This is a genomic window from Kribbella sp. NPDC051718 (assembly GCF_040681515.1).
Taxonomy (GTDB): Bacteria; Actinomycetota; Actinomycetes; order Propionibacteriales; family Kribbellaceae; genus Kribbella.
In genome coordinates, this window is record NZ_JBFAYZ010000007.1 from 457,790 (window position 1) to 512,874 (window position 55,085).

Here is a 55,085-nt window from a genome sequence, read left to right on the forward strand (position 1 = left end):
ACCGTCAAGGTGTACCGGCGCCGCAACGGCCACGTGTACCTGGAGCCGCGCAACCCGGCGTACGAGGTGATCGACGGCGACAACGCGACCATCCTCGGCATCGTCGTCTCGGTGCTTCGCAGCGTCTGAGAGGCTGGGCGGTATGACGACCTTGGCTGAAGCAGTTGCGCTGGCGAGCGAGGACCAGGGGCTCGCAGTGGTCTCGACCCTCCGGGCCGACCAGACCATCCAGTCCTCGCTGGTCAACGCCGGCGTGCTCGACCACCCGCAGACCGGCGAACCGGTGCTCGCCTTCGTCACCTACGGCAAGGTGAAGCTCGCCAACCTCCGGGTACGGCCGCAGTTGTCGGTCACCTTCCGCAAGGGCTGGAAGTGGGGCACCGTCGAGGGCAAGGCCCAACTCGCCGGCCCGGACGACCCGCAGCCGTGGCTCGACGCCGAGTCGTTGCGGGTGTTGCTGCGCGACATCTTCACCGCGGCGGGTGGCACGCATGACGACTGGGACGAGTACGACCGGGTGATGGCCGAGCAGCACCGCACCGCAGTACTGATCACGCCGGACCGCGTCTACGGCTGAGCCTGTTGGGCCGGGTCGCGTACCCGGCCCAACAGGGTCACTTAGGCCAGTACCGGCAACAGTGACGGCCGGTAGACCGTGTTGCCCGACTCGTCGTCGACGATCGCCACGCGGACCTCGTCCGGCTCGTAACGCAGCCGCGGTACCGCGAAGACGGCCGTCGCCTCGCGGTCGTCGTACGACGCCGTGTAACTGATGAAGCGCCAGTCCCCTTCGTCCCAGTGGTCGCGGATCCCGGATCGCAGCAGCCCATTCACTACCCGATAAGCGCTACTGCGCAGCAACTGGTGCTCCGAGGTTGCCAGCGGTACCCCGTACGAGGCCGTGTTCGCCAACGGATGCGTGAGCCTCACCTTGAGCCGACGCAACGGCAGCAACCAGTAGCGGTCGAGCTCGGCCGACATGGCGACGAACAGCATCGCCTCGACGACCACCACCACAACAGTGGTTGCTCCTGGCAACGATGCGGCCCAGCCGGTGTCTGCCATCGACGCCCCTACCGCGGCGACCAACAGCAACCCTGCCCGGCCGAAGGACCGCCACGTCACGGGCGCCATCGCGGACCCCGCGCAACCGCAGGACGAGTCCGGTGCGGCGATCCGGGTGTAGGTCAGATAGCCGAGAAAGCCTACTGACAAGGCGATTGCCGCCAGGCTCTCGACCTTCCACACCGGAGGCAGCAGCAGCGACGCGGCGAGCAGCAACTCGACCGCGCCGACCGCACGGAACGCCGACTCGGCCCGATCCTCGCCGACGAACCTCTTCAGAGCTGTCCGCCGCGCCCTGGCACCGACCAGGGGCCCGACGAGCTTCCCGTACGACGACCACACCAGCAGTGCGCTGATCACCAGCGCCTGGAGGGCCGCCACCTGTCCCGTCATCGACGACCTCCCTACGCCGTCGCCGCGTAGACGGTGGCGACGTCGATCTCGTTGGTGTCCGGTCGCCAGGCGCCGATCACCTGGATGTGCTTGCCGACCTTGACCTTCGACATGTCGGCCACCGCCGGTGCGCCGTTGTAGACAGCCGCGCTGGTGCCCGGCACGACGTGGCCGATGATCTTCGAGCCCTTGTGGTCCAGGTGCAGGGCGTTCAGGGCGATCCCGGTGACATGCACGTTGAGGTTCACGATGTTCACCCAGACCGACTCGGCGGCGATCGTACCGTCGGGCATCGCCACGCCCCGGGCGTACAGGCCGTCGCCGACCTTGACTTGGTCGAGCGTTGTCGGGCGGAGTTTCCAGACACTGGTACCACCGGTCAGCCGGAGCCGGTGGAACCGGCCGTCGGAGCCGGAGACCAGGATCATGCTGCCGTCGCGGGCGGTGACCCGGCCCTCGGCGAAGTTCGGGTCGGGCGCGCCCGGCTCGGCGTTCTGCGCGCGGGCGGCGAAGGCGGTCTCGGGAGCGAGGGATCCCATGGCGGTCGCGCCGACCAGGGTCGCGGTGCCCAGTACGGCGCCGCTGAGCAGGGTGCGTCGATCCATCGTGTTCGTCATCGGTCAGTCCCCCTCAGCCTGCGTCTACCTGGCACGGAATGAGTCCGGAGTTCAGATTCGCGATCGCGCTGAACGCCGCGGGGGTCAGGTCGATGACCCGGTTCGACGCGCAGGTACCACCGCAGCAGGCACGCTCGCCGCAGAACAGGTCGGTCTGCGGTCCGCAGTCGGCGATGCTGGTGGTGACCCGGGCGCCGGTACACAGATTGGTGGTCTGGTGCCGGAAGCCGCAGGTCCGGCGGGAGACGCCGGTGATCCCGCAGCGGTCGGGACGGGTGATCGAGTAGCAGGCGTCCGAGGTGTTGGTCCAGGCGTGCTGCGAGCTGCCCGAGTTACAGGTGCCGCAGGCGCCGTGCCCGGCCGTTCCGCACGGTCCCCATGCGTTGCCGCAGCAGAACCATGACACTTCTCCTTGCAATCCAGCCATTTCTCCTCCTAGGTCCAAGGGGCGGTTCGAACCTTTCGGCACCCTTATACCTCGCTCGGAGTGGGATATATACAACTCAGCGTGATATTCGGTAACTTTTCACCCTGACTTGAATGGTGATGCGTCACCGGGCAACCTGCCCGACAGGTTGCGTTTGGCAACAGCTTGGTGGGGCACTGTGGCCGGTAACGGAGCGTCTGGGACGCGGCCGACCGCCCTGCGGAGGGGGCGAGACCCGCGAGACGCTCGACTCCGACGAAAGGATTAGAGCGACATGGGTGTCTTCGACAACATGAAGGACAAGCTCACCGACGCGGTCGACGACCACGGCGACAAGATCAGCGACGGCCTGGACAAGGCCGGCGACGCGATCGACGAGAAGACCGGCGGCAAGTACGGCGACAAGATCGACCAGGGCACCGACCAGGCCAAGGACCGCCTGGACGCCCTGGACGGCCAGGACGACGACATCAGCTGACCTTCCCGACCTCGAACGGGCCGCGAGCGAACCGCTCGCGGCCCGTTGCGTCGTACCGGGTGGGTTACGGTGTGGCGGAACCAGGAGAGGTGGGGGCGCGTGCCTGAGCGGCGCTGGTTCCGCAGTGATCCGTCGAGGCGGCGTGCGGTGAAGATCGAGACGGTTCAGCGCTGGGTGTTCGCGGTCATCCTGATCCACATCGGCGGCTCACCGACGCTCGCGCTCGCGGCGTAAAGCCCGCATCTGGAGAACACCAAACACTCGTCCGGTGTCGGTCTCTGGGTGATGTCCGGCGTCGTCGGCCTGGCCACCACCGCAGGCGTCCTCCTCATCCACCAACGCTCATTGCTCTCCCCGTGGATCCTCGCCGGCCTCGCCCCGATGGCGGTCTCGGCCTTCTACGTCTTCTGACCTTCCACCCGGCCACCCAGCCACCAGCCTGCATCTCGTCGTCGGACATGCCGTCCGCCCCGACCACGATCGGCGCCGGATCGCCACTATCCGGTCCAGCCGGAAAAACACACACCACCTGCGGCGTCGGGAAGGCCATTTCCGCATCATCCCCGAGCCGCCCGCGGGACGCTTGGGACAGGTTGCGCGACGTCTTCGCAGGTCAGCGCGCCGGCCGTTGAGCAACAGGCACCAGCGGGGTGAAAACCGGCACCAGGACGCGCCGTCACGCGGTTTACCCCGAGCCCTCGCGCTGGGTAACTTCTCCCTATCGGCGCGTGCAAATGCACGTGCATTTGCCTCGTGCAATCCCCGGAGCCCTGATGTCAAGAACCCCTCAGCCTGTACGCCGTCCGCGCGGCCGCCGTGGCGCGGTCCCTGTCCTGATCGTGCTCGTCCTCTGGATCGTGATCTTCCTGTCGGCCCTCGGCATCGCCGCCCTGCTGCTCCTGCGTGGCATGGCAGTCCCGGCAGTGGTCAGCTCGGTCGTCGTCCTCGTCACCGCGGCGGCCACCGTCAGCGGGACACTCACCCGCAAGGCCCTCGCCGCCGCGCGGGGCTTCTGATGTCCGGCAAGTCGCTCCTGCCGAAGTTCGCCCGGCTGCTCAAAGAGGTCCGCACGGAGTCCGGGCTGACCGTCCGCCAGCTGGCCCGGGTCCAGGGCTTCGCGCATTCACACGTCGTGCGGACGACCTCGACCGAGCACCTGCCGAGGTGGCCGCGAGTCCGCGGCTATCTCGACGGCTGTGGTGTCGGCGGCGACGTGCTCTACGCCTGGTGGGAACTGTGGTGCACGGTCCGCAGCGTCGAGCAGGAACTACGCCGGCCCCACCCCGCCGGAGACGACCGGCGGTGGTACTGGGAGATGGTCGAACGGAACTGGCAAGCCGGCCTGCAGGCGATCAGCAAGCCCGACCCACTCCTCGCCGCCCTCGAGTCAGTGACGGCTCTCGACGAACTCGGCGCGGTCATCTCCGCGCTCGTCACCCGAGCCGGCCTCGACTCGATCCGCAAGGTCGAGGCGCTGACCGACATTCCGAGAACCACGCTCAACCACTGGTTCAACGGCACCCGCGAACCAGACCCTGAGCGACTGCAGCTGCTCGTGACAAGGCTGGACGCGACCGATGCCGAACGGCGCGGATTCGCCCAGGCACTCGGCCGGCTCGCGTACGTCGCCTGCCCGGAACGCACCCGGCAGTCGAGGCCCTGCGTTCTGCACGGATCCCACCGCGGCGTGCATCGCGCCGCGAACGGCGAGGAGTGGCTGGAGGACGGCGTGCTCGACGGCGTACGGGGGCCGAAGCAATGGGTCACCGAGCACCTGGGCCAGTCAGCCGGACCGCATTGGTAGCTCAGGCCGGTACTACGTACTGCATGGCCTCGCGGATCGTGTTGGTGACGGGGACGCCGGTGGACTCCAGCGCCTGGCGGGTCATGGCGCCGCCGGCTACGAGGATGCAGGGGGCGCCTACTGCTTGGGCTGCCTGGGCGTCGTCTACTACGTCGCCGATCAGGACTACGTCTGCGGGGCTTAGGTTTTGGGCTTCCAGGTGGCGGATCAGGTGGTCGGTTTTGGATTCGCCGCCCAGCGTGCCGGGGAGGCCGTCGACTCGCTGAAAGAGGTCGGTGAGTCCGTGGCCGGCGATGAACTGCTGCCACTCCTCCCACCGCAACGGCGCCCGCCCGAACTCAGCACACACGTCGTTGACCGCAGCAAGCACCACCTCGTTGTCGTGCAACAAGGTGCCGTTCCAGTCCCAGACAATGTGCGAAGCCTTCACGATGCTCACCCGCGCAACCCTAGGCGAGCCGTGTGTAGCCGGCCGGAGCCCGGGTACCGGGGCGCCATGACTGACAAGAAGATCGCATTCCTGGTCGCCGCCGAGGGGATCGAGCGGGTGGAGCTCACCGAGCCGTGGAAGGCCGTCGCCGACGCCGGTCACCAGCCCGTTCTGCTCAGCCCGGAGACCGGCGACGTCCAGACCTTCGACCACCTCACCGCCAGCGACAAGAAGCCCGTGGACCAAGCGGTCGGCGACGCCTCCGTCGACGATTTCGCCGCCCTTGTCCTGCCCGGCGGTGTGGCCAATCCGGACGCACTCCGGACCGACGAGGGCGCGGTCGGGTTCGTCAAGGCGTTCGTCGACTCGGGCAAGCCGGTCGCGGCCATCTGCCACGCACCCTGGACCTTGATCGAGGCGGATGCCGTTCGGGGGAAGACGGTCACCTCGTGGCCCAGCCTGCAGACCGATCTGCGCAACGCCGGCGCGACCTGGGTGGACGAGACCGTCGCCACCGACGGCAACCTGATCACCAGCCGCAACCCGGATGACTTGCCGGCCTTCAACAAGGCACTGCTCGACGCCATCGGCTGAGGCTCGTGGCCGCTGGCATACTGAGCGGCCATGAGCGAGTACACGCCTGAGGAGTTCAACAAGTTCGGGGTCGGGGCGCTGCCGGGGCTGATCGGGATCGACTTCACCTCGGTGACGCGGGAGCTTCTGCAGGCCCGTACGCCGGTACGCCCGGAGCTGCTCGCGCCGAACGGCTACCTCCACGCCGGTACCGTCGTCAGCATCGCCGACACGCTCTGCGGGTACGGCACGATCATCAACCTCCCCGAGGGGTCGACGGGGTTCACGACGATCGAGTTGAAGAGCAACTTCCTCGGCACTGCCCGCGAGGGCGCCGTACTGTGCGAAGCCCGTCCGGTCCACCTCGGCCGGACCACCCAGGTGTGGGACGCGGACGTCACCAACGAGGACACCGGCCGCAAGATCGCGACCTTCCGCTGCACCCAGATGGTCCTCTGGCCGAAGCCCTAGCTCAGAGCCGGATGGACTTCTTGTTCATGAACTCCTCGATCCCGGCGGCCCCGAGCTCGCGCCCCATCCCGGAGCGCTTGATCCCGCCGAACGGCAGATCGGCCTGCGAACCACCCGCGCTGTTCAGATAGACCATGCCGGCCTCGATCTGATCGGCGACGCGACGGTTGCGAGCCGCGTCGGTGCCCCACACGCTAGCGCCGAGGCCGAAGGGCGAGTCGTTCGCGATCGCGATCGCCTCCTCCTCCGACTCGGCCTTGAACACCAGTACGACCGGCCCGAAGATCTCCTCGTAGTACGCGTCCATCTCCGGCGTGACGTCGGTCAGCACGGTCGCCTCGAGGTAGGCGCCGGGCTCGATCCGCTGACCGCCGGTACGCAGCGTCGCACCCTGCCGGACGGCACGCTCGACCTGCTCGGCGACCTCGTCGGCCGCGGCGACCGAGGCCAGCGGGGGCAGCTTCGTCTCGGGGTCGGCCGGGTCGCCGGGGAGGTAGAAGTCGGCCACCCGCTTGGTGAGTTTGTCGACGAACTCGTCGTACAGGTCCGCGAGCACGATCATCCGCTTGGGGGCGTTGCAGGACTGGCCGCAGTTGCGCATCCGGGCGGTCGCGGTCGCCTTGACCGTCTCGTCGAGGTCGGCGGAGTCGAGCACGATCAGCGGGTCGGAGCCGCCCAGTTCGAGCACGGTCTTCTTGAGGTGCTTGCCTGCGTCGGCGGCGACGGAGATCCCGGCCTGCTCGCTGCCGGTCAGCGATACGCCCTGGATTCGTGGGTCGGCCAGGATCGCCGGGATCTGGCGGGAGGAGGCGAACGTGTTGACGTACACGTCGTCCGGTACGCCGGCGTCTCGTAGTACCGACTCGATCGCCGCGGCCGAACGCGGGCAGATCGACGCGTGTTTGAGCAGGATCGTGTTGCCCAGCACCAGGTTCGGTGCGACGAAACGGGCCACCTGGTAGCACGGGAAGTTCCACGGCATGATCCCGAGCAGCGGCCCGATCGGGTTCTTGGTGATGACCGCCTGGCCGCCCTTGATCGCCACCGGTTCGTCGGCCAGCAACTCTTCCCCGTGGTCGGCGTAGTAGTCGAAGATGTCGACCACGATGCCGACCTCGCCCCGGCCCTCGTTGATCCGCTTGCCCATCTCCATCGTCATGATCGCCGCCAGCTCATCAGCCCGCTCCGCGAACAACACCGCCGCCCGCTTCACGATCGCGGCCCGCTCCGCCACACTCCGCCGCCGCCACGCCTGATACCCCCCGTGCACCCGCGCAACCGCCGCCTCCACCTCCTCAGCAGTCGAGTTCGGCACCTCTTCGACCAGGTCACCCGTCGCCGGGTTCGTCACTGAGTACATGCCTGCCAGGCTACCGACTTCTTCACATACTGTATACAGTCATCTCATCTGTCGCCCGCCCGGTCGGTTTGAGGCAGGATGAAGCTCCGCATGTTTCCTTCGTCGATCGGACTCCGCCCGTGTCTGAGCAACGAAAGCTTCGGCTTGCCCTGCGCGCGACCGCTCTGCTGGCCGCCGTCTCGATTCCCGGTCTGGCGTTCGCGGCACCCGGTACGCCGGCCGCGCGGCCAGGCGCCGATGCCGGTCCGGCCGCCGCGTCCGTGGTACCGGCGGCTGAGAAGCCGGATCCCGTCAATCCCTGGCAGTTCGACCACTGGCCGCAGCAGCAGCCGTGGCAGGAGTCGGAGTTCGCGGCGAAGCGCGTCGCGCAGCCCGGCTTCGGGGAGGCGATCGATCCGCAGAACTGGGTCAACCCGGACCACATGACCTGGGCCGACTACCAGAAGCCGCCCGGTACGAACTGGGCCGACCCGACCAAGAAGGGTTCGGTCCGGACGTTCAAGGGCGCGCTCGTGCTCGTCGACTACCCGAACCAGCCGTTCGTGATCACCCAGCCGAAGGCGTCGACGCCGTTCGGCAACCCGAGCGCGGAGGCCAACGGCATTCCGCGCGACCAGGTCGCCGACTTCTACCGCGACTTCCTCAACAAGCCCGGCGCGCTCAACCGCGGGCACACCATCCACGAGTACTGGATGGAGGACTCAGGCGGCCGGTACGGCGTCGACCTGACCTCCTTCGGCGCTTATCAGCTGCCAGGCAAGTCGTACGAGTACGGCATGGAGTTCCAGGGCGGTACGGCCTGCCCCGCCGGTGACAGCTGCAACAAGAACCTGCGGACCGACGCCCGCGCGGCATGGGTCGCCGACCAAGGTGCCGGAGTACCGGCCGGGTTCGACTTCGTGTACTACCTCAGCGCCGGTCAGGACGAGTCGTCGACCTGGCAGGAGTTCGGGTCGATGAAGTTCCCGACCAAGGAAGACGTCACCGACGACTTCGGCCCGCCGGACCCGGCGCTGCCGAACTGGTCGCTCACCCGGTACGTCCCGTGGACCTCCTGGGCCTCCGGCTCGACACTCTGGCCCAACGCGGGCGGCGGTTCGACGACGCAGGCCGAGAGCTCCGGTATGTCCGTCTTCGCCCACGAGCTGAGCCACATCCTCGGGATCGGCGACAACTACAACAACCCGTTCGGCATCCCGGCCCGGCGCGACTACTCCGGCCCGTGGGAGATGCTCAGCCGCGGCACGTTCAACGGTCCCGGCGGTCCACACAGCCGCTGGATGATCCCGGCGACCGGTGGCGCGTCGATGGGCGCCCAACACATGCTGCGCAACAAGATCAAGCTGCAGATGGTCGACGAGCAGAACGTACTCCGGCTGTCGCGCGAGGCCCTCGCCCAATCAGGCCTGGTGGTCGCCGACGTCACCGCCCGCGCGATCCAGCCGGGTGCGCAGGACCTGTCCGGGATCAACATCGCGCTCGGCACCGGCGACCTCTCCCCCAAGTGCGATGTCAGCACCGACCCGATGTGCGACGGCGGCGGGTACAACAACTACACGGTCGAGGTCGTCGACCGGGTCGGCACCGACTCGTTCACGCCCGACTCCGGCGTCCTGCTGACGAAGACCAAGAATGCTGATGCGGCGCCGTTCGAGTGGGTCATCGACGCGAACCCGCAGGACATCAACATGACCGACTACGTGCTGCCCGACGGCACCAAGGTCCCGATCACGATCGGCGACTACCGCCAACTGTCCGACGCGCTCTTCCACGCCGGTACCAACTCCGGCAGCGAGTACGAGTACGTCGATCAGGCGAACCGGCTGCACTTCTACATCACCAACGTGCACCGCAACGCCAAGGGCGAACTGTCCTACACGGTCGCGATCCGCTCCCTCGACGGCGCCGGCCCGCAGCGGCGCGGCGTCCGGGTGCGCCCGACTGTCGGCCTCCCGGGGCCGGCCGGCGTCAGCACCTGTGTCTTCCCGCTGACCAACACCGGCAAGACGGCACCGCCGCAGGGTACGCACCCGGAGGACGTCGCGAAGTACCTCGACAACGACGTCTACCGGGTATCCGCCAAGATCACCGGCAAGGGCTGGACGCTCTCCGTACCGAACGCCCTGGCCACCGCCAAGACCGGCTCCACCATCAAGATCCCGGTCCAGGCCAAGGCCGCCCCCAAGGCGTCCCACCTGGCCGGCATCACCTTCACCGCCACCTCGGAATCCGACCCCACCAAGAAGTCCACCACCACCTGCCTGGCCATCGCCAAGTAGGTCTTCGAACCGCTGGTCAGGCCTCGGCGAGAGTGCTCGTCGCGGTCTGGCCGGCGGTGCTGGTGCGTTGGAGGAAGTCGGAGATCAGCTCCAGGTCGGCTGCTGAGTAGTCGGCCAGGAGGTTGTCCATCTTGGTGTTCATTCCGGCGTACAGCTTGAAGACCTCGGTACTGCGCTCGCGGAGCGCGCGGACCTCGACGGCGCGGCGGTCGGTGGCGTCGGGGTCGCGCTCACGGGCGATCCAGCCGCCCTTCTGCAGGCGGTCGAGGATGCCGGTCATCGTCGCCGGGTGCAGGCCGGCCCGGCGAGCCACGGCACTCGGGCTCATCGGGCCGTGCCTGGTGATGAGTTCGAGGCAGTCCAGGTCGACGTCCTTCAACTCCAGATGCGTGCCGACCTGATGGTTGAGCAGGCTGAGCTGGTTGCTCAGCTCGCGCAACGAGTCCTTGATCTCGGCCGCTAGCCGGCGCCGCCGGCGCGCGTCGTGGGCTGTTACCGGATTCATAAGATCTGCCCCTCGTGTTGTACGAATCTCGAACAACACTTTACGCAGCCGATCTCCTCGGTACGCCGATGAGCAGCGCCAACGCGACTGCGGCTGCGACCGTCCGGGCGAGATGCGCCAACTGCCACCGGTCCCGTACGTCCGCCCAGTCGGCCGCTGGAGATTGGACGGACCAGGCGGCCTGGTCGTGGTTGATCGGTAGGTTGACCACGAGCGTCAGCACGAAGACGCCGAGCAGGAGTACGAGTGCTGCGATCGTCGGTGCGCGGCGGGTTCGTAGTACCAGGACCAGTGTCGTGATGATTGCCGGGAGCAACGTCACGCTGGCCAGGGTGTCGAGCCGGTCGAGCTCGACCTGGCGCACCTGGGTGTAGACGTGGGCGTCGAAGCGTCGCAGGGACTGCTCCAGGACGAGCACCGTCAGCAGGAAGCCGGCGAAGAGCCCGGCGAACCAGAGGTTGGCGAGCTTGACGAACCTCATCAGTACGCGATGCCGACCGCGTGCCCGATCGTCTCCGGCTTGGCGAGGGCGCCGAGCATGTAGTGCGCGGTGTCCTCGCGGGAGACCGACAGACCGCGCGGAATGTTGGCATCCAGCGCCGTCCGATAGATCCCGGTGACCGGCTTGCTGACCAGCTTCGGCGGCCGGACGACCGTCCACTCGATGCCGCTCGCCGCGAGTTCCGCTTCCATCAAAGCGAGGTCGGCGTAGGTCTCCTTCAGCAGCCAGCCGAAGAACGGATGGATGAACGCCCGATTCAGCAAGCTGTCGCCGGGCGGAATCGGCCCGACGGGCGCCGCACTGACCCCGACATACCGGCGCACTCCGACCTCGCGCATCGCCTCGACGATCGCCCTCGTGGACGTCGAGGTCACCGGCCCGTCCTTCCGCCCCCGCGGCCCGATCCCCGACACCACCGCCTCAGCCCCGTCAACCGCCCCGACCAACTCGGCAGCCACCGTCACCCCCGACACCTTTACCACCTCCAGCGCCGGATGCCGCACCTCGTACCGCGCCGACTCCCGCACCACCGCCACCACCTTGTGCCCCGCCTCGAGCCCCTGCTCAACCACCGCAGCCCCGATCCGCCCAGTAGCCCCGAACACCGTGATCCGCATCGCCCTCACCTCTCCATCGATCTAATATCTAGACCGTATCATATGAGTTTCATACGATACGAGATGCGAGCGCTACTCCCCCACGACCGCGAGCAACTCGTCACGACCCCACTGGCCGCTCACCCCGACAGCACTGCCGAGGTAGTCGGCGACCTCGCCCGCATCCCACCCATGCGCCTCACGCAGCCCGGCGGCGATCCACCGCAGGTACGCCGCACTGGGCGCCGATGGCTCAAGAGCAGCCGCCTCGCCATGTGTCATGGTCAGCATCGGTAGGTCGTCCCGCACTCCGACCCGGGTGATCGTCTCGTAGCGGCCGGGGCCCATTGCATGCACGGTTTCGACCGTCGGGGCGATGGCGCTCAGGGCCAGGGCGAAAGGGCCGCCGGGTGGGCGGCGCATCTCCTGGGCGACGACGTCGGCGAACTGGTCGGTGGTGATCAGGTATGCGCGTGCGGCGACCCGCGCATCGGCGTACGGGTCGTAGAAGGCGCTGCCTCCGGTCCACACCTTCGATTCGCCGGAGAAGACCAGGCCGCCGGGGAGCTGGAGGCTGAGGATGCCGGCCGGCTCGCTGGGATCGCGGCAGCCGGGGTAGTCCCGCAGGCCGCCGGCCGGGCGTCCGCCGGCGACGTAACAGCGGAACCGATTCAGTGCGAGATTCGAGCCGTAGGCGACGTACCAGACGCTCTTCAAGCGTTAACCCCGTCCGTTACAGCTTGCAAGCGGTTGGAAATGAACAACAAACTTCATATTCCGTCCACCTGAAGTTCCAGTTAGGGTGCCTCCGATGCAGTGCTGGTGCTGAACGCTCCACCCGTCCCGCCCGATGAGGAGATCCGTCATGCCAGATCTGAACCGCCGCAGGTTTCTGCAGCTAGCCGGTGGCACCGCCGCCTTCGCGGCCATGTCCAGCAGTATCGAACAGGCCGCCGCGATCCCGGCCAACCGCCGGACCGGCAGCATCGAGGACGTCGAGCACATCGTCGTCCTGATGCAGGAGAACCGTTCTTTCGACCACTACTTCGGGTCGCTGAAGGGCGTCCGCGGCTTCGGCGATCCCCGCCCCGTCACGCTGCCGAGCGGGAAGTCGGTCTTCCACCAGTCGAACGGGACCAAGGACGTACTGCCGTTCCACCCGGTGGCCGACGACCTCGGACTCCAGTTCCTGCAGGGGCTCGCGCACAGCTGGCCGGACGGTCATGCCGCCTACAACAACGGCAAGTTCGACAAGTGGGTGCCGGCCAAGACGGCCCCGACGATGGCCTACCTCACCCGCGAGGACATCCCGTTCCACTACGCGCTCGCCGACAAGTTCACCATCTGCGACGCGTACCACTGCTCGTTCATCGGCGCGACCGACCCGAACCGCTACTACATGTGGACCGGCTACACGGGTAACGACGGAACCGGCGGCGGCCCGGTGCTCGGCAACGACGAGGCCGGCTACGGCTGGACGACGTACCCGGAGCGCCTGGAGCAGGCCGGCGTCTCCTGGAAGATCTACCAGGACATGGGCGACGGTCTCGACGCCAACGGCAGCTGGGGCTGGATCGAGGACGCGTACCGCGGCAACTACGGCGACAACTCGCTGCTGTACTTCAACAAGTACCGCAACGCCGCCCCCGGCGACCCGCTCTACGACAAGGCCCGGACCGGTACGAACGCCAAGGCCGGCGATGGTCTGTTCGACCACCTCCGCGCGGACGTGAAGAACGGCAACCTGCCGCAGATCTCCTGGATCGCGGCGCCCGAGGCGTTCACCGAGCACTCGAACTTCCCGTCGAACTACGGCGCCTGGTACATCTCCCAGGTCCTCGACGCGCTCACCTCCGATCCCGACGTGTGGAGCAAGACGGCGTTCTTCATCACCTACGACGAGAACGACGGCTTCTTCGACCACGTCGTACCGCCGCTGCCGCCGACGTCTGCCAGCCAAGGCCTGTCCACGGTCGACGTCAGCGCCGACCTGTACGCCGGCGGCGGGGGCTACGTGGCCGGCCCGTACGGTCTCGGCCCGCGTGTCCCGATGATCGTCGTCTCGCCCTGGAGCACCGGCGGGTACAATTGCTCCGAGACGTTCGACCACACCTCGATCATCCGGTTCATGGAGCGCCGGTTCGGCGTCCACGAGCCGAACATCTCGCCCTGGCGGCGGGCCATCTGCGGTGACCTGACGTCGGCGTTCGACTTCAGCGCCGACGCCCGCCAGCCCGGACAGTTGCCGGACACCTCGGCGTACCAGCCGCCGGACGGCGACCGGCACCCGACCTTCCGGGTCAACCCGCCCGCGGTCGGCGAGATGCCGGTCCAGGAGCCCGGCACGCGGCGTACCAGGCCGTTGCCCTACTCCCCTTATGTCGACGGCGCCACGCAGGCCGGCAAGTACCAGCTGACGTTCTCGTCCGGCACCGGCGCCGGATCTGCGTTCCTGATCACGTCGCCGAAGCGCACCGACGGCCCCTGGACCTACACGGCCGAAGCCGGCAAGTCGATCGCTGACACCTGGAACACGATCTACTCCGGCGGCGTCACCGACCTGACCGTCCACGGCCCGAACGGCTTCCTCCGGACCTTCCGGAGCAGCCCCACCACCGCCCTCGAGATCACCGCCCGCCACAACGACACCACCGGCGACCTCGACTTCACCCTCACCAACAGCAGCGCGCAAGATGTCATCTTCACCCTGACGAACTCCTACGACGGCCGCCCCAAGCGCCTGAAGGTGCTCAAGGGCCGCACGTCGCAGTACAAACTGAACGTCCACCACAGCAAGCAGTGGTACGACGTGTCGATCACCGCCGACACCGACACCACCTTCCTGCGGCGCTTCGCCGGCCACGTAGAAACCGGCGAGGCAGGCACCAGCGACCCCGCCATCATCACCGCCTGAGAAACCTGTACTGCCCCGGCTGCTACCGGGGCAGTACAGGCCCGCCAGGCCCGCTCGAGGTACGGGTCAGCGGGTGACCAGGGGCGCCAGGTCGTGACGGGAACGGACCTCCAACTTGCGCATCGCGTGGGACAGGTGGTCTTCGACGGTACTGACGGACAGAGTCAGGGTGGATGCGATCCTGCTGTTGCTGAGTCCTTCCGCGGCCAGCCGGGCGACTTCGAGTTCCCGCGGCGAGAGAGCGTTGCCGTAGCCGCGGCGGCCGCGCTTGGGTGAGACGGCGACGCCGGCCTCGCGGAGTGCGTCGCGGCAGCGGCGGGCGTCGCCGCGGGCGCCCATGGCCTCGTAGGTGTTGGCTACCGAGATGAGGTCGTTGGGGTCGCCGTTGGCCAAGAGGAGTTGGCCCCGGGCTTCCAGGGCGACGGTTTCGTCGTAGTGGCGGCCTATTGCCCGGTATTGGTCGGCGGCGGTGGTGAACAGGGACGCCGATTGCTCCGAGACAGCCTGGACGAAGGTGGCGGCGGCGTTTGCGGCCGGGGCATCGCGGTCGGCTACAGTGGCGGCGAACTTCAAGGCCAGTTCGTGCGTGGGGGCGCAGGTCAGCAGGTCGCTGGCCCAGGGCCAGCCGTCCTTGCGGATGACTAGGGCGATACATTCGTCCAGGGGGACATCGGTATGGCGGTGGAGGGCAGCGGTTGCGGCTGCGCGGAGGGGCCAAGGGCCGTGGGCGGTTGCAGCTGAGACCGATTCGAGGAGTTGTTTGCCTCCGGCAACATCGCCTTGGGCCAGGTGGAGGCGGCCGTCGACCAGGTCTAGTTCGGCACGGATGAAGGGCAGAGCGGTTTCGGCGCGAGCTCGGGCCAGGCGGTCGGCGAGGCCTGTCCAGTTGCCGGCGGTGAAGTCCAGGCGGGCCCGGATGGCGGCGATCGCTGTTCTGGTGAAGGGGTTTTCGGTCTCGGCGGCGCGGTCGAGCAGTGCCGTACTCCGTCGGTCGTGTCCCAGCCACGCCAAGGCGCCGGCGACCTCGACGCCGTCGGCCTCGTCGAGTTCGCCGACCGACAAGCGGAAGCGTGCCTGGTTCCGCCGTACTGCGAGTTGCGCCTCCCCCTCCGAATACTCGCCGACCAAAAGCAACGCGCGCTCCAACCACGCCCGCTGCTCCCCGACCGCCTCTGAACCCACCGTCGGCACCGCCAATGCCGACAGCGCCCAAGCAGCCGACCCCAGATCCGAGCCCAGTTCGCTGACGGCCGCCGCCAACTCCCGCCGCCCGACGCAAACCGAGCCGGTCTGCTCCTGCAGCAACAACCCCAGCGCCAACCGCAACCGTCCACGACTAGCGCTGGCGACAGTGGACGAGCCCAACACACCCCTCATCACAGCGACTGCATCGTCGAGCTGTCCAGTAGGCGACGCGGACTGCCCGAGCTTGACCGCCAGCCGCGCGCGATCCGCCCAAGTCAGCGCTTCACTCCGAAGCATCTCCGTCAACTGGGCAACAGCCACAGCATGATCGCCCCGGTTCGCAGCATGCTCCGCGGCCAGTTCGGAGTGAATCATCCAGTCACCAAGAGATCCACCAAGGCGCGAATGCGACGCGATCCCAGCGTGATCCGGTGGCTCGACCGAGGCCAGCGCACTCGCGGCCCGGCGATGCAGACGGCGTACCTCGTCCGGCGGGATCGTCTCGTAGATCGCCCGCCGAGCGAGCGCGTGGCGCAGGTCGTACAGGCCGGGCTTCGGTTCACCGAGCAGGCCACGAGCGAGACCCGTATCCATCGCAGTCGTCAACTGATGGCCGGCAACCTCAGCAACAGAACCCAGGATCGCCTCCGACACAGGTGCATCGAGCACAGCAGCAGCCCGGATCACCGAGCGGCAGAAGCCCGGAATCTGCTGAAGCCGGATGGTGAGCGAAGCCCGCAAGGCAACCGGCGCCGGCTTGTCGGCCAAGGCCTGGATGAGAGCATCACCCTTGCCCAGCGTCTCGTCACGAAGCAGCTCCTCGACGACGAACGGCAGACTACCAGTGCGCTTGACCAACTCGTCGATCAATGCCGACGGCAACGACTTCACCCCGAGCAACTCGGCAGCCAACCCCTGTACCGCGTCCGCCGACAACGGACCAACCCGTACTTCGCTAGCCCGCGCCCCAACCGGAACGCAACCAGCCAAAGCCGTGATCTCGCCCGCCTGCTGAGCATCCTCCGGACGATAGGTTCCGATGAGCACGAACTCCCGTGGCAACCGACCCGCGAGAAACCGCAACAACTGCAGCGTTCCCGGGTCGGCCCACTGCAGATCCTCGACCACCAGCACCGTCGGCCCAGCCCCCGACAACCGTTCCACCACCGAGCTGAAGACCGCGTGGCGCGTACCGGAGCGCAGTACCGGCTCCCCCATCGCCTCGATCACCGGAGCCAGCGGGATCTGTTCCTCCACCGGCCGGCACTGTCCCATCAGCCAGCGAGCCGGATGGGAACCCTGTACCTCCGCCACCAGCCGGCTCTTCCCGACTCCCGCCTCCCCGACGACCAGCACCAACCCGGGAGCGGCGCGCACCGCAGTCCGCAGTGCACGGAGCTCGTGCTCCCTCCCCACCAACTTCACGAGCTCACCGGTGCATTCGGCGTTGGGCGGCCGCGGCGGCGCCGCCAGTCAGAACTACCAACAGCGTGGCCAGGGACCAGCGGCGGAGCACTTGGACCGTACGGTCGGCTGGAGGCGGTAGTGCCGCCTGCTGCGGAGCGATGGTGATCTCCGAAGGAGTCGGCTGGATCGGACGAGGCCTCGGGGTCGGCGTCGGAGTAGTGGGTGGTGGCGGCAACGGCAGGTCTGCCGCTGGAGCGGGCGTGGGAGTCGGCGTAGGTGACGGCGTCGGAGTAGGCGTCGGCCGCACGGACGGGCGCGGGGCGGGTGGCGGCGCGGGAGTAGGCGTTGGGGTGGGAGGAGGCGAAGGAGTCGGGGTGGGTGTTGGCGTCGGGGTGGGCTTGGGAGTGGGCGTAGGCGTAGGCCGCGGCGTCGGAGTTGGTGGAGGCGGGGGCGGAGGCGCCGTGTACAGACACCCCGCGGCATCAGACCCGACGGCTGCCGACAACGAGGCCAAGGAGCTCGACGAGCCGTCCAGACCCACGCGATAAAGCTGACTCCGAGACCCATACCCCGTCCGCACGGTGTACAGAACGCCACCAGACATGACCACCGAGCTGTACGAATCCCGCCCAGGTATCCCCCGCACCGTCGCGACGACTTTCACCTTGCCCCGCTCAGGATCCAGGCTGACCACCCGAGCCTTCGGCCCCGACGTCGAGATCCCGTACAACAACCCGTCCGATGGATTCACCGCGAAGTCGTCGACCGACAACGCCAGCAGCACCGACGACAGATGCACCACTCGAAGAACCGACCTGAACGTCGAACTCCCCGGGTCGATGTCCATCGTGTACAGCCGATGCCCGTCGCGCAGATACAACCGCGACCCCGCCACCGCCCCGGCGGTCGGGTCGGCGACCCCACCGACACCGACCCTCACCTGACCGAGATCGGTGACGGCGCCGCGGCGATCGACGGTCACCAGGTGCGGCCGTCGACGCAACCACCCCGACTTGTCCCGCGTGGCGATCCCATAGACCAGGTCCTGGCCTTTGGCATAACCCGCAGCGTTGATCTGGTAGTCCAGCCGTCCAAGGTCAGTACTACGACCAGACGGCAACTCCACCAACGCCAGGCGAGACAAAGAGCTGTACCCCGGCGTCCGGAACTGCAGCATCGAGCAGTCGGCCGCGGCATCCGACGACCCAGCGACCAGGACGGTCGTGAGGCAGGCGAGGACGAAGGCACCCACGCCCGCCGACGCACGCAGTACGGGGCGTACGCCGGCGAGCGGGGCAATCAAGGGTCGGGCCATCGTCAGCCGCCGTGACTCAGCCTGGCCAGCGCGGAGACGAACGCGTCCGGTCCCACACTCGCGCCACCGCTGAACGGGTTCTGCAGCTGGTAGATCGCGAACAGCAGCAGCCCGATCGCGCCGGACAGCATCGACACGATGATCGCGTACGAGTACAGCCCCGGACCGCCGAACATGAACATCAGCGCCACCGACATCACGCTGCCGACCATGATCGCGAACCAGACGACCGAACTGACCCCGCTGCCCGCCGAGTTCAGCCGTACCTGCCTTGCCTGGTAGACGTTCCAGACCTGGCCGGCGGCATCGACGCGACTGTTCTCCTGCCGCTCGGTCGTCGTCTTCGCGTGCTCGATCGTCGTCTGCAGATTGGTCAGCACCGTCCACCCCTCCGCGCTGACCGGCCGGCCCGCCTTCATGTCCGGCCACTCCTGCTCGGACACCACGGTCGCGTACGAATGCGTCAGCTGCTGGACCTTCGCCCGGTCCGCCGGGGCGAGCGAGTCACTCGCCCACTGCACCGCGACGAGCGAGTCCGCTTCCTGATACGTCGTGTCCTGCGCCTTGTCCATCGCGTCGAACAACGAGATCAGCACGAACGCCGCGATCACCACGTTCACCCCACCGACGACCGTGAAGACCTGGCCGGCCACCTCGTTGTTCGCCTCGCGTCCCTCCCGTTGCCGGGCCCGCCGCAGGACGATCGCCAGCACGGCGGTCACCACCATCGTCCCGACCACCCAGAACAGCCCACTCACCAACAGACTCATCCGTCGTCCTCACTGCTCGCAGGCCACTCGTGGCTCATCGCCTCCTCGAGCAGCGCCTCGACGATCTGGCTCTCCGGGACGGTCCGGACGATCTCCCCTTTCACGAAGATCTGGCCCTTGCCGTTGCCCGACGACACCCCGAGATCGGCCTCCCGCGCCTCGCCGGGTCCGTTGACGACGCACCCCATCACGGCCACCCGGAGCGGTACCGGGAAGCCTTCGAACGCGGCCGTCACCTGCTCGGCCAGCTTGTAGACGTCCACCTGCGCGCGTCCGCACGACGGGCAGGAGACGATCTCCAGCCGGCGCGGCCGCAACCCGAGCGACTCGAGGATCCCGATCCCGACCTTCACCTCTTCGACCGGCGGCGCCGACAGCGAGACCCGGATCGTGTCCCCGATCCCCTCCGCCAGCAGTACGCCGAACGCCACGGCGGACTTGATCGTCCCCTGGAACAACGGCCCGGCTTCGGTCACACCCAGATGCAGCGGGTAGTCGCACTTGCCCGCCAGCTCGCGATAGGCGGCGACCATCACCCGCGGATCATGGTGTTTCACCGAGATCTTCAGATCGGTGAAACCGTGCTCCTCGAACAGCGAGCACTCCCACAAGGCCGACTCCACCAGCGCCGCCGGAGTGGCTTTCCCGTACTTCGCCAGCAGCCGCTGGTCCAACGACCCCGCATTGACCCCGATCCGGATCGGCACCCCGGCCGCCGATGCAGCCTGCGCGATCTCGCGCACCTGGTCGTCGAACTTGCGGATGTTGCCCGGATTCACCCGTACCGCCGCACACCCCGCGTCGATCGCCGCGAACACGTACCGCGGCTGGAAATGAATATCCGCCACGACCGGAATCCCCGACTTCGCCGCAATCTCCGGCAACGCATCCGCATCATCCTGCGACGGCACCGCCACCCGCACGATCTGACACCCCGCCGCCGTCAACTCAGCAATCTGCCGCAACGTCGCTTCCACATCAGCCGTCGGCGTAGTAGTCATCGACTGCACGGACACCGGAGCACCCCCACCAACCGCCACACCCCCAACAGCCAGCTCGCGCGACTTGCGTCGTAGTACCAGCAGTTCCGGCAGACCTAGCTGTACGGCGGTCATGCTTGTCTCACCGCGGAAGGCAGCGTGAAGTGGATTGTTTCTTGGGTGATTTCTCGTTCGACGACCTCGACCGGGCCGAGCTCGCGGAGCCAGTCGATCACTCCGTCGACGAGGCGGGGCGGTGCCGAGGCGCCGGCCGTCAGTCCGATGATGCGCACCCCGGCGAGCCAGTCGACTTCGACTCCCGACGCGTCGTCGATCAGGTACGCCGGGGTGCCGTGCTTGTGCGCCAGCTCGACCAGCCGGCGCGAATTGGACGAGTTGGTGGAGCCGACCACGAGGACCAGATCCGACTCCTCCGCGATGGCAGCAAGCGCCTCCTGCCGATTCGTCGTCGCGTAACAGATGTCCGCCTCGGACGGCCCTTTCAACCCACGGAACTTGTTGCGCAGGGCATCCAGGATCGCCGTCGTCTCGTCCACCGCCAGCGTGGTCTGGGTCAGGTAGGAGACCCGCGACGGATCCTCCACCTCCAGCCGCGCGACGTCCTCGACCGTCTCGACCAGCAGCGTCCGGTCGAGCGCCTCCCCCATCGTCCCCTCGACCTCTTCGTGCCCCGCGTGACCGATCAGGATCACGGTGTCCCCGCGGGCGGCGTACCGGCGTGCTTCGGCATGCACCTTGGTGACGAGCGGGCAGGTCGCGTCGATCACATCAAGCCCCCGACGGTCCGCCTCACTGCGGACCGCCGGGGACACTCCATGGGCCGAGAACACGACGGTCGCGCCATCGGGCACGGCGTCCAGCTCGGCGACGAACACCGCGCCCCGGCTCTCCAGCTCCGCGACGACGTGGGTGTTGTGCACGATCTGCTTGCGTACGTAGATCGGATGACTGCGTCGTTCGAGCAACTGCTCGACCACCTCGATGGCCCGCTCGACACCGGCGCAGAATGAGCGCGGCGAAGCCAGCAGGATAGTGCGTGTCGTCATTGTTCCCCCCTTCGATCAGCGATCGCGGCGCGTGGCCAACCTGGCCAGTTGTTCCAGTTCACCGGCAGCCGGCTCGAGTGCCCGGGCCGAGGCCAACTCGCCCAGTGAGTCGGTCAGCAGCGCGTCGGCCTGCAACTGGCTCTGCTCCCGTGCTCCGGTCGCCTCGATCAGGTCCGCCGCGCGCGCCAGCTCGTCGTCGGACAGTTCGTTCTTTCGGTGGTACAGGACTGCCAACTCACGACCGGCCTCCGTACCCGAGGTCAGCGCCGCGATCGCGGGCAGCGACTTCTTCCGCCGGCGCAGGTCCGAGTGCACCGGCTTGCCCGTCACCTTGGGGTCACCCCAGATCCCCAAGAGGTCATCGACGTACTGATAGGCCAGCCCGAGATCCTCGCCGTACAACCTCAGGTGGTCGACCTGCTCGGTGCGACCGCCGCCGAAGAGCGCGCCGAGTGCCGTCGAGCACCCGAGCAGCGCGCCGGTCTTGAGCTGAGCCATCCGCACGCACTCCGACAGCACCACGTCGTCGCGGGTCTCGAAGTGCGAGTCCGACAGCTGCCCATCGACCAGCTCCTGAACCGCAGCGCCGAGCATCCGGGCCGCTTCGTCCGCACGCACGTTGCCGCTGTCGACCAGTACGTCGAACGCCAGGCTGAGCAACGCGTCACCAGCGAGGATCGCCGGCCCGAGACCGAAGACGGACCAGGCCGTGGCCCGGTGCCGCCGGGTCAGGTCGCAGTCCATCACGTCGTCGTGCAGGAGGGAGAAGTTGTGGACCAGCTCGACCGCTACCGCGGCTGGAACCGCAGCTTCCGCAGTACCGCCAACGGCTTGAGAAGCCAGGAGTACCAGCGCGGCGCGGAGTGCCTTGCCGCCGTCAGCGTTGGCTGGAGCTCCTTCCTCGTCCTCCCAGCCGAAGTGGTAGTTGGTGATCCGCTGAGTTGCCAGCGGCATGCTTCCGACCGCGGCGCGGAGCGCGGGCTCGACCTGGTCGCGGCTCCAGGCCAGGAGTTGCTGGGCAGACCGGCCGGCCCCCGCGGCTTGGCTCGCGTGCTGGAGAGTGGACATGACATGCTCCTCATCCACCGAGTTCGACGTTTTCCAGAACGCCGAGCGCGTCCGGGACGAGCACAGCCACCGAGTAGTAGGTGCTGACCAGGTACGAACTGATGGCCTTCTCGCTGATCCCCATGAAGCGGGCGTTCAGGCCGGGCTCGATCTCGTCGGGCAGACCGGTCTGCCGCAGGCCGATGACGCCTTCGTCGTCGAGCCCGGTGCGCAGCACCAGCACTGAGGTGGTGTTCGTGTTGGAAATGGGGATCTTGTTGCAGGGCAGCAGCGGTACGCCGCGCCACGCCTGCGCCCGCTTGCCGTCGACCTCGACGGTCTCGGGCAGGACGTGCCGTTTGGTGCACTCACGATTGAACGCCGCGATCGCCCGCGGATGAGCGAGCAGCAGCCGGGGCTTGCGGCGCCGGGTGAGCAACTCGTCGAAGTCGTCGGGCGTCGGCGGGCCGGTCCGGGTGTAGATGCACTGCTGGAAGTCGGCGTTGTGCAGCAGGCCGAGGTCGCGGTTGTTGATCAGCTCGGACTCTTGCCGCTCCCGCAACGCCTCGATGGTCAGCCGGAGCTGCTGCTCGGTCTGGTTCATCGGGTTGTTGTAGAGGTCCGCGACCCTGGTCTGCACCCGCAGGATCGTCTGCGCGACGGAGAGTTCGTACTCGCGGGGAGCAGGGTCGTAGTCCACGAACGTTCCCGGTAGATCGTCTTCGCCGGCGTGTCCCGAGGCGAGCTCGATCTCCGCCTCACCGTTCTTGTTCTGCGCCCGCTTCGGCCGCTGCCGGACCTCGTCCAAGTGCTGCCGGAGCGACTCCGACTGCTCGGCCAGGTTGTTGAAGTCGTTGCGGTGAAGCTTCAGCACCGTGCACTGGGTCAGCGCCTTGGCTGTGAACTCCCAGAGGTTCTCCGGCGGCTCGGTCAACAACCCCTCACCGAGATAGTCGCCGTCGGCAACGGTCCCGAGGTCGGTACCGTCGCCGTACTCACCGATGCCGACCTTGCTGACCTTGCCGTGGGCAATCAGTACTACGTCGTCCACCCGGCTGCCGAACTCCGCGATCACCTCGCCCGGCTGGTACTCCACCTGGTAGAACCGGCCCGCCAGCGCGGTCAGTACATCTTCGTCGGCGAAGTCCCGCAGCGGCGGCAACTCGGTGAGCTCAGCCGGGATCACCCGGATGTCCGCACCGGTGGCCGAGAAGCTCAGCCGGCCGTCGCCGACCGCGAAGCTCGTCCGGCGGTTGACCCGGTAGGCACCGCCCTGGGTCTCCACCCAGGGCAGCATCTTGAGCAGCCACCGGGGCGAGATGCCCTGCATCTGCGGTACCGACTTGGTGGTGGTCGCCAGTTGCCTGGCGGCCTCGGTCCCAAGACTCAGCTGCGGCTTGTCCTGATCGATCGCCGTCACGAGACACCGTCCATTCTGCTCGCACCAACGAGGTGCCGTGGTCTGGGGAGTCGAGCCGCGGACGTGCCGAAACCGGTGGCACCGCCCAGAATTCGGAGTTTCTTGACCGGCTCGCCGGCTCTGGCCAGCAGGGTCGGTTCCTTGTACCGATCGACGCCGGCGTGCCAGACGAGGATTCCGGACATCCAGTTCTGCAGTTCCTCGGCGTACCCGAGCAGCGTGCGCCGGACCTCCTCGTCCAGACCGAAGTCGGTGAACAGTGTCGGCAGATCGACCGCCACGAGCTGCTCGAACTGCTGCATCCGCGCCGTCATCAGGTCGTTGACCAGGCCGAGCGCCTTGTCCCGGTCGCAGCCGAGGAAGTTCTGCACGACCATCACGGCGTTGTGGAACTCGCCCTCGAACTGGACCTCCTTCTGGTACGAGAAGACGTCGTTCAGCAAGCAGGCGTAGTCGGCGGCGGCGTTTTCCATCGCCTGGATCGGCCGGGACCGGTAGATCTCCGGCGGTACCGTCCGCCCATGCCCGATCCGGCACAGGCTCATGGTGAGATCCGAGCCGAAGGTCCGGCGGCGCATCTCGATGTAGTCGACCGGGTCGGGGATCCGGTTCTGGAACATGTTGGCCAGCTCCCACAGCCAGCTCTCCGTCATCGTGTCGATGGCGGCCTTGAAGTCCCGGCGATGCTCGACGGTCATCGGCGCGGCCGTCCTGACCCAGAGATCGGCCAGGCTCCGTTCCAACGGCGTCACCGGAACCGTCCCGGCCGGGCCCTCGATCGGCATCAGGTCCGACAGGCGCTTCGTCGTCGCCTTGGCGCCGGTCAGGTCGCGGGTCCGCCCGAAGACGATCGGGTAGTAGTCGTCGGCGTACGTCCCCCAGGCCAGCCAGTCCGAGGACAGGTTCAGCGCCTCGGGAGACGCGTCCGGGTGGATGCCCGCCGCACACAACGGCAGGTCGTTCGCCTCCAGGTAGTCGGCGTCCCAGACGGTGCCGTCGAGCAGGCCCATCTCCGCAGCCCACTCGCGGAGATGGGCCCTCGACTCGTCCAGGTGCGGGCTGCGCTTGGCGGAGTACGGCATATAAAAGCCCGGCAGCGGCGTCGCCCCCACCGGCTGAAAAGGGGTGAAGGTGTGGCTTCTGATCCGGTACGGCGCGGTCGCAACGAGGCTCGAGAGGATGCGCGCGGCAGACGTGCCGATGCCCGTCGGGCCGCCGAGTGCTGCTTTGCCTCCGTTGTTCATGTACCGACTGGATCGCAGATGCCACTCATGACCGCCGGACTGCCAGTCCTGCAGGCCTTTCACGTAGTTCAGTACGTCGAGCTGGCCCTGTGGACCAACCAGGTTCTCCGCCAGCAGCGGCGGGATCTCCGCCACCGCGGTGTTCTCGAACTGGTGCAGCCGCGAGGTGAGGATGTCGTTGACGACCTCGGCCGCCTCCTGCGGGCTGCAGCCGAGAAAGCGCTCCACGACGAGGCCGCCATTGTTGACCTCGCCCTCCGTCTCCACCTCGCGCTGGTAGGAGAACAGGTCGTTGCGCAGGTGGACCGCGTCGGAGAACGTGTCGCTGAGCACCTGCATCGCGCGGGTTCCGGCGATCTCGACCGGTACCTCGGCATTGCTCGCGTACTCGACCAGGTTGGCCGACCATGGTGCCCCACCGACCTTGCGACGCATCTCGACGTACTCGATCGGGTTGGCGACACGGCCGGCGCTGATGTTGGTGAGTTCCCAGAGGGATTCGGCCAGCAGGGCTTCCGTAGTACCGATGAATCGTTGCCGCCAGCCTGGCGACATCGACGGGACCGTACGGTTCCACAGATCGACGAGACCGCGCTCCACCGGGTTCTCCGGGATCTCCGTGATCGGGCCCTCGACCGGCATGAACAACGGCAGCCGGTCGAGATAGGCCTTGGCGCCGGCCATGTCCTGGGTCTTCTTGTACAGCTCGAGGAAGTGGTCGTCGAAGTAGAAGACCCAGACGTACCAGTCCGTCACCAGGTCCAGCGCCGGACCGGTCGCGTCGGGATGCGTGTACGCGCACAGCAACGCGTAGTCGTGGGAGTCGAAGTCGTGCTCGTCCCAGATCGCCTTGCCCTGTTGGGGAACGTCGATCATGTCGAACTCGTAGGCCCAGGCCTTGCTGTGTGCCCGGGCTCCTTCCAGGTGCGGATTGATCCTGGCCGGGTAGGGCACATAGAAGTTGGGCAGCTCGTACGGCTGCTTGGCCATGGGGCTAGCCTTCTCGCCCGATTTCGACGCCTTCGAGGATGCCGAGTGCGTCCGGGACCAGAACGGCCGTCGAGTAGTAGGCGCTGACCAGGTAGTTGATGATCGCCTTCTCGGTGATGTTCATGAAGCGCACGGACAGCCCCGGCTCGTACTCGTCCGGCAGACCGGTCTGGTGCAGGCCGACGACGCCTTGGCTGTCCTCCCCCGTGCGCATCAACATGATCGAGCTGGTCCTGGTCTCGCTGATCCCGAGCTTGTTGCACGGGAAGATCGGTACGCCGCGCCAGGCGGGCAACCGGTGGCCGCCGACGTCGATGCTGTCCGGGTAGATGCCGGCCTTGGTGCACTCCCGGCCGAAGGCGGCGATCGAGCGCGGGTGCGCCAGGAAGAAGGCCGGCTCCTTCCAGACCAGGCTGAGCAGCTCGTCCAGATCGCCCGGCGTCGGCGGGCCGCTGCGGGTCGGGATCCGCATGCTCAGGTCCGCGTTGTGCAGCAGGCCGAAGTCGCGGTTGTTGATCATCTCGTGCTCTTGCCGCTCGCGCAGCGCCTCGATGGTCAGCCGCAACTGCTGCTCGGTCTGGTCCATCGGGTGGTTGTAGAGATCCGCTACCCGGGTGTGCACCCGCAGCACGGTCTGGGCGACGCTCAGCTCGTACTCGCGCGGAGTCGTCTCGTAGTCGACGTACGTACCGGGCAGGTCGGCCTCGCCCGCATGGCCGGACGCGACGTCGATCGCGGCCTCGCCGAACTCGTCCTTGGCCCGCTCCGGGCTGTTGCGGAAGTCCTCGATGTGCTGGCGCAGGCCGTCGGCCTGGCCGACCAGCTCCTCGAAGGAGTCCTGCGACAGGGTCAGCACCGTGCAGACGGTGGTCGCCTTGATGGTGAAGTCCCAGAAGTCGTCGGTCTCCAGGATCGCCTTGTAGGTGAAGTGGTCGCCGTCGACCAGCGTCTCCAGGACGGTCTCGTCGCCGTACTTGCCGACGCCGATCTTGTCCACCTTGCCGTGCGCGATCAGGCAGATCTGATCGGCCGGCCGGCCGCGCTCGACGATCACGTCGCCGGGCTGGAACTCCTGCTGCACAAAGCGATCCGCGAGCGCCGACAGTACCTCGATGTCGTCGTAACTGCGCAGCAGCGCGAGCTCGCACAGCTCCTGCGGGATCACCCGGACCTCGGCGCCGCTGGTCGTGAAGGTGACCCGGCCGTCGCCGACGGCGTAGCTGAGCCGCCGGTTCACCCGGTAGGCGCCACCCTTGGCCTCGACCCAGGGCAGCAGCTTCAGCAGCCAGCGCGAGGTGATGCCCTGCATCTGCGGCTCGGACTTGGTCGTCGTCGCGAGGTTCCGCGCTGCCGCGGTCCCCAGGCTCAGCTGCGCCTTGGCGTTGACATCCGACGAGGCCGGCTCGGTCAAAGTCACACTACCCACCACCATTCGTTCGCGGTTCGTTGGTCGCGCCCTTGTTTCGGGCAGGGGAAACCAGCCGGTGGGTGGACCGGCTCGGGTTCGGGCACAGGTGCACACAGCACCTGTTCGATGGATTGGTTGATCAGCTCAGCTGGTCACGATCGGCCGACAGCCCACCAACGAGCTCCAGTCGGACCACAGACTGCCGGCGCCCAGTTCGCCCTGTGTCCCCACCGTCTCGACCGCTACGTGACAAACGGTAACCGAGCCCTCATCGCACCCGTCAAGATGAGCACACCTGCAAGTTTTTCCAAACCTTCCAAAACCCCGAAACAATCGCCTCCCCACCCCGAGGAAACGACCTTTCCCCCCGATCCGCTTGCCACCGGCAACCGCCCCCGATGCCATCGGCAACCTCTCGCCGGCAACGGTTATGGAATCGATACCACGATTTGTCCTGACATCAAACAAACGCTCCACTTGTCCGAGCCCACCAGTGGTGGGCTTGAACAGGCAACGGCGACCTTGAACACGAAATAACTTGTTCAAGGTCGCCGTTTGATGTCCGAGCCCACCGCTTGTGGGCTCGGGCAGCTAGATGATGGGGGTGGCCTCGGTGGCGGTGTCGGTGGGTGGAGTGGCGGTGGACTCGTCGACGCTGATCCGGGTGGTCCAGCGGGCGTCGGGGTCGGGTTGTGGGATGGAGTCGAGGAGGAGGCGGGTGTAGGGGTGGGTCGGGGTGTGCATGACCTCGGTGACCGGGCCGCGTTCGACGATCTCGCCCTTGTTGATGACCATCACCTGGCCGCCCAGGTAGTACACGGTGGACAGGTCGTGGGTGATGAAGAGCGTGGTCATGCCGTGGGTGCGCTGGAAGTCGAGAAGGATGTCGAGGAACATCTTGCGGATCTGGGCGTCGAGCATGGAGACCGGCTCGTCGGCGATCACGAAGGCCGGGCGGAGCATGTGGATCCGGGCCAGCATGATCCGCTGCCGCTGGCCGCCCGAGAGCTGGTGGGGGTAGCGGCCGAGGACCCGGTTGGGATCGAGGCTGACCGCGCGCAGGGATTGCTCGATCAGGGCGAGCCCGGCCTCGCGGGTGGAGGCGAGGGAGAACTTCTTCACCGCTTTCCAGAGCACGCGGTCGACCCGGTAGAACGGGTTGAAGATCGAGTACGGGTCCTGGAAGACGGGTTGCACGTTGCGGCGGTACTCGTCGTGCTCGCTGCGGCTGAGCTTGAAGATGTCCTTGCCGCCGTACGTGATCGTGCCGGCCGTCGGCTTCTGCAGGCCGAGGATGTTGCGCGCGATCGTGCTCTTGCCGCTGCCGCTCTGGCCGACCAGGCTGACCACCTGCGGCGGGTGCGCGTCGAGGCGGAAGCTGGCGTCCTCGACCGCCGTCAGGTAGCCGTCAGGCGTTCCCCGAGCATGGAACCGCTGCTGTACGCCGCGCAGCTCGATCACCTTGTCGGTCGTCATGACGCCCTCCGTCCGAGCCGCGGGATCGACTCGATCAGCTGCCGGGTGTACTCGTGCTGCGGGTCCTTGAAGACCTGGTGGACGCCGCCGACCTCGACCAGCCGGCCCTCGTACATCACCGCGACCCGGTCCACCAGTTGCGCGTGGACTCCCATGTCGTGCGAGATCACCATCAGCGTGACGCCGAAGTCGCGACGCAGGTCGGCGAGGCTCTGCAGGATCACCCGCTGGATCGTCACGTCCAGCGCGGTGGTCGGCTCGTCGGCGATCACCAGATCTGGTTCGAGGGCGACGCAGATCGCCATCAGCACGCGCTGCTTCATCCCACCGGACAGTTCGTGCGGGTACATCCGGGCGACCCGTGGCTCCAGGCCGACCTGGTCGAGCAGCCGGCCGATCAGCTCGGTGAGTCCCTCCTTGCGGGCGGGCGCGTGCTCGAGGATGACGTCCTTGAACTGGTCCTCGACGCGCATGACCGGGTTGAGCGAGCTCTGCGAGCCCTGTGGCAGGTAGGAGAGCGCGCTCCAGCGCAGTACACGAAGCTCCTCGCCGTCGACCTTCATCAGGTCGACCGGCGAGCCGCCCTTGCGGTGGAAGATCGCCGAGCCTGCGGTCACCTTGCCAGGCGGTTTGAGAAGTCGCAGCAGGGCGACCGCCAGGGTGGACTTGCCGCTGCCGGACTCCCCCGCGATCCCGAGGATCTCGCCGCGACGGACCGACAGGTCGAGATCCTGCACGGCCTTCACGTCGCCGCGGTTGGTCGAGTAGACGACCTCGAGGCCTTTGATCTCAAGTACGGTTTGCTCACTCACCGGCCACTCCTCTCAGCCGTGGGTTGTAGACCTCTTCGAGGCCGATGTTGATCATGTTCAGCGCCGCGAACAGCAGCGTCAGCAAGACGATCGGCACCACGAACATCGGCCAGGCCCCGAGCGTCAGCGCGCCGGTGTTGATCGCGTTGAAGATGATCTGGCCCAGATCGATCACGCCACCGGGCCCGAGCCCGATCACCTCCAGGCCGACCAGGCCGAAGATCGCGCCGAGCGCCGACGAGGCGAACCCGACCCCGATGAACGGGAGCAGGTTCGGCAGCAGCTCGGTGCCGATGATCTCGAGATCTCGCGACTTGCTGACCCGGGCCAGATCGACGTACGGGCGGGAACGCAGGCTGAGCACCTGGGAACGGATGGTCTTGGCCGCGAACGGCCAGGAGAAGATCGAGATCATCACGCCGACCTGGAAGAGCGAAACGTTCTTCGCGTACGCCGAGAGCGCGATCAGCAACGGGAACGTCGGGATCACCAGCAGGATCCCGGTGAACGTCGAGAGAATGTTGTCGATCCAGCCACCCTTGTAGCCGGCCACGAACGCCACGATCACCCCGACCACGGTCGAGATCACCCCGGCGATCGCGCCGATCTGCAGCGACACCGACAACGCCTTCATCACCATCGCCAGCACGTCCCGGCCGAACTGATCGGTCCCGAGCACATGCTCCCCCGATGGCACCAGCCACTTCTCGTAAGCGGCCACCTCGACCGGGTCCTTGCCGCCACCGATCGCGTTGACGATCAACGGGCTGAGGATCGCCAGCAACGCCATCGCGGCGATGATCACCACGCCGATCGCCAGCCGCCGGCTGTTGCGGACTGTTCGCAGTACTGCGTGCAGGATTCTCATGGCGCCTACTTCCAGTACTTGACGCGTGGGTCAAGTAGCGGGAGGAGGAGATCGAGTAGGAGGACGGCGGTCAGCACGGAGAAGATCGCCATGTCGGTGACGCCGAGGATGGTGTTGAAGTCGAGCTGCTGGATGGCGGTCACCAGGGTGGTACCGAGTCCTGGGTAGTTGAAGAGCTGCTCGACCAGGACGTTGCCGTTGAAGATGAAGCCCAGGGAGATACCGAAGGCGGTCACCTGGGGCAGGTAGCAGTTGCGCAGGGCGTACCGGGTCAGGATCCGCCAGGGCTTGAGGCCCTTCGCCTCGGCGTACACGAGGTAGTCCTCGCCGAGCACCGGGACCATCAACATTCGCGTGGACAGGATCCAGCCCATCGCGCCGATGCCCACGATCGACAGGCCCGGCAACAGCCCGTACTTGAGCACGCTGCCGATGAAGTCGAGCGAGAAGCCCGGATTGATGTTGGAGTCGTACGCCGACCGCGCCGGCAACCAGCCGAGGGTGTACGCGAAGACGTAGACCAGGATCAGCGCGACGAAGAAGAACGGTACGTGGGCCAGGGCGATCGACAGGTTGGTGATGATCGTCGAGCCGGCCTTGCCACGCCGCCAGCCGGCGATCGCGCCGACGACGATGCCGATCAGCCAGGACAGTACGGCCGAGATACCGAGCAGACCGATTGTCCAGGGCAACGATCTGAGGATGACGTCCTGGGCCGGCGTCGGGTAGTTGATCAGGGACGGGCCGAGATCGCCGTGCAGGATCAGTTTCTCCATGTATTTCAGGTACTGGGAGAAGATGTTCCCGTCCAGACCGAACTCGTGCTGGTACCGGGCGATGATCTCGGCGCTGGCCTGCGCGTTGTAGATGTAGTTCTGCTGCAGGCTCTGGATCAGCGTGTTGATCGGGTCGCCCGGCATCATCCGGAAGAAGAAGAACGCGATCGTGAGCGCTCCCCACAGCTCGATCAGATAGAGCCCGAAGCGGCGCAGGGCGTACGCCGCCAGCGGGTGCCGGGACAGCCACGCCCGTGGCCCGGTCCGGGCCACGGATTGTTTGGGCTTGTCCACGACGACCACCGGCGGCGCCTCAGCGGTCACGCCGGCCCTTTCTGCCCGGTGGCCCTGATCTTGGCGAGCACGAAGGTGAAGTGCGGCCACCAGTTCAGCGGCACCTCGTACAGGTTGTCGTCGGTCGGCCAGTCGGTCCAGAACGCGGTGTTGAAGAACTGCGGATACCCGGTCTGGATCACCGGCAGCAGCGGCAGCTTCTGGAAGTAGACCTCCAAAGCCTGCGCGAGCAGCGGCTTCGCCTCCTCGCTGTCCGGATCCATCCCGGCCAGCTTCTTGGAGATCTCGTCGAACGCCGGATCGCGGAACCGCATCTTGTTCTTGCCGGCCGCGTTCTTGCCGACCGGTTGCGCGTCGCTGCTCTCCCAGTCGGTGTACAACTGCTCGGGATCGATCGCGAACCCGGCCCAGCTGGAGTCGATGTCGTACTCACCACGCTGGAACTTCTCGTCGTGCACGCTGCCGGACAGGCTACGCAGGGTGCATGGCACGCCGACCTTGGCCAGGTCGGTCTTCAGCACGTTCGCGATGGCGTACTCGTCCTTGTCCACCTGCGCCGGCGTGATGATCTCCAGGTTGACCTCTTTGCCCTTGTACGTCCGCTTGCCGGCCGAGTTCTTCGGACAGACCTCGTCCAGCAAAGCGGTCGCCTTCTCCAGGCTGTACTCGAACTTGTACTTGTTCGCCAGCTCGTCGTTCTTCCACTTGTCGTTGGTCGGGTAGTCGGCCCACGGGTAGATCGCGGCCGGTACCTCGACCTGCCAGACCGACTTGCCGATCTTGTCCCGGTCCAGGCAGTAGTTGATCGCCCAGCGCATCTTGTCCTCGGCCATCACGCCCCGGACCGGGTCGCAGTTCAGCCACAGAACCCGTGGGTTCGGGTCGTGGAACTGGGTGGTCAGCAGGTTCGGGTAGCCGGAGTTGGCCAGCTGCTTGGCGTGCTGCGCGTCGATCGAGCCGACGTCGAACTCGACCCGCTCGAACGCCAGCGACGCCTGGTCACCCTGTTTCGACATGCTCTGGAAGACCGCGTACTGCGGTTTGACGTCGAGCTTGTCCTTGTTCCAGTAGTTCGGGTCCTTCTCCCAGACGAACATCTTCTGGTTCCGGATCGCCTGCTTCAGCTTGTACGGGCCGGAGCGGACCGGCGGATTGTCCTTGTACTTGGTCGGATCCTGCGACTTCCAGATGTGCTCGGGCATCAGGTTGACCGGCGCGCCGGCGATCGCCGCGATGAAGTTGTAGTGCAGCCGCGGCGTCGGCTTGAGCAGCTTCACCACCGCGGTGTGCTCGTCGGGCACCTCGACGCTCTTCACGAACTCCTTCAACTCGCCGCCGCCACCGAACAGGTCGGGGCGGTCCTTCAGCAGCATCACGGTGAACCGGAAGTCGTTGGCACCCAGCGGCTTGCCGTCGTTCCAGTGGGCCTTGGGATCGAACTTCAGCGTCAGCTCGGTGTGGTCGTCGTTGTACTTGTACTCCGTGGCCAGCCACGGCGTGAGCTTGCCGGTGGCGAAGCTGAGGAAGAACAGCGGCTCGGTGGCCAGCTCGACCCCGGCGCCACCGGGCGAGCCGTTCGGGATCATCCCGTTGAAGCTGTCGAACACGGTGTACTCGACCTGGCCGACGATCACCGACTGGTCCCGTGGGACCGGGATGTTCGCCTTGCCGATCTGGATCGACTTGGTGGCGGCGGGCTTGTTGCCGGCCGGCTTGTCGGAGTACGAGCCACCGCCGCCGGAACAGGCGGCCAGGAACGTGGCGAGTACCGCCGCTCCCCCTCCCATCACGGATCGTCGGCTCAGCTGGTGGCGGACGACATCGGCGACGTCTTCGAACTGTGGGCGCGGCGCATCGTTCACGAGATGGTTCCCTTCGATCCGAGTCCTGACCGGACTCTCCTCACCCGGCACCAGGCCGGCCCGATGTGATGGAAGCCACCTCCGTTTCACTTGCGTCGGCACGGCTGTCACCGTTGGAAACGTTTCTCGGACTATAAGTAGCGATGACAACGTTGGCAAGACTTTGCGTGTGGCCGACACCGGACGGGCCGAATGCGCTGATCAGTAGATATATCAACCTCTGACAACGAAAGCGCTGTGCTGGGTGACCGTGATCGGGCCAGGTGGTCACACGCCTCGTCACACGCCGGCCCGGTCTGATCGGGGTACACCGCGCAGGGCGGTGGCGTCGCTGGGGGGCGCGGTTTCGGTATCAGAGGAGCTGTGGATGAGTACGGAAGTTTCGGGGACGGCGATTGATTTCGGGGCGATCAAGGCCAAGCAGCGGGCGGGGTGGGAGACCGGGGGACTACCCCCGGGTCGGCAACACGCTGCAGATCATCGCCGAGCAGCTGGTCGAGGCGGCGGATGTGCGCGCCGGCCAGACGGTGCTCGATGTCGCTTGTGGGCAAGGGAATGTGGCGCTCGCCGCGGCTCGGCGGTTCGCCGACGCGACGGGGGTCGACTACGCGGTCAACCTGCTCGAGCAAGGGCGGGAGCGGGCGGAGGCCGAGCACCTGCCGGTGACCTTCCTGGAGGGTGACGCGGAGGAGTTGCCGGTGCCAGACGAGGCGTTCGACCTGGTGGGCAGCACGGTCGGCGTGATGTTCGCGCCGGATCACCAGCGGGCGGCGGATGAGCTGTGCCGGGTGACGAAGCCCGGTGGCAAGATCGCGCTGGCCAGCTGGACGCCGACGGGGATGATCGGCGACCTCTTCCGGACGGTCGGCAAGTGGGCGCCGCCGCCTGCCGGAGTACAGCCGGCGACGTTGTGGGGCAACGAGGAGTACCTGAGCGGGCTGTTCCGGGACCGGGTCGAGTGGGTCGGGCTGACCAAGCGGTCGTTCGTGTTCCGGTACCACTCGCCTGAGCACTTCTCGGAGTGGTTCCGGCAGTACTACGGGCCGATCACCAAGCTGGCCGGGACGCTGTCCGAGGCCGACCTGGCAGCCTTCGCGGCCGACCTGGCCGAGGTGGCGCGCAAGTTCAACCGGGCTGACGACGGCACGGTCGCGGCCTACGCGGAGTACCTGGAAGCAGTCGGCATCAGGCGCTGACTCGGTCCGTGTGGTGCATCGGCTGGGCACTCGCCCGGGGGCCGGCCGGTGCGCCACACTGAGGTTCGGGGAGGGGGTAGGCATGAGCAAGATCAGGTTGCTGGGGGCGCCGGCGATCGAGCAAGCTGGTGGCGTTGTGCGTCCGCCGCGCGGGCGTAAGACGTGGGCTCTGCTCGCCTACCTCCTGCTGGCTGACCGGCCGCCGAGTCGCAAGCGGTTGGCGGAGCTGCTGTTCGCCGATGCGGATGACCCATTGGGGGCGTTGCGCTGGTCGTTGGCTGAGCTGCGGCGAGCGTTGGGCGGCGGGGACATCATCACCGGCGATCCTCTGGTCCTCACACTTGCGCTGGACACCTCTGTGGACATCCTCGTGGTCACTGAGGACTCGGCGGATCCGTCGCCGTTGCTGGACTTCAACGGTGAATTGCTTGCTGGGGTGGAGCTTCCGTCCTGCCCGGAGTTCGAGTCCTGGTTGCTGGTGGAGCGGCATCGGCTCTCTGCTGCGATCGAGGGACGGCTGCGGGAGACGGCTGTGTCGCTGGTGGCCAGTGGGCGAGCGAGTGATGCCATCGCCTATGCATCGAAGGCTGTGGCGCTGAATCCGCTGGAGCAGGGCAACCACGAATTGCTGGTGCGCAGCCTCGCGATCTCGGGGAACCGGACGGGTGCGCTCCGCCAGATCGCTGTCTGTGAAGACCTTCTGCGGCGTGAGCTGGGGTTGGAACCGTCCGCTGCGTTACGGGAGGCGTCCGAGGTTGGGCCCGGCCGGATCGCGGGTCCGGCTCTGGGCGGACGGGCGGCAGCGGCGAGTCAGCTCGAAGCAGGGCGGGCGGCGATCGCGGCGGGGGCGGTGGACGCCGGTCTGCAGTGTCTTCGGAGAGCGGTCTCTGAGGCGGAGCATTGTCGCGACGGCGAGCTCCGAGGTCGCGCTCTCGCGGCACTCGGTGGAGCGCTCGTCCATGCGATCCGTGGGCATGACGAAGAGGGCGCGATCGTGTTGCACGAGGCGATCCTGGTGGCGGAGGAGGCGGGTGATCGGCGGACGTCGGTACTCGCCCATCGGGAGCTGGGGTTCGTCGAAGTACAGGCCGGCCGGCGCCAGACAGCGCGCAGTTGGCTGACTCGCGCACAGGGGCTGGCTTCCAGCGACGAGGAGCACGCGGCGATTCTCGGCGTACTGGGGATGAACTCGTCGGATCAGGGCGACTATCCGGCTGCCTTCGAGCACTTGGGTGAGTCGGTCGAGACGGCCGCGCGGTGTGGGGATCGGCGGCAGCAGGCATGGTCGTTGTCGATCATGGGCCGGGCTCGGCTGCTGCGCGCGGAGTACAGCCAGGCGATCTCGATCATGCAGCAGTCGCTTGATCTGGTCCGGCAGGAACGGTGGATCGCCTTCCTGCCTTGGCCGCAGGCGCTCAACGCCGAGCTCGATCTGTACGCCGGTGATCTCGATGCGGCCGCGGATGGGTTCGAGCAGGCGTGGGTGCTCGGGTGTCAGCTCAACGACCCTTGCTGGGAAGGGATGGCGGGGCGCGGGCTCGGGCTGTTGAGCGCCGGTCGTGGGGATCATGGCGGCGCGGCCGAGTGGCTCACGCAGGCGGTGAGCCGGGCAGGGCGTGAACCCGATCGATACCAATGGGTGCATGGTCACGTGCTCGACGCAGCCTGTACTACGGCGTTGGCGCGCGATGATGTCGAACGCGCTCGGCCGTTGGTGGCGCAGCTCGCGGCGTTGGCAGCTCGCTGCGACATGCGGGAACTGATGGTCCGCGCGAAGCTGCATCAAGCTCGGCTCGGCGACTCGTCGGCGGCTGCTTCGGCACGGCTGCTGAGCGCGGAGATCGACAATCCCGCGCTGACTGACCTGTCAATTCACTGAGCTTTCAGAGAATCGTGATCACCCCTCTGACGAACTCGACAGTCGTGGACGAGGGCTGGGGCGGCCGCTCGACAGCTAGTCGAAGGTTGCGTCCAGGCGGAGTTCGCTGGATCGGTCTGGTTCGGACAGGACTGCCCGGATGACGTGGCGTTGGTCCCAGCGGCCTGAGGACCAGGCCAGGGCTTTGGCCAGGCCGTCGAAGGTGGCGGCGTGGGGGTTCTTGTCCTCGTCGACCCACCAGGAGACGTCCACGCCGTCGACGGTCAGCTCCTCGTGTTCCCACCAGGTGTCCGGCGCCTCGGGGACGAGTTCACGCACGAGGTCCGGTACGTCGGCCTCGGTCCCCTCCCCATCGATCTTGCCGTCGGCGACTTCGCCTGCCATCGGTACGTCGAGTAGGTCGCTCAGCCCGTCCGCGGCCGCCCCGGAGGCGACCACGAAACCACCCAGATCCCCACGCTGCAACCACATCGGCGCATCGGCGACCACTGCATCACCGGCGTTCATCACCGTGGTGACGCCGCTGCCGTCCAGCACCCGAACGTCGTCCGGCGTCTCCCCCGGGTACGCCTCGTGGATGCCGAGCTGACTCCACAGCCGCAGGATCGCGCTCTCTTCGACCTCCCGTTCGGGATCCGCGAGCCGGTCCAGCAGCAGCTCGACGCCGGCCGCATCCAGATCGCTGACCACGCGCACCAGGCCGACCGCGGTCCGCACCTCGGGGTCGAGCTGAGCCGTCCACTCCGGTGCGGTGTCGAGGAAGCTCGCCAGGATCGGGTCGGCGGCCGGATCGGCCCGGCCTGCCAACGGCTCGCCGTCTTCGAGTAGAACACGCTCTCTGATCCACCAAGCGGCGTAGGACAGCGCGCCATGCGGACGATCGTCAGGCCCGACCACGCGCACGGTCTCGACCAGCGCGCGACGGAGCTCGGGCGATGAGCCGAAGAGTTCGAGAACCCGCGGCCAGGCGTCGTCGACGATCCAGTCCAGGTCGCGAACCGCGAGCAACTCCCCCACGGTCACCCCGAACCGCGAGCCGTCCGGCGCGACGTCGTCGGCCCAGTCCTCGATCCCGTCGAGATCTGCCAGCGCCTCGGGCAACTCGTCGAGTGTCACGTCCGCGGCGGAGACGGTCCCGAGCGAACTCAAGACGCCGATCGCCTGCAACGCGGGCAGGCCGAAGCGCTCGACGGTCGCGTTGTCGATCGGCGCGACCTCCTCCTCGTCGAGCACGGCGGCTGCGTCCGAGCCTGCGACGACGAGCGCGTTGGCGGGGACTAGTTCGCCTTCGGCGTCTCGTAGTACGAGGTCGGACAGCCACCACAGGCCCTCGGCGTGGGAAACGTCCGCGGCGACGACGGTGAGGACGGCCTCGGCGATGACGTCGGGGTCGTCGGCCTCGGCGGAGTGCTCGACTGCCGCCCGGACGGCGTTGTCTTCCAGCAAGGCGCGCGGCGACATGGGGAGCGCTCCCAGGCGTTCCAGCGACGGATGCACGGCCTCGGGGTGGACGACCCGTACGCCGTACTCGCCGAAGATCGCCAGAACGTCGGCCGTCAGTTCGTTGCCGGGGAGGAGCAGGCCACGGACTCCGCGTACCAGCCGACCGTCGGCCAGTGGGACGGGGAGGGTGCCGAGGGATTCGCGGAGCAATGGCTCGGTGACCATCGCGGAGAGCGCTCCATAGACGTTGTGCCACCACGCGGGCGGCTCCGTCGCGGCAGCCGAGCCGAGTTGGTCGACGAGATCGGCGAGATCGAGGCGACGGACGCCGAGTGCGTCGAGTGCGGTCCGATCCTGACGCGGTGACGCGATCAGGCCGGGCACGATCGGCGCCAGCACGACGTTGAACGCATCGTCCGAGCCCTCGACAACCACGGCCTCACGAGGTGACAGCAGTGCGCCGTCCTCGACGGCGCGGACGATCGGCGTACCGGGCGATGCCGCGAGGATCGCCTCCCGGAGAGCGCGATCCAATGCGCCGGCCGCGAGGCCGATCGGCACCAGCGGGAGGACGTTCGCCCCGTCCTCGGCGCGGGTGCGCAGCAGCTCCGCGTAGGCCTTCGCCGCCTCCTCGACCAGATGATCGGTGAGCGCTCCCGTGGCCACGTGGCGCCGCGACGGGTCGAGCGGAAAGGTTGCCAAGAGCAACGCTGGGAGAGAGAGCGCTTCATCGGTCGGGGTCGGCGCATGCACGACGCGCGGCAGCGCATCGTTCGCCGACAACGCGTCGGCACCGCCAGGCGACTCGGCGGCCGCCGACCGCGGGAGGGCCCAGAGGATGGACCAGTACGGGCGGGAGCGTTCTTCGGTGGGGCGGTCGGCGAGTAGGCGCTCGCGGTCGCTCTCGTCGAGTACGCCGGATGCCCGCTGCACATACCAACGGGACTCGGCGTCGGTGAGGACACGTGTCGAGCCCTCGATGTCGATCTCGATCTGCTGCAGGCCGGGTAAGGCGAGCAGCAGGGCATCGTCGGCTTCGGCCAGCAAGCGGCGTACCAGGTCCGCTGCTGCCTCGTCGCGCAGCGCGAGGATGACTGCGGTGTCGTAGCCCTCCGGTGGCTCGCCTTCGGCTTCGAAAGGCAGGCGCAGGATCGGTACTTGGCCGTCGCGTCGGCGTACCTCGGTCGCCAGGCCGGGCGATCGCACTCCGGCTTCGGCGACGGCGGCCGCGGTGTCGGCGCGGGAGAAGCGGACGCCACCCGTCCGCGACAGGATCACCGGCTCGTCGGTCACCGCCAGGACGGCCGAGAAGCCGACGCCGAATCGTCCGACAGCGCTCTCCGAGTCGTCGCGCTTGGCCGACGCCCGCAGCGTCGCCAGCGACTCCACACCTTCGGCGCTCAACGGCGTACCGGTGTTCGAGACGACCAGCGTGCCACCGCTCAGCGAGAACTGCACCCGCCCCGGCACACCCGCCCGAGCCGCCGCGTCCGCCGCGTTCTGGGCGAGCTCGACCACCACTCGATCGAGGTATCCACCGAGCGCCAGATCCTCCTCGGCATTGGCATCCTCCCTGAACCGAACCGGCGCCGCCGCCCACCCAGCCAGCACGCGCTCCCTGATCCCACCAACCCCGAACTCGTCATTCACCCGGGTGAGTATGCCCGTGCACAATCCCACCCCCACACCGGGACCACGTCGGCAGATTTGCGGCACGGTCCAGCTAGTACTCCGGTCAGCGGCGGGCGCGGGCTTCGACGGCTTGGCTGAGGAGGGTGAGCGCCTTGACCGCGGCTGCGCGGTCGGCCGGTGTCAGGGGCTCGAGTGCTTCGGCTTCGAGGGTCAGGCGGCGGGGGAAGATGTCGTCGACGGCGGTCTCGCCCGCTTCCGTGATCTCGACCAGGACGGCTCGGCGGTCCGACGGGTTCGCCTCGCGGCGGACCATGCCGCGTTGCTCCAGCTTCGCCAGGGACTTGCTCAGCGCGGCCGGCGACCGGCCCATCGACATCGCGAGCCGGCGCGCGATGGTCGGCTCGGTGGCATGCCTGAGCTGGAAAAGTACGTCGAACTCCGCTGAGCTCAGCGCCGCCGCCTCGAAGACCGGCTCGAGCAGCAGGTCGAGCATCGCCTGCGTGTGCTTGACCAGTCCGAACAGCTCAACCGGCGCGAGATCCAGCTCGGGCCGCATCCTCATCCAGCGCTCCCGGAACTCCGCATGCCGATCAGCCGCCACATTCCACCTCATCGTTAACCAGTGAACTATTGGCGACTATACAGACCAGAACTGCCCGGAAGGATCGCCAAAGGTCCCGGAAGGGCAGGGATTGCCCGCCCTTCCGGGTCAGAAACCTAGAAGTCGCAGCCCGGGTTGGGGGCGTCTTCGGACAGCGGAGCGCCGTGCGGGAGGACGTACAGGACCTCCAGGACGACGGGCTTCTTGCCGAGGTTCAGGCCGATGTGGGTATGGTTCGCACCGCTGGGCTCGACGAAGGCGGCACCGGTCTTGTAGACGGTGGGTTCGCAGGAAGCGTCCGGGTGCGTGAGCGTGCCCTGGGCAACGAAGGCGTACAGCGTGCCGTCGTGGAAGTGCCAGCCCGTCTTGCCACCGGGCGCGATGGTGACCTCGCGCAGGATGTAGTCGGTGTCGCCGACCGTGGTCTGACTGATGATCTTGCCGGTCACGCCCGAGCCGGGGGTGGCGTCCGCGACGGCGGGCACCAGGGCCAGGCCGGCCGCGGCGAGGCCGGCCAGCGCGGTCCGGCGGATTCCCCGAGTGGCTCCACGCATGAGTGATTCCTTTCTTCGCAGGGGTTGGATACAGCACAGACAGCACAGCCATACAGGCTGTGACAATTCATCGTGCCAGGTATCGTCAGCCCGTGATCACGCCAGGCAGTCGCTATGTCGCTTTGGGCAGTTCGTTTGCCGCCGGCCCCGGAATCAAGCCGATCGTCGACAAGGCTGCCGCTCGATCCGGCCGCAACTACCCGCATCTGGTGGCCGAAGCGCTCGGTCTGGAGCTGACCGACGTCACGTACTCCGGCGCGACGACGACCAACATCCTGCGCGAACGGCAGGACGAGGCGCGGCCGCAGATCGATGCTGTGGGCCCCGATACCGCGCTGGTCACGATCACTGCCGGAGGCAACGATCTCGAGTACATCGGGACGTTCATCCGGGGCAGCATGATGAACACGCTGGCCAAGCCGGCGACGTTGCTCGGACGGCGGGTGGCCAACCGGATCCGGGCGCGGGTCAGCTACCTCAAGGAGCCGGCCGAGTACGCCGCGGTCGCCGCGTCGCTCACTGAGGTCGTCAATGCGGTCCGGGAACGCGCTCCCCGGAGCCGGGTGGTGCTTGTCGACTACCTGACCGTGGTCGGTCCGGGTACTCGCGCGCGTCTCGACGTACCGCTGAACGAGGAACAGTTGCCGAGCATCGTGATGATGGCGGACGGGCTGGCTGGTGCATTCGCGACGGCCGCGGAGGCGACCGGCGCCGACCTCGTCGAAGCGTCGGCGGCCGGGCGCTCTCACGCGGTGGGATCGGCCGAGCCGTGGACCTCAGGCTTCCGGATCCGCCCAGGTGGTCCGGCCCCTTACCACCCGACCGAGGCCGGCATGTCCGCCGTCGCCGACCTGATCGTCGCCAAGCTCCGCTGACCCCCGATCGGGGCCGGCCTCGCTGACCCCTGCTCGGCGCCGGCTCCGCTGACCCTCGATCGGCGCCGGATGCCGGTCACGCGGGGGCGACGCCCTGGGGGTGGATCTCCACCGCCTGGTTGACGGGCAGGCCACCAGGGCCGGGGCAGACGGAGATGCGGTCGACGATCTCCAGCAGGCGCTCGTCGGTGGCCACGTCGACGACCCAGTAGCCCGCCAGCACCTCCTTCGTCTCACTGAACGGGCCGTCCGTGATGATCGGCTCGCCGTCCGGCTGCGCCTGGTAGGTCCTCATCTTGTCCGGACCTTCGAGCCCACGCGCCTCGACCAGCTCACCGGCTGCCTGCAGCTCCCGGTTCAGCTCGTGCATGTACTCGACCATCACCTTGATGTCGTCCTGCGACCAGGTCTTCGGCATGTCGTCCCAGCCCTGCTTGTTCGAGTGCATCAACAGCATGTACTTCATCGGTCCCACTCCTTGTCCTCTGTCCCCGTACCGGGGTCGCTCAGCAGCTACGTCGGAACCGATCTCGCGTTCTCGACAGGGTTCTGGTCTAGAGCAGTTTCTGACGCGACGCCTGTACGCCGAGCTGGAACCGGGTCTGTGCTCCCAGCGTCTCCTGGAGCCGGCTGATCCGGCGGGCGATCGTTCTCTCGCTGACCCCGAACTCGCGAGCGATCGACTCGTCGGTGAGACCGGCGCTCAGATACGTGAGCAACCGTTTCGTCTCCAGCGACGGCGCTCCGACCGCGTCGCTCGTGTCGGTCCCGCTGGTGATCGGCACGGCCATCCGCCAGAACGCGTCGAACACCCCGACCAGGCCGGTCAGGAACGGGGAATGATGTACGACCATCGCCGCCGTACTCGTGATCTCGCCGGCCGTGGTCCGCGCCGAGAGCAGCGCCCAACGGTCGTCGACGATGGTCAGATTGAGCGGTACCTGCGGAAACACCCGCGCCTGCTCGCCCGCATCGACACACAGCTGGACCATCCGGAGCGCCGCCGGATCCTGCAGCACCCGCGTCCCGTAGATCACCTCGTACGTGACTCCGCGGCCGAGTGCGTCGAACAGCCCGTCGACGATCTGATGATCCGGCGACGCGAGGTTGCCCACGGTCATCGCCCGGACCTGGTGCTGGACGTCGACCTGCACGTGGTTGAGCACGGCCCGCGCCGTCTCGGCCGACGGCAGCAAGTCGACGTACGTCTGCTGCCCGATCCCGGCGGTCCACAGATCGGAGAGCAAGGCAGCGCTCTCTCGCGCGAGATCGGCCTCCCTCGTCCGCCGCTGCGCCAGCGCCTCCATCGCGAGATGCGGCGGTTGCGGCAACACCTTGCCGTCGGCCCGCTCGATCAGCCCGATCGCGGCCAGCTCCCCCAACGGTCCTTCCAGCCCTGTGGAGTCGCCACCCGGGGTGAGCTCTTCGACACTCAACGCACCACGCGTCATCAGATCGAGGTAGATCGCCTCGGCCTCGGCGGAGATGCCCAATGCGCGAAGTTGGTGCATCCCTCCTGTGTATCAGTTCTTCGGCGTGTAGACGTACGGAGTCGTGGTTGTGACGGCGAGGAATCCGAGGCGCTGGAGGATCGGGGAGCTGTCGTCGGAGGCGTCGACCTGGAGGTAGCGGTAGCCGAGTTCGGCCGCTCGGGCGGCGCGGACGGCGACGAGTGCCTTGTAGATGCCCCTGCCACGCCATTCCTCGAGCGTCGAGCCACCCCAGAGGCCGGTGAAATCGGTGTTCTTCTTGTAGACCGCCCAGGCGGCCGAGACGACCTCGCCGGTGGTGGCCGCTTCCGCCACGAAGATGTCGGTCAGGCCGGTCGCGTGCCGGCGTACCAGGTCGTCGGTCAGCCAGGACCAGTCCTGGTCCCAGACGGTCGACTCCATCGCGGCGATCCGCTCGAAGTCGGCCTTGTCGTCGGTACGCCGGATCGTCACGCCCTCGACCTGGTCGCGACCGGCCAGCTTTTGGACGATCTCGGCGCTCTCTGCGATGACGACCGTCTCGCGCTCCTCCGGCACGAACCCGGCGGCAGTGAGTCGCTCGGTCAGATCGGCCGGCAGGTCATGCCCACGGGTCTTCCACTCGACGGGCTGGCCCTTCGCGGCGAAGTACTCGCGCTGGCGGGCGATCAGCGCGTCCAGCTCCGCGCCGTCGAGCCCTGCGAGAGAGCGGTAGCTGACGAATCCGCGGCTCGGGTACTCGACCCGGATGACGGGTCCGTCCGTGCTCGTCGGTACGTCGGCCGCCTCGGCGCCGCCGCGCAGCTGGTCGTCGTAGGCCGCCAGCAGCTTCGCGGCCCGGGCTGTATTCGCTTGGGTGTCGATTCCTTCAGTCACCCGAGGACTGTGCCACGAGACGGGGGCTCTTCACGACCTGTTCGGTGCTGGCCGAACGTCGCCGGACCAGCGCGGTGACGCTGCGCCGGAGAGCGCTCCACGGACGGTGCCGGCGACGCTGCGCACGGAGGGCTTCCTCGGCGGTCCGGCGTACCTCGTCGTAACCGCTGCTCGAGTGCCGCACGTCGTCGGCGACGATCTTGCTGTTCACGACCAGACTCAACGCTTCCATCTCTGCACGCTCCTGCTGCGGGCTCCCCTGATGGGTGCCTTCACAACACAGGTCGGAGCCGCCGGCTGGATCTATACATTCTCCGGTGACTCGGTTGAGAGAACGAGAATGCGGAGCAGATCGGTCAGCCGATCCTGGTCGGCCGGCGGCAGCTGGTTGACCAGGTCGACCTCGATCTGGGTGATGTCGCCGAGCGCCTGCTGCCAGATCTTCAGCCCCGGTTCGGTGAGGGTGGCGACGACCTTGCGCCGGTCGTCGCGATCGTGGTGGCGGGCGACGTACGTCATCCGCTCGAGCGCATCAAGGCGGTTGGTCATCGCGGCCGGGGAGAGGCCGAGCTGGCCGGCCAGTCGGCCGGGCGTGGACTGGTACGGCACTCCGCCGCGGCGCAGCATGTGGAGCGTCTTGAAACCCCACCACTGCAGGCCGTGCTCAGCCAGTACTACGTCCCGCCGGCGGTCGAGGTAGCGCCCGAGCGCCTGCAACCGGGTCGCGATCCCCTCCACCCGGAGGTCCAGTTCCGGGAGCTCGCGGCTCCACAACTCCACGTGCGCGTCGATCGAGTCCTTCACCAGCCGAATGATTCAGCGAGTGAAGCTTTGTTGTCAAACCTTTCGATGTCGAAATACCCTCCTGCGCATGACTCAGATCGCGCTCTCCCCGCTCATCCGGTCCGGTCTCTGCCTGATGCGAGCGGGCAGGTGGGACGACGCCACCCAACTCCTCGCCGCCGCTCACCCCGAGACGCCCTCAGAACGCCTAGCCCTGGCAGCCGCCTTGGCGGAGGTCGCCGTCGACCAGGACTTCGCCCAGCAGACCGACCACGCCGGCGCGCGACTCGCAGTACTCGCGGAATCCCTCTCCGACACGCCAGACGCCTTTATTAGTTGGGATTTCGCCTTCCTGCAGCTCCGCAAGGAGTACGGCACCGCCCTCGTCGCCCACGACGTCACCGAAGGTCCCGGCTTGGCTGAGCGCGCCAACCACCTCGCCAAGACCGCCCCCGACGAGAGCCGCTCCGGCCATGCCCACTTCTATGCCGGCGTGATCGCCGACAACCTGCTGGAACATCCCGACGATGCCTTCGCTGCCTACACAGCCGCCCTCGACCTCGGCGAACGCTCCGGCGACGACCTCCTGATCTCGCTCGCCCTCCGCCACCTGGGCGACCACGCCCACACTGCCGGCGACCTCCCGTTAGCCCGAGCCCACTGGGAGCGCTCAACCGAACTCCGCCAGAAAGTCGGCCACCTCCTAGGCGCATTGGCCCAGCAAACCCTCCTAGCCGTACTAGCCCGCGACGAAGGCAACCCAGCCGCCTCCAAAGCCCTCGCCACAGAGGTGAACCGCTGGTCCCACCAAGCAAACATCCCCTGGCTACAAGCCCAATCAGCAGACCTCATGAACTGACACACTCAGCACGGTGATCGAAGAGCTGATTCGCGTATCCGACGAGGTAGAACTCTTCACCGCCCACTCCCCCGGCCCAGCCGACAAAACCCTGCTGGTAGTCCACGGCGGCCCCTGCTGGGACCACACCTACCTACGCGACCCGCTAACCCAACTGGCCCCCGCGCACCGCCTAGTCTTCCCCGACCTCCGCGGCTGCGGCCGCTCAACCGGCGGCCTACCTCCCGACCGCTACACCCCCGACCTAGTAGTCGACGACCTGATCGCCCTACTAGACCACCTGGAGCTCGATCAATCCGACGTACTCGGCTTCTCCTACGGCGGCCTGATCGCCCAACGCCTGGCCCTCCGCACCAACCGAGTCCGCCGCCTCATCGTCGCCTCCAGCAGCATCCCACCCGTACCACCCAACGCCTTCCCCAACTGGCCCGAACGCACCCTCCGCCAGTCCGAAGAAACCCCCACGACCCTCGAAGGCCCCGCCCGCACCCACCACAACGCCCTAACCAGCGCCCGCTCCAACGTCTGGCTCCCCGAATCCCTCCCCGACTACCTATCCCGCATCAACAACATCCACTTCACCAACGACTGGGACGCCCCCTACCTAGCCGGCACCCTCCCGTCCCCCCGCTACCCCGACGCCTTGACCCGCTTCGCCACATCAAACCTCCCGATCCTGCTCCTCCAAGGCCGCCAGGACATGACCTTCCCCGCCCACCTCGCAACCGAAGCCGCCACCGCGATCCCCACGGCCCGCGCCGCCATCCTCGACGAAGCCGGCCACATGACCCACATAGACCAACCCGACGCATGGCTCACCGCAATACGCAACTTCTTGGCCTGAGCCTGCCCGGCGGAAAGATCATTGGACGACTGGATAACAGCAGCCTTCCGGCGACCGGGAACGACTACGCGCATGCCGAGCAGTAGCCACATCCACAAGCGACGAGCCAGCCACGGCCTTCCAATACGCCGGACGCCCCCAACCGTTTCGGCGGCTACACCAACAGCCCACTCAACACGGCGACCATCGCCTCGATAGTCAACGACCGCCTCCACCTCGGCATCGTCCTCACCGACGACGACTGGACAGTCACCACGACCACCGCCCTGGCCACCCGATCGCGCCGACGCAGTCCTGACCTAGGGCGCCCCTGACCGAACATCTTACGAACGTCCAATTTCGATCAGATCTGGACAGATTGCGGGCCAAGGCTGCCCTTGGATCGGCGGATCGGCACCCGCGAGAGATCGCAGAGGGGCGTAGTTGCCGGTGTGGGTGCGGTCAGTTTGTGGCGACTGGCAGGAAGTTCGTGAGTCAGCGGCACTACGACGTCTGGCTGAGCAGGGAGCGGTACTTCGGTGAGAATCGGAGACCGGGCACCTAGCCGCAGCTCGCCTCACGGACGTCGCCGCGGTAGACTCATGCAGGATTGTCGAGCGCGGGCTACCCGCTTCGCTGGACCAAGGTCTACCCGCGCGAGCGTGAGTTTGCCTACGACAAGCCCCGGATCGACAAGGGATGCCGTGAGTGCTCGATCGACGGTCGTTTGGGAGTTGGCAACGGGCGCCCCCTTCCGACAGGCTGGGCCCACGGCTCTAGGCCAACAGGCAGAGTCTAGGGGTCCTGCGTGAGCTGGCGGACGGTCACGCCCGTACCTCGCGACCGCGCTCGCACCACCATGCCAGTATCGAAGGTAAAGAGCACTACCTCCAGACCAGTGAGGTCCTTAAGTGCGCTCGCCACATCAACGATTTCCATATCCCCGTCGGCTAGACGTACGTGGTCGACTTCTTCAGGTAGGACGCGGACATCGACAGTGCCGTGCTGGCTGGACTCTCGGAGGCTGACCGGCCGCCCGGGATGTAGAGCCATCTTGTTGAGCAGCTTTAGTGTCTGTCTCGCACGCGGCTTCGTCGTGTGATTGCGCTTAGCGCGGTCCAACTCGTCGATAACGACAAGCGGTATCACGATGTGCAGGGATTCAAGTCCCCTGGCTTTGACTGCTTCCGCCCAGTCGATGTCGGGAAACTCGTCTGTGTGTTGCAAGAAGATGTTGGTGTCCGGCACGATGATGCGACCGAGTTCGTCCTGCTTCGGCCACATGCTCATCTGCTCCCGCAATACATCTTGTGCAGCCGACAGCGCAGCAACGGCTTGATCGAGTTCCAGTTGGACGGCGAGCAGAGCTGATAATTCACCTTGCACCAGCCCCTGGATGACCCAATGCCGCTGCGTCAGAACCAGGCGATTGACATCCTCATGGCTGAGACTGGCGCCTAGCGAGCGGGCGGCGTTCGTCGCCCACCTGACGTACTTCGCATACTGATCGCGTTGGTCGCTGGCACGAGCGTCAGCGGCTCCGTTGATCAAGCGGTCGAGTTCTTCGAGAACGGCGGTTGCGGCCACGCCTGGGAGCAGTCTCACAGTCACGCTGAACACCATCCCACAACACGAGCGTGTGGTCGGCTCTCGCTGGGCGGATGCCAGATCAGAGTGACAGTTCTCTTGGCGCTGCCCGAAACGCCGCGTGGACGAACGTCGTAACGGGTAGCCAAAGTCTAGCGATGTAGCTAGCAGTGGTTCTGCGAGCGGGGGAAGCAATGAAGCAGGCGAACAAGGCCAGGGCACGCTTCCGTTGGGAGGTCGCCTGGCTCAGTGCAACGCCGGTGTAGCTGCACGAGACGGCGACGATCGAGCTGCCGTTTGACTCTCGGACAGTGTGGAACTTCCTCGAAGATCCACGAAGTTCGATCCTGCTGTCAGACCGCACCTTGCACGCTGAGCGTCTAGCGGGCACGCCTCTGGGACTGGGCCAAGTACAGCTGTTCATTCATCGATACAGGTCCCCTTGGCAGCATGCTCGAAGTTGTCGCCTACGAGCCCAGCCGACGAGCGGTAACTCGCGACATCGCCAGCGGCCAGTCTGGAGGCGGCGAGCTGGTGGTGGAGCCGCTGGCCGTCGGCTGTCGAGTCACGCAGAGTCAGTGGGTAACGCTGCCGGCGGGCACTTCAAGTAGCAGAGCCGAGGTCAGCCGGCAGGTCCTCCGTGACCACCTAGGCGACCTTGGTCGTCGGCTACAGCACGTGGACAGTACTGTCATCAATCGGTGGGCGCCTTCTGGCGTTTGATTGTGCCCTCTGGGGCCGGTGCTCAAGCGCGCCGCTCCAAATCTAGCGCATGGCTACATAGAATTATTAGTTCCAATGCGGGATAGGTGTAATGTCTCATGGCTTTGCTTGTCGTGAGGCCATTTCAGTTCAATGACGTTTACTCTCTCTTGTGTTGGGCTATCGAGGATGAGTTCTCCTGGTCGATGCATGGTCGATGCAAGGTGGTCGGGCTTACCGAAGGCGAGCAGAAACGGGAAGGATCGAATCCATGCTCGTAGCCCCCAGAGAGTGTTGTCGACTGGATTGGTCAATGGTTCAGCTCCCAACTCAGCTGTTGAGCCATCTTTCGTGGTCTGTGCGCTGAAAGGTTGGTCTTGAATGGAGTCCAGATATAGACCCCATTTAGCTGGCCACTCCTGTTGCCCGAAAGCAATGTTTAGTAGCGCTACCTCATAGCCCGGTCTTACCGTCGTTATTTTTGTGTTTTGCTGTGCCTTTCCGATTTGGCCGGATGCAACCAACCCAAGGGCAAGTTTGAGAAGCCATCGCTCAAAGAGGGGGCCATCTAGGCGCTCTGTCCGAGTAGGCGCCGGCGGGGAGCCAGTATCCAGCGAGGTCTGGAGCTCGCGTAGCAGCCGGAACGCCTTGGCAGCTTCCGTGTCTAGGTGGTGAAGCTCGGAGTTGTGGGAGCTACAGAGAACTTTGGCTGTAAGACTTGCTGAGCCGTATCCCCCGTCAGGAGTACGTCCTAGTCCTTCAATGTAGATCGCGCCTAATTGGTCGAGCACCGCACGAGATATATAGTGCTCACGTGATAGACCTGAAGAGCATCCGCCGAGTACTCTTGCGTAACACTTGCGAATGGACTCCATGTCGGCGTTCCACCCCCGTGATTATTGGGTCTATGTTTTATAGTACTCGAATCTCAAAACTCTCGCTACGCTTGCCTGGAAAAGGACTTGATCGAAGCTAATCTCGATAGCCGTCAAGCCTGCCTCCAACGTTGTCTATTCCCGCTATCAACAGGACTCATCCTGCCAATCGACCACGGTTGGCCGATCGCTGGTGACCAGGAACTCCTTGACAGCCTCTCGAATCTGGGCAATTGGCAGCTCCGCGTCGGCCGGGAACTCGCGGTCGCTACTGGTGTAGTAGTAGGTAATCTCTTTGTCGCCGCCGGCCTCGCCGCGGCTGAAGTAGTTACCGCCGCCACCCATGTAGCGCAGCGCCCCGACGTCGCCGTCCTCGTTGTTGACGGCGACTAGCAGTTCGTGGTCGGGAGCTCCGGCCGCGTTGATCCGGCCTTCGACATAGAGGGCTGCGACCGAGTGCTCGTAGTCCTCAGCGAGCAGTCCGTCGATGAGCCGGTCGACGTCGGCGGCGGTTTCGAGGCGCAGAGGATCGGCGTCGTGTTCGTGCTTGTAGTAGGCCTTGACGATGCTCATTGCGGATCCGTCTCTCCGTAGTAGGTGTGCTTGAAACCGCCAGGTCCGTAGACCGTCAGCTGACTACCGGGTGGCAAGAAGCTTGGCAGAAGTTTGTTGCAGCCCAGATCACCGGGGCCGGGGCGGTTGTTCAAGATGATGCGAGCTTTGCGGATGCCGTCGCGGCGCATGCGCATGGCGAACTTGAGTTCAACATCGGCGGCGGTGGAGAGGATGTAGGGCGGCTCCACCAGGCCGAGCCGTTCAGCGTGGCGTTGAGCTTCCCCAAACTCGGGATCGTGGCGACCACTGACCAAGTCATGATCTATGCCCTCGTCGTCGTGCCAAATGCCTCGGGTCTTGGGACTGTAGCCCCGACTGACCTTGCGTTCGGGCAGGCGCTCCAGGATCTCGCGGGCATATGGGTCGAAGTCGTCGGGCGGCTCGGGACTCTGGTCATTCGCCGGCCTCGCGGCCTTGGATGCCTTCTCGCCTTCCGGCTTCGCGGAGTCGTCCCCGCGCCGGCCTCCCGCGGCCGGTGGGCTACCACCTCCAACCATGGGACCGTCACCGGTGGGCCGGTCGCCCGGTTCGGCCGTACGAGTGCCGTTAACCATCTGCTCGGCCCATGCGCGGGCTTTGGGCGGAGTCTGGCTCAGGTAGTGGACAGCCTCATCACAACGACGGGCTGCCTCGTCTAGTTGCATGGCGGCCCGCTGGGCAGCCGGATTGGCCGACATGCCCCCGACGAGTCCCGCCTGTTCCCGGCAACGCTGGGCGGTGCGTTGCAGGTAACCAATGACACGCGGTATTTCGTCGAAGGCAGCGACCAGCCCAAGTGCCACGCGTTGCAGCTCGGACGGCATACGTGTGTGGTCTAGATCTGGTCCGCGTAGCTACGGCAGCCTTGCGCCGCGATCTGCAACGACTCGACCGCCTGCTCGAGGGACCGCCCGGCCGCGTCCAATAGCTCGGCAATGTCGCGGTCGGCACCGGTGGCGGAACCCGCGATGAGGGCTTGGACCTGGGCGCTGGTCTGCCCAAACTTCTGGCGGAAACCGCCCAGACTGCCCGCGCCCTGCTGAGCTTCGGTCATGAGCTGGTAGAGCTGGGCCTTCAGGCGCTGAATGTCGGACATATGTAAGCCTCACTCTTGTCGGTTGGGGGCGAGTTGGCTGGCCAAATGCCGCCCCTTGGGGACGAAAGCAACAAGGAGCGGCGTCGGCCCTCTTCGACACGGCATCCGTTCATGCCGTGTCGAAGAGGTGGAGCGGCTGGCGCGGGCAGCCTCACTCGCATCGACCGCGCCAGCCGGCCTTTGGTGTCCCTGTCTGAGCCGGGAGGGAATACAGGGGACTCGGGGTCGGCTCAGACAGGGACGATGGGTGACGGGACCGGTGAGGTGTGCGGCGATCCACCGCACGGAGGGGCTGAGGACGACTCCCCACCGGTCCCGCCAGTTCATGGGGAGGGATTGGCAACGATGACCCGCGCGCCAGTCGTGCGCTCGAAGGTGTCTTTGACGTCATGGGTCACCGCCAGCGCTGCAAAGTGCAGGCGGCTGGGGATGATGACCGTCGTCACCTCGTAGCGGTTGACTGCCTCAATCAAGGCCTCGAAGGCGGCCGGGCTGGTGGAGTTGTCCTCGACGTAAATCGTCCCCATGGCGTAGCCCTCAACCCGAGCGAACTGTTCCAACTGGTCTTTGATCTCGGCCAACTCGTCGTCGGTCATGAGCAGGTGCTTGAGGACATAGCCCAGGAGAAGCGGACGGGTGTAGTCGGTCACTCCAGATCCTCGTCCAGCCAACGCTGGAAAGCGTTGTTCAGGCGCTCCCACAACACCGTCCACCAGCGCCGACGACGCCTGCCCTTCACGACTGCTCATCTGCCACCGCCACCGGCTCGATGGTCACTCGCAGGCTGGCGAAGCGCCGAGTCATGGCGGCCTGGTAGCGGATGGCAGTCTCTGGTTCGGCCGTGTACTCGGCGATGACGTGCTCACCGAACCAAACCCGCACGCAGCGGTCAGTGGGCAGCGGACGTTCGGCCAGCGTCATCACAGGCCGCGCACCTCCGCCACGATGTCGCGGCTGATGCCGACATACATGAGGGCGGCTGCTACAAACAGCCACTGGGCAGGCGGCATGAGGTTGGACAGGTGCAGTAACGCTGTGGGCTCCACGGTGGCTCCCCGTGAGGATAGATCACGAACTGGCGTCGGATGATTACAGACGGCGACTGGCCGGACTGACCTGATCCATCACACCGTCTGGCATGGAATCCAGCCATGGCGTTGATGACGCAAAAACGATGCATTGATGCGGCGGCACGCGCACCGCCCCGTCCGGCCTGAGATCCTGGGATACCGTCGAATCCCGGCGAAAGGGGGTGGTGCGGATGGCAAACCGTCGGGTTCTATTGGCCCAACGACGACGCATAGCTGGTTTTACTCAGGAGAGCCTGGCCGAAAAACTCGGCGTCGACCGCTCTACTGTCGTGCGCTGGGAATCGGCCGAAAGCAACCCTCAGCCATGGCTTCGTCTGCAGTTGGCGGACGCCTTGCGGGTGACGGCTGACGAACTAAGCGACCTCCTGGATGGCATAGATGTTGAGCAGTTAGCTAGGTTGGGCGACGGGACCACGAGCAGACAGGAGGAGGACGTGGAACGCCGTCGATTGCTAGAAAGCCTCGCTGTACTAGGGATTGCAACTGCCAGCTCTCCCGCAGCCGCCGCGCTTGAGACCATCCGCTCCAGCGTGCACAACGCCTTCATGACCGCCGACACCAACGTGCAGTTCTGGCAAGAGCGCGTGATCGAGTACGGCTACTCCTACCTCACCGATCCACCGCATCAGTTCGTGACGGACCTGGCGGGCGACCTGGTCTCTGTCCGGCTCATCGTGGGCCGCATGAAGCCCAATGCTCCGGCTTACAAGGACTGGTGCACGGTGGCCGGGATGCTGGCTTGCGCCATGGCAAAGTCGCTGTCCAACCTCGGGCATACCCGCGAGGCCGGCAAATGGTGGCGCACGGCGCAGTCGGCTACAGATGTGTCCGGCGACCTAGACGCGCAAATGTGGGTGCGTAGTCAGAACGTCATCCACGGCCTGTACGAGAAGCGCTCACCCCACCTGCTCCTGCGTCAAACCGCCGAAGCCATCCGGTTAGGCAACGGCCACGCCTGCCATGGCTTGGCCTCGTCGAGCACGGGTCGGGCTCAAGCCTTGGTGCTGGCAGGCAAGTACGAGGATGCTAAGCGCGAGCTGGTCCAAGCGGAACAGATCCTGGGGCAGCTGCCGGACGAGGTGCGTGAGAACCCCGACTCGGTGCACTGCTTCAGCGAAGATCGGCTGCGCTATACCGAGACCTGGGTATACGCCTACTCCGGCGACACCGCGAAGACCGATCTTGCGGCCGAACAAGCCAAACGACTGTACCCGGTGACGGACTTCCGCACCCCCCTTCAGATCGAACTGCTGCAAGCGTTCTCGCGAACCAAGTCGGGTGACACCACCGAGGGGCTGCGCCACGCCCACAGCCGCCTCGAGGCATTGCCTGTGGCCCAGCGGACCCGCATGGTGGGCGACCTGGCGCAACGCGTGCTGGAGCCGCTATCTGAGGCCGATCTCAAGCGGCCTGATGTGATCTCGTACCGCGAACTGCTGGCCCAATCGCCCATCAAGGAGCTAACCGCGTGACTGGGGCCGTCTACGAGCGCCTGGACGGCGACGCCACACTCAAGATGCTCGACGAGCTGACCGATCTATACATGGCGATCCACAACCAACCCGAGCACGACTTCCCGATGTACAGCCGCGACGCTTTCATTGAGCGCACGATGGCGCAGTGTCAGCGGGATGGCTTCGAGTTGGTGGCGCTGCGGCTGGACGATCGCCTGATTGGGTTTAGCTTCGGGCTGCGGTTCGAGGCCGGCAAGTGGTGGTCGGATATCGAGCCGCCTCCGGCAGTCGTACTTGAAGCCACCAAGTTCGCTGTGATTGAACTAGACGTACACGAAGACTTCCGCCGCCGCGGTCTCGGCAAAGCGCTGATGGACCAGCTACTCACCGATCGACCGGAGCCCTACGCCACGCTGGCCGCCACGGTGGGCGGAAGTGCCCACGCCATGTACCTGCGTTGGGGTTGGCGGGTGGCGGGGCGCTTCACGGACGGCGAGCCGGTGATGGATGCGCTGGTGACGGATCTTAGTTAGCTTTGGCCGCCGCCTAGGTCACATGTAGCGATCGAAGAATCACTGAGGATGAATTATCTGACAACGACAAGTGATCGCGCAGGTTTACGTGTCCGACCGGCGCGACCGTCCAGTTGGCAGCAGGAAAGCAGCGCTGATACTTCACGTGGCTCACAGCCTTATTGCCGGGGCAATCCCTGAAGATCTGGCGCGCGAGGAGCAAGAGCGCATTACCAAGGAACTCGGACACGCTGAACGCGTCCTCGCCACCTCACAGATCGTGTACAGCCAGATTGAGGAGACGCCTGAACTGGTCCTCGACCAGCCTGGTCGCTGTGAGGAGGTGTACCGGCTCGGCGCTACGGATGTAAGACGCCTGTCTAACCAGCTCCTGTTCGAGAACCTGTGGATTGACGTCGAATACGACGAGCCGGCCCCGTTGCGGGCCGGGCTGAACTACGCGAGTCTTTCGCCACCGTCCACCGTCTGGCCGGCGACACAAAGAACCTCCACCGTCTTTCTGACGATAGAGGTTCGCAGGAGATCTCCATGCTGCGCCCGGCAGAGTTCGAACCTGCCACCAACGGATTAGAAGTCCGACGCTCCAGCTGAGTTACAGACGCCCTGCCCGATCGAACACCCCAGGCTACCTCGAATATCTATTTTTCTATTACCCTGTTTGGTACTTTAGTATTTTGCTCTGATTCAGGCGCCTAGAATCAGCAGCAACCCCCGACCTTCTTTGCTCTTGTTCTTTGCTCTTGTTCTTTGCTCTTGTTCTTTGCTCTTGTTCTTTGCTCTTGTTCTTTGCTCTTGTTCTTTGCTCTTGTTCTTTGCTCTTGTTCTTAG

At 66.5% G+C, this 55,085-nt stretch carries 57 protein-coding genes (1 of these 57 cut by a window edge); 19 read left to right on the forward strand and 38 right to left on the reverse strand.

Annotation, left to right across the window (positions count from 1 at the left end; translation table 11 throughout):
• Positions 1 to 129 carry the end of a transcriptional repressor LexA gene (gene lexA, locus AB0M15_RS27440; protein ID WP_363824320.1) on the forward strand. Its footprint begins 531 nt before the window's first position, so 129 of the gene's 660 nt are visible here — the last part of the coding sequence; its start codon lies off the left edge, out of view; the stop codon is at positions 127 to 129.
• A 13-nt stretch (positions 130 to 142) separates the two neighbouring features.
• Complete coding sequence (locus tag AB0M15_RS27445; protein ID WP_363824321.1) at positions 143 to 577, forward strand: TIGR03618 family F420-dependent PPOX class oxidoreductase; 435 nt, start codon at positions 143 to 145, stop codon at positions 575 to 577.
• Positions 578 to 618: 41 nt separating this feature from the next.
• On the opposite strand, the gene AB0M15_RS27450 is transcribed toward AB0M15_RS27445, so the two are convergent.
• From AB0M15_RS27450 to AB0M15_RS27460, 3 genes are read right to left on the reverse strand one after another with little or no spacing between them, the layout of a single operon-like run.
• Complete coding sequence (locus AB0M15_RS27450) at positions 619 to 1,458, reverse strand: MauE/DoxX family redox-associated membrane protein (protein ID WP_363824322.1); 840 nt, start codon at positions 1,456 to 1,458, stop codon at positions 619 to 621.
• A gap of 11 nt (positions 1,459 to 1,469) precedes the next feature.
• Positions 1,470 to 2,075 carry a cell wall protein gene (locus AB0M15_RS27455; protein WP_344846048.1) on the reverse strand — a complete coding sequence of 202 codons (606 nt, stop codon included), beginning with the start codon at positions 2,073 to 2,075 and terminating at the stop codon, positions 1,470 to 1,472.
• A gap of 13 nt (positions 2,076 to 2,088) precedes the next feature.
• Complete coding sequence (locus tag AB0M15_RS27460; RefSeq protein ID WP_363824323.1) at positions 2,089 to 2,502, reverse strand: hypothetical protein; 414 nt, start codon at positions 2,500 to 2,502, stop codon at positions 2,089 to 2,091.
• A 274-nt stretch (positions 2,503 to 2,776) separates the two neighbouring features.
• Between AB0M15_RS27460 and AB0M15_RS27465 the strand changes: the two genes are divergently transcribed.
• The 5 genes from AB0M15_RS27465 to AB0M15_RS27485 all read left to right on the forward strand — a co-directional run bounded on the left by AB0M15_RS27465 (position 2,777) and on the right by AB0M15_RS27485 (position 4,784).
• A complete protein-coding gene (locus tag AB0M15_RS27465) occupies positions 2,777 to 2,980 on the forward strand; it encodes an antitoxin (RefSeq protein ID WP_363824324.1) in 204 nt (67 codons plus the stop codon).
• 99 nt (positions 2,981 to 3,079) lie between these two features.
• Positions 3,080 to 3,214 (forward strand): hypothetical protein, encoded by a 135-nt coding sequence (locus AB0M15_RS27470; protein WP_363824325.1) that lies wholly within the window; start codon positions 3,080 to 3,082, stop codon positions 3,212 to 3,214.
• A 51-nt stretch (positions 3,215 to 3,265) separates the two neighbouring features.
• Positions 3,266 to 3,391 (forward strand): hypothetical protein, encoded by a 126-nt coding sequence (locus AB0M15_RS27475; RefSeq protein ID WP_363824326.1) that lies wholly within the window; start codon positions 3,266 to 3,268, stop codon positions 3,389 to 3,391.
• 362 nt (positions 3,392 to 3,753) lie between these two features.
• Positions 3,754 to 3,996 carry a hypothetical protein gene (locus tag AB0M15_RS27480; RefSeq protein ID WP_363824327.1) on the forward strand — a complete coding sequence of 81 codons (243 nt, stop codon included), beginning with the start codon at positions 3,754 to 3,756 and terminating at the stop codon, positions 3,994 to 3,996.
• The gene (locus tag AB0M15_RS27485; protein ID WP_363824328.1) at positions 3,996 to 4,784 is read left to right on the forward strand and encodes a helix-turn-helix domain-containing protein; all 789 of its coding nucleotides are present in this window, start codon (positions 3,996 to 3,998) and stop codon (positions 4,782 to 4,784) included. The genes AB0M15_RS27480 and AB0M15_RS27485 overlap by 1 nt, the downstream gene beginning before the upstream one ends.
• Before the next feature lies 1 nt (position 4,785).
• Here the strand turns inward: AB0M15_RS27485 and AB0M15_RS27490 are convergent, their stop codons facing one another.
• Positions 4,786 to 5,223: an HAD hydrolase-like protein gene (locus AB0M15_RS27490; protein WP_363824329.1), complete on the reverse strand. Its 438-nt coding sequence runs from the start codon at positions 5,221 to 5,223 to the stop codon at positions 4,786 to 4,788.
• Positions 5,224 to 5,280: 57 nt separating this feature from the next.
• Here AB0M15_RS27490 and AB0M15_RS27495 point away from each other — a divergent pair, with 57 nt between their 5' ends.
• Positions 5,281 to 5,808, forward strand: coding sequence for a type 1 glutamine amidotransferase domain-containing protein (locus AB0M15_RS27495; protein ID WP_363824330.1), 528 nt, complete (start codon positions 5,281 to 5,283; stop codon positions 5,806 to 5,808).
• Between the two features lie 30 nt (positions 5,809 to 5,838).
• Positions 5,839 to 6,258: a PaaI family thioesterase gene (locus AB0M15_RS27500; RefSeq protein WP_363824331.1), complete on the forward strand. Its 420-nt coding sequence runs from the start codon at positions 5,839 to 5,841 to the stop codon at positions 6,256 to 6,258.
• A 1-nt stretch (position 6,259) separates the two neighbouring features.
• Here the strand turns inward: AB0M15_RS27500 and AB0M15_RS27505 are convergent, their stop codons facing one another.
• Positions 6,260 to 7,618, reverse strand: coding sequence for an NAD-dependent succinate-semialdehyde dehydrogenase (locus AB0M15_RS27505; protein WP_363824332.1), 1,359 nt, complete (start codon positions 7,616 to 7,618; stop codon positions 6,260 to 6,262).
• A 119-nt stretch (positions 7,619 to 7,737) separates the two neighbouring features.
• Between AB0M15_RS27505 and AB0M15_RS27510 the strand changes: the two genes are divergently transcribed.
• Positions 7,738 to 9,897: a M6 family metalloprotease domain-containing protein gene (locus tag AB0M15_RS27510; protein ID WP_363824333.1), complete on the forward strand. Its 2,160-nt coding sequence runs from the start codon at positions 7,738 to 7,740 to the stop codon at positions 9,895 to 9,897.
• Positions 9,898 to 9,913: 16 nt separating this feature from the next.
• Here AB0M15_RS27510 and AB0M15_RS27515 read toward each other — a convergent pair whose 3' ends face one another.
• The 4 genes from AB0M15_RS27515 to AB0M15_RS27530 form a co-directional block, all read right to left on the reverse strand.
• Positions 9,914 to 10,402 carry a MarR family transcriptional regulator gene (locus tag AB0M15_RS27515; protein ID WP_363824334.1) on the reverse strand — a complete coding sequence of 163 codons (489 nt, stop codon included), beginning with the start codon at positions 10,400 to 10,402 and terminating at the stop codon, positions 9,914 to 9,916.
• A 40-nt stretch (positions 10,403 to 10,442) separates the two neighbouring features.
• A complete protein-coding gene (locus AB0M15_RS27520) occupies positions 10,443 to 10,883 on the reverse strand; it encodes an anthrone oxygenase family protein (RefSeq protein WP_363824335.1) in 441 nt (146 codons plus the stop codon).
• Complete coding sequence (locus tag AB0M15_RS27525; RefSeq protein ID WP_363824336.1) at positions 10,883 to 11,521, reverse strand: NAD(P)H-binding protein; 639 nt, start codon at positions 11,519 to 11,521, stop codon at positions 10,883 to 10,885. Before AB0M15_RS27525 ends, AB0M15_RS27520 begins: the two co-directional genes overlap by 1 nt.
• A 72-nt stretch (positions 11,522 to 11,593) precedes the next feature.
• The gene (locus tag AB0M15_RS27530; protein ID WP_363824337.1) at positions 11,594 to 12,217 is read right to left on the reverse strand and encodes a histone deacetylase; all 624 of its coding nucleotides are present in this window, start codon (positions 12,215 to 12,217) and stop codon (positions 11,594 to 11,596) included.
• 148 nt (positions 12,218 to 12,365) lie between these two features.
• Between AB0M15_RS27530 and AB0M15_RS27535 the strand changes: the two genes are divergently transcribed.
• Positions 12,366 to 14,414 (forward strand): phosphocholine-specific phospholipase C, encoded by a 2,049-nt coding sequence (locus AB0M15_RS27535; RefSeq protein WP_363824338.1) that lies wholly within the window; start codon positions 12,366 to 12,368, stop codon positions 14,412 to 14,414.
• Positions 14,415 to 14,480: 66 nt separating this feature from the next.
• Here the strand turns inward: AB0M15_RS27535 and AB0M15_RS27540 are convergent, their stop codons facing one another.
• The 14 genes from AB0M15_RS27540 to AB0M15_RS27605 form a co-directional block, all read right to left on the reverse strand.
• A complete protein-coding gene (locus AB0M15_RS27540; RefSeq protein WP_363824339.1) occupies positions 14,481 to 17,024 on the reverse strand; it encodes an AAA family ATPase in 2,544 nt (847 codons plus the stop codon).
• A gap of 4 nt (positions 17,025 to 17,028) precedes the next feature.
• Positions 17,029 to 18,321 carry a hypothetical protein gene (locus AB0M15_RS27545; RefSeq protein ID WP_363824340.1) on the reverse strand — a complete coding sequence of 431 codons (1,293 nt, stop codon included), beginning with the start codon at positions 18,319 to 18,321 and terminating at the stop codon, positions 17,029 to 17,031.
• Positions 18,322 to 18,323: 2 nt separating this feature from the next.
• Positions 18,324 to 19,091, reverse strand: a complete 768-nt coding sequence (locus tag AB0M15_RS27550; RefSeq protein ID WP_363824341.1) for a hypothetical protein — start codon at positions 19,089 to 19,091, stop codon at positions 18,324 to 18,326.
• Positions 19,088 to 20,206, reverse strand: a complete 1,119-nt coding sequence (ispG, locus tag AB0M15_RS27555) for a flavodoxin-dependent (E)-4-hydroxy-3-methylbut-2-enyl-diphosphate synthase (RefSeq protein ID WP_363824342.1) — start codon at positions 20,204 to 20,206, stop codon at positions 19,088 to 19,090. Before ispG ends, AB0M15_RS27550 begins: the two co-directional genes overlap by 4 nt.
• A complete protein-coding gene (ispH, locus tag AB0M15_RS27560) occupies positions 20,203 to 21,138 on the reverse strand; it encodes a 4-hydroxy-3-methylbut-2-enyl diphosphate reductase (RefSeq protein ID WP_363824343.1) in 936 nt (311 codons plus the stop codon). The genes ispG and ispH overlap by 4 nt, the downstream gene beginning before the upstream one ends.
• Positions 21,139 to 21,153: 15 nt before the next feature.
• A complete protein-coding gene (locus AB0M15_RS27565; protein ID WP_363824344.1) occupies positions 21,154 to 22,206 on the reverse strand; it encodes a family 2 encapsulin nanocompartment cargo protein polyprenyl transferase in 1,053 nt (350 codons plus the stop codon).
• A 10-nt stretch (positions 22,207 to 22,216) separates the two neighbouring features.
• Positions 22,217 to 23,605 (reverse strand): family 2B encapsulin nanocompartment shell protein, encoded by a 1,389-nt coding sequence (locus AB0M15_RS27570; RefSeq protein ID WP_363824345.1) that lies wholly within the window; start codon positions 23,603 to 23,605, stop codon positions 22,217 to 22,219.
• A complete protein-coding gene (locus AB0M15_RS27575; RefSeq protein WP_363824346.1) occupies positions 23,602 to 25,839 on the reverse strand; it encodes a germacradienol/geosmin synthase in 2,238 nt (745 codons plus the stop codon). Before AB0M15_RS27575 ends, AB0M15_RS27570 begins: the two co-directional genes overlap by 4 nt.
• A 4-nt stretch (positions 25,840 to 25,843) precedes the next feature.
• Positions 25,844 to 27,256, reverse strand: coding sequence for a family 2B encapsulin nanocompartment shell protein (locus AB0M15_RS27580; RefSeq protein ID WP_363824347.1), 1,413 nt, complete (start codon positions 27,254 to 27,256; stop codon positions 25,844 to 25,846).
• Between the two features lie 582 nt (positions 27,257 to 27,838).
• Positions 27,839 to 28,723: an ABC transporter ATP-binding protein gene (locus AB0M15_RS27585; protein ID WP_363824348.1), complete on the reverse strand. Its 885-nt coding sequence runs from the start codon at positions 28,721 to 28,723 to the stop codon at positions 27,839 to 27,841.
• On the reverse strand, positions 28,720 to 29,535 hold the full coding sequence (locus AB0M15_RS27590) for an ABC transporter ATP-binding protein (RefSeq protein WP_363824349.1): 816 nt from the start codon (positions 29,533 to 29,535) through the stop codon (positions 28,720 to 28,722). Before AB0M15_RS27590 ends, AB0M15_RS27585 begins: the two co-directional genes overlap by 4 nt.
• Positions 29,528 to 30,403 (reverse strand): ABC transporter permease, encoded by an 876-nt coding sequence (locus AB0M15_RS27595; protein WP_363824350.1) that lies wholly within the window; start codon positions 30,401 to 30,403, stop codon positions 29,528 to 29,530. Before AB0M15_RS27595 ends, AB0M15_RS27590 begins: the two co-directional genes overlap by 8 nt.
• Before the next feature lie 5 nt (positions 30,404 to 30,408).
• A complete protein-coding gene (locus AB0M15_RS27600) occupies positions 30,409 to 31,503 on the reverse strand; it encodes an ABC transporter permease (protein ID WP_363824351.1) in 1,095 nt (364 codons plus the stop codon).
• Positions 31,500 to 33,335, reverse strand: coding sequence for an ABC transporter substrate-binding protein (locus AB0M15_RS27605; RefSeq protein WP_363824352.1), 1,836 nt, complete (start codon positions 33,333 to 33,335; stop codon positions 31,500 to 31,502). The genes AB0M15_RS27600 and AB0M15_RS27605 overlap by 4 nt, the downstream gene beginning before the upstream one ends.
• Before the next feature lie 395 nt (positions 33,336 to 33,730).
• On the opposite strand from AB0M15_RS27605, the gene AB0M15_RS27610 reads away from it, so the two are divergent.
• Positions 33,731 to 34,531, forward strand: coding sequence for a methyltransferase domain-containing protein (locus tag AB0M15_RS27610; RefSeq protein WP_363824353.1), 801 nt, complete (start codon positions 33,731 to 33,733; stop codon positions 34,529 to 34,531).
• 82 nt (positions 34,532 to 34,613) lie between these two features.
• Positions 34,614 to 36,410 (forward strand): BTAD domain-containing putative transcriptional regulator, encoded by a 1,797-nt coding sequence (locus AB0M15_RS27615; protein ID WP_363824354.1) that lies wholly within the window; start codon positions 34,614 to 34,616, stop codon positions 36,408 to 36,410.
• Between the two features lie 75 nt (positions 36,411 to 36,485).
• Here the strand turns inward: AB0M15_RS27615 and AB0M15_RS27620 are convergent, their stop codons facing one another.
• The 3 genes from AB0M15_RS27620 to AB0M15_RS27630 form a co-directional block, all read right to left on the reverse strand.
• Entirely contained in the window at positions 36,486 to 39,503 is a 3,018-nt protein-coding gene (locus AB0M15_RS27620) for a hypothetical protein (RefSeq protein ID WP_363824355.1), read from the reverse strand.
• 85 nt (positions 39,504 to 39,588) lie between these two features.
• Positions 39,589 to 40,098 (reverse strand): MarR family transcriptional regulator, encoded by a 510-nt coding sequence (locus tag AB0M15_RS27625; protein ID WP_363824356.1) that lies wholly within the window; start codon positions 40,096 to 40,098, stop codon positions 39,589 to 39,591.
• A gap of 104 nt (positions 40,099 to 40,202) precedes the next feature.
• Positions 40,203 to 40,640 (reverse strand): cupin domain-containing protein, encoded by a 438-nt coding sequence (locus tag AB0M15_RS27630; protein ID WP_363824357.1) that lies wholly within the window; start codon positions 40,638 to 40,640, stop codon positions 40,203 to 40,205.
• A 92-nt stretch (positions 40,641 to 40,732) separates the two neighbouring features.
• Here AB0M15_RS27630 and AB0M15_RS27635 point away from each other — a divergent pair, with 92 nt between their 5' ends.
• A complete protein-coding gene (locus tag AB0M15_RS27635) occupies positions 40,733 to 41,515 on the forward strand; it encodes an SGNH/GDSL hydrolase family protein (protein WP_363824358.1) in 783 nt (260 codons plus the stop codon).
• A 76-nt stretch (positions 41,516 to 41,591) separates the two neighbouring features.
• Here AB0M15_RS27635 and AB0M15_RS27640 read toward each other — a convergent pair whose 3' ends face one another.
• The 5 genes from AB0M15_RS27640 to AB0M15_RS27660 all read right to left on the reverse strand — a co-directional run bounded on the left by AB0M15_RS27640 (position 41,592) and on the right by AB0M15_RS27660 (position 44,664).
• Positions 41,592 to 41,981 carry a YciI family protein gene (locus AB0M15_RS27640; protein WP_363824359.1) on the reverse strand — a complete coding sequence of 130 codons (390 nt, stop codon included), beginning with the start codon at positions 41,979 to 41,981 and terminating at the stop codon, positions 41,592 to 41,594.
• A gap of 88 nt (positions 41,982 to 42,069) precedes the next feature.
• The gene (locus AB0M15_RS27645) at positions 42,070 to 43,026 is read right to left on the reverse strand and encodes a LuxR C-terminal-related transcriptional regulator (protein WP_363824360.1); all 957 of its coding nucleotides are present in this window, start codon (positions 43,024 to 43,026) and stop codon (positions 42,070 to 42,072) included.
• A 12-nt stretch (positions 43,027 to 43,038) separates the two neighbouring features.
• Positions 43,039 to 43,860, reverse strand: a complete 822-nt coding sequence (locus tag AB0M15_RS27650) for a GNAT family N-acetyltransferase (RefSeq protein ID WP_363824361.1) — start codon at positions 43,858 to 43,860, stop codon at positions 43,039 to 43,041.
• Complete coding sequence (locus AB0M15_RS27655; protein ID WP_363824362.1) at positions 43,853 to 44,092, reverse strand: hypothetical protein; 240 nt, start codon at positions 44,090 to 44,092, stop codon at positions 43,853 to 43,855. Before AB0M15_RS27655 ends, AB0M15_RS27650 begins: the two co-directional genes overlap by 8 nt.
• A 71-nt stretch (positions 44,093 to 44,163) precedes the next feature.
• Positions 44,164 to 44,664: a MarR family transcriptional regulator gene (locus AB0M15_RS27660; protein WP_363824363.1), complete on the reverse strand. Its 501-nt coding sequence runs from the start codon at positions 44,662 to 44,664 to the stop codon at positions 44,164 to 44,166.
• Positions 44,665 to 44,731: 67 nt separating this feature from the next.
• Here AB0M15_RS27660 and AB0M15_RS27665 point away from each other — a divergent pair, with 67 nt between their 5' ends.
• Both AB0M15_RS27665 and AB0M15_RS27670 read left to right on the forward strand, forming a co-directional pair.
• The gene (locus AB0M15_RS27665) at positions 44,732 to 45,502 is read left to right on the forward strand and encodes a hypothetical protein (RefSeq protein ID WP_363824364.1); all 771 of its coding nucleotides are present in this window, start codon (positions 44,732 to 44,734) and stop codon (positions 45,500 to 45,502) included.
• Between the two features lie 13 nt (positions 45,503 to 45,515).
• Entirely contained in the window at positions 45,516 to 46,346 is an 831-nt protein-coding gene (locus tag AB0M15_RS27670; RefSeq protein WP_363824365.1) for an alpha/beta hydrolase, read from the forward strand.
• 774 nt (positions 46,347 to 47,120) lie between these two features.
• Here the strand turns inward: AB0M15_RS27670 and AB0M15_RS27675 are convergent.
• The 7 genes from AB0M15_RS27675 to AB0M15_RS27705 all read right to left on the reverse strand — a co-directional run bounded on the left by AB0M15_RS27675 (position 47,121) and on the right by AB0M15_RS27705 (position 52,225).
• Positions 47,121 to 47,936 (reverse strand): PIN domain-containing protein, encoded by an 816-nt coding sequence (locus AB0M15_RS27675; protein ID WP_363824366.1) that lies wholly within the window; start codon positions 47,934 to 47,936, stop codon positions 47,121 to 47,123.
• Positions 47,937 to 49,636: 1,700 nt separating this feature from the next.
• Positions 49,637 to 50,062, reverse strand: coding sequence for an Imm1 family immunity protein (locus AB0M15_RS27680; RefSeq protein WP_363824367.1), 426 nt, complete (start codon positions 50,060 to 50,062; stop codon positions 49,637 to 49,639).
• Complete coding sequence (locus AB0M15_RS27685; RefSeq protein WP_363824368.1) at positions 50,059 to 50,907, reverse strand: DddA-like double-stranded DNA deaminase toxin; 849 nt, start codon at positions 50,905 to 50,907, stop codon at positions 50,059 to 50,061. Before AB0M15_RS27685 ends, AB0M15_RS27680 begins: the two co-directional genes overlap by 4 nt.
• 11 nt (positions 50,908 to 50,918) lie before the next feature.
• On the reverse strand, positions 50,919 to 51,179 hold the full coding sequence (locus AB0M15_RS27690) for a hypothetical protein (RefSeq protein WP_363824369.1): 261 nt from the start codon (positions 51,177 to 51,179) through the stop codon (positions 50,919 to 50,921).
• Positions 51,180 to 51,502: 323 nt separating this feature from the next.
• The gene (locus AB0M15_RS27695; RefSeq protein WP_363824370.1) at positions 51,503 to 51,829 is read right to left on the reverse strand and encodes a hypothetical protein; all 327 of its coding nucleotides are present in this window, start codon (positions 51,827 to 51,829) and stop codon (positions 51,503 to 51,505) included.
• Between the two features lie 85 nt (positions 51,830 to 51,914).
• Complete coding sequence (locus tag AB0M15_RS27700) at positions 51,915 to 52,100, reverse strand: hypothetical protein (RefSeq protein ID WP_363824371.1); 186 nt, start codon at positions 52,098 to 52,100, stop codon at positions 51,915 to 51,917.
• Positions 52,100 to 52,225 (reverse strand): hypothetical protein, encoded by a 126-nt coding sequence (locus AB0M15_RS27705; RefSeq protein ID WP_363824372.1) that lies wholly within the window; start codon positions 52,223 to 52,225, stop codon positions 52,100 to 52,102. The genes AB0M15_RS27700 and AB0M15_RS27705 overlap by 1 nt, the downstream gene beginning before the upstream one ends.
• A gap of 215 nt (positions 52,226 to 52,440) precedes the next feature.
• On the opposite strand from AB0M15_RS27705, the gene AB0M15_RS27710 reads away from it, so the two are divergent.
• The 3 genes from AB0M15_RS27710 (at position 52,441) to AB0M15_RS27720 (ending at position 54,828) form a co-directional block, all read left to right on the forward strand.
• Positions 52,441 to 53,742, forward strand: coding sequence for a helix-turn-helix transcriptional regulator (locus AB0M15_RS27710; RefSeq protein ID WP_363824373.1), 1,302 nt, complete (start codon positions 52,441 to 52,443; stop codon positions 53,740 to 53,742).
• A complete protein-coding gene (locus AB0M15_RS27715) occupies positions 53,739 to 54,257 on the forward strand; it encodes a GNAT family N-acetyltransferase (protein ID WP_363824374.1) in 519 nt (172 codons plus the stop codon). Before AB0M15_RS27710 ends, AB0M15_RS27715 begins: the two co-directional genes overlap by 4 nt.
• Before the next feature lie 70 nt (positions 54,258 to 54,327).
• Positions 54,328 to 54,828, forward strand: a complete 501-nt coding sequence (locus AB0M15_RS27720) for a hypothetical protein (protein WP_363824375.1) — start codon at positions 54,328 to 54,330, stop codon at positions 54,826 to 54,828.
• Positions 54,829 to 55,085 lie beyond the last annotated feature (257 nt).

Excerpts from the sequence above, each read along its gene's own strand:
- AB0M15_RS27445 (WP_363824321.1), top strand. The coding sequence starts at position 143 with ATGACGACCTTGGCTGAAGCAGTTGCGCTGGCGAGCGAGGACCAGGGG.
- AB0M15_RS27450 (WP_363824322.1), bottom strand. The coding sequence starts at position 1,458 with ATGACGGGACAGGTGGCGGCCCTCCAGGCGCTGGTGATCAGCGCACTG.
- AB0M15_RS27455 (WP_344846048.1), bottom strand. The coding sequence starts at position 2,075 with ATGACGAACACGATGGATCGACGCACCCTGCTCAGCGGCGCCGTACTG.
- AB0M15_RS27460 (WP_363824323.1), bottom strand. The coding sequence starts at position 2,502 with ATGGCTGGATTGCAAGGAGAAGTGTCATGGTTCTGCTGCGGCAACGCA.
- AB0M15_RS27465 (WP_363824324.1), top strand. The coding sequence starts at position 2,777 with ATGGGTGTCTTCGACAACATGAAGGACAAGCTCACCGACGCGGTCGAC.
- AB0M15_RS27475 (WP_363824326.1), top strand. The coding sequence starts at position 3,266 with ATGTCCGGCGTCGTCGGCCTGGCCACCACCGCAGGCGTCCTCCTCATC.
- AB0M15_RS27480 (WP_363824327.1), top strand. The coding sequence starts at position 3,754 with ATGTCAAGAACCCCTCAGCCTGTACGCCGTCCGCGCGGCCGCCGTGGC.
- AB0M15_RS27485 (WP_363824328.1), top strand. The coding sequence starts at position 3,996 with ATGTCCGGCAAGTCGCTCCTGCCGAAGTTCGCCCGGCTGCTCAAAGAG.
- AB0M15_RS27495 (WP_363824330.1), top strand. The coding sequence starts at position 5,281 with ATGACTGACAAGAAGATCGCATTCCTGGTCGCCGCCGAGGGGATCGAG.
- AB0M15_RS27500 (WP_363824331.1), top strand. The coding sequence starts at position 5,839 with ATGAGCGAGTACACGCCTGAGGAGTTCAACAAGTTCGGGGTCGGGGCG.
- AB0M15_RS27505 (WP_363824332.1), bottom strand. The coding sequence starts at position 7,618 with ATGTACTCAGTGACGAACCCGGCGACGGGTGACCTGGTCGAAGAGGTG.
- AB0M15_RS27515 (WP_363824334.1), bottom strand. The coding sequence starts at position 10,402 with ATGAATCCGGTAACAGCCCACGACGCGCGCCGGCGGCGCCGGCTAGCG.
- AB0M15_RS27520 (WP_363824335.1), bottom strand. The coding sequence starts at position 10,883 with ATGAGGTTCGTCAAGCTCGCCAACCTCTGGTTCGCCGGGCTCTTCGCC.
- AB0M15_RS27525 (WP_363824336.1), bottom strand. The coding sequence starts at position 11,521 with ATGCGGATCACGGTGTTCGGGGCTACTGGGCGGATCGGGGCTGCGGTG.
- AB0M15_RS27535 (WP_363824338.1), top strand. The coding sequence starts at position 12,366 with ATGCCAGATCTGAACCGCCGCAGGTTTCTGCAGCTAGCCGGTGGCACC.
- AB0M15_RS27545 (WP_363824340.1), bottom strand. The coding sequence starts at position 18,321 with ATGGCCCGACCCTTGATTGCCCCGCTCGCCGGCGTACGCCCCGTACTG.
- AB0M15_RS27550 (WP_363824341.1), bottom strand. The coding sequence starts at position 19,091 with ATGAGTCTGTTGGTGAGTGGGCTGTTCTGGGTGGTCGGGACGATGGTG.
- ispG (WP_363824342.1), bottom strand. The coding sequence starts at position 20,206 with ATGACCGCCGTACAGCTAGGTCTGCCGGAACTGCTGGTACTACGACGC.
- ispH (WP_363824343.1), bottom strand. The coding sequence starts at position 21,138 with ATGACGACACGCACTATCCTGCTGGCTTCGCCGCGCTCATTCTGCGCC.
- AB0M15_RS27565 (WP_363824344.1), bottom strand. The coding sequence starts at position 22,206 with ATGTCCACTCTCCAGCACGCGAGCCAAGCCGCGGGGGCCGGCCGGTCT.
- AB0M15_RS27575 (WP_363824346.1), bottom strand. The coding sequence starts at position 25,839 with ATGGCCAAGCAGCCGTACGAGCTGCCCAACTTCTATGTGCCCTACCCG.
- AB0M15_RS27585 (WP_363824348.1), bottom strand. The coding sequence starts at position 28,723 with ATGACGACCGACAAGGTGATCGAGCTGCGCGGCGTACAGCAGCGGTTC.
- AB0M15_RS27595 (WP_363824350.1), bottom strand. The coding sequence starts at position 30,403 with ATGAGAATCCTGCACGCAGTACTGCGAACAGTCCGCAACAGCCGGCGG.
- AB0M15_RS27615 (WP_363824354.1), top strand. The coding sequence starts at position 34,614 with ATGAGCAAGATCAGGTTGCTGGGGGCGCCGGCGATCGAGCAAGCTGGT.
- AB0M15_RS27625 (WP_363824356.1), bottom strand. The coding sequence starts at position 40,098 with ATGAGGTGGAATGTGGCGGCTGATCGGCATGCGGAGTTCCGGGAGCGC.
- AB0M15_RS27630 (WP_363824357.1), bottom strand. The coding sequence starts at position 40,640 with ATGCGTGGAGCCACTCGGGGAATCCGCCGGACCGCGCTGGCCGGCCTC.
- AB0M15_RS27640 (WP_363824359.1), bottom strand. The coding sequence starts at position 41,981 with ATGAAGTACATGCTGTTGATGCACTCGAACAAGCAGGGCTGGGACGAC.
- AB0M15_RS27645 (WP_363824360.1), bottom strand. The coding sequence starts at position 43,026 with ATGCACCAACTTCGCGCATTGGGCATCTCCGCCGAGGCCGAGGCGATC.
- AB0M15_RS27655 (WP_363824362.1), bottom strand. The coding sequence starts at position 44,092 with ATGGAAGCGTTGAGTCTGGTCGTGAACAGCAAGATCGTCGCCGACGAC.
- AB0M15_RS27665 (WP_363824364.1), top strand. The coding sequence starts at position 44,732 with ATGACTCAGATCGCGCTCTCCCCGCTCATCCGGTCCGGTCTCTGCCTG.
- AB0M15_RS27680 (WP_363824367.1), bottom strand. The coding sequence starts at position 50,062 with ATGAGCATCGTCAAGGCCTACTACAAGCACGAACACGACGCCGATCCT.
- AB0M15_RS27685 (WP_363824368.1), bottom strand. The coding sequence starts at position 50,907 with ATGCCGTCCGAGCTGCAACGCGTGGCACTTGGGCTGGTCGCTGCCTTC.
- AB0M15_RS27690 (WP_363824369.1), bottom strand. The coding sequence starts at position 51,179 with ATGTCCGACATTCAGCGCCTGAAGGCCCAGCTCTACCAGCTCATGACC.
- AB0M15_RS27700 (WP_363824371.1), bottom strand. The coding sequence starts at position 52,100 with ATGACGCTGGCCGAACGTCCGCTGCCCACTGACCGCTGCGTGCGGGTT.
- AB0M15_RS27710 (WP_363824373.1), top strand. The coding sequence starts at position 52,441 with ATGGCAAACCGTCGGGTTCTATTGGCCCAACGACGACGCATAGCTGGT.